This is a genomic window from Mucilaginibacter pankratovii (assembly GCF_014773265.1).
GTDB classification, from domain to species: domain Bacteria; phylum Bacteroidota; class Bacteroidia; order Sphingobacteriales; family Sphingobacteriaceae; genus Mucilaginibacter; species Mucilaginibacter pankratovii.
In genome coordinates this window covers 171,550-229,220 of record NZ_JACWMY010000011.1, presented here as the reverse complement: position 1 = coordinate 229,220, position 57,671 = coordinate 171,550, and the positions used below count along the sequence as shown (strand labels likewise).

Sequence of the window (57,671 nt, the reverse complement as noted above, 5' to 3'; positions counted from 1 at the left end):
GCTGTGCTGTGTAGGCCTTATCGCCCCCAACACCTCTGCACTGGCATTAGCGCCCTTTGAGAAGAACGCCGGCGTAGCAGCCTCCTTGTTAGGGGCATCGCAAATGGCCATTGGTGCTATGGTATCGGTTGGGATAAGCTTGTTTAAGTCGAAATCGGCCGTGCCTATGGCCTCTATCATTATCGTATCGAGCGCAATGGCGCTGTGTTTAGTATTAATTGGCAGGCAGTTTATAAAAACTAAGGTAGCGGCCAAACAGGGCGGTATGGAGGCACATTAGTGTTTGGATTTTAGCAATCAGGCGTTGATTTCACCGAATGGGGAGGTTCGTGCTTTAAATCATTACACATCCTTTGCCATCGTAGTAAATGCCAAGGCTTTTTTGCTCAACTATGCCGGTGTCTTTTTGTACCCTCAAATAAAAGCCCTCTTTTTTCTCCGGGCAAAGGTAATACCGCATTAGTTTGAGATGGTAGCCGTTGGAATCCACAAAATAACCGTTGCCTTTTGCGCTCCCGTAATCTATCCTTAAGCGTTTTTGGGCTTCGGCCATCAGCACCGCTTCCTCAAGATTATCAACCGTTCCAATAAAGTGGATAAATTCGTCGTCCCCGCTAATGTAGCGCGCTTTGCCGTTTTCTACATATACTATAAATGTAAAACAAATGCCGGGCAGGCAATCGTTAAATATACCGTTGCCCGGGTTTTTTCTGTGTAACCATTCTGGGTTAACCCCCTTACTGAAAATTACGCGCCCGGTATCTTTAACATCCGCAGTACAATAAGCCCAATAACTAATATTTTTTTGAGGGTTGATGGCTTTAATAATATTGTTCCTGTCGCTGAAGCTTTTTGGCAAGCTTTGATATTTGGAGCACGCAGCAAGCAGGCACAAGCATAATAAAGCTATTATCTGAAAAAACGGTTTCATTTGCGGATTGGGTTAGGTTCGGGATACTAATATAGTACATCAAATACGATAGTCCAAAACTGTAAACCATCTACTCCCTCACCGCCGTCACTCTCGATCCATCCTCTCCAAGGGTTTCAAAAATGATCTTCTTATCCGTCAACTCGCTAACCGAGAAAGGGAAATCGCGTGTTTTGCCGTCGCCTAGGTCTTCTTTGTATTTGATATCCATCCCGGCGATGCTAAATGCGCCGTGCGACAACACCTTGCCGCCCCAATAAATCTGCAGGGTATTGTCCTTATTAAAAACAATGGATGGTTTTTGCTCGGCAATAACAAAGCGGGTAACGCTGTCGCCGGGCGAGGCCGGCTTCTCTACGCGGATGTAATTCCATTTGCCGTAGAGGCGTTCGGGCGAGACGCCGGGCTTGCAGGAGGTGAAAGAAATGAGCAGAGCAATTATGGCGATGACGTATTTTTTCATGGATGTGAGATGATTTTTCAAATTTATTCTAATCCGTTTGGATAAAAGAAAAAAGTACTTAGATTTATAACTGTAATTTTTACATTTATTAATTATAACCAATTATGAAGAAATACGTACTCATGCTGCTGTTAGCGGCACCGGTGGCTACCTATGCGCAAAGCAGCGGCAGCATCACCATTACTAACGATTCTAAAGCCACTATCAGCAGGCACATTTATGGGCAGTTTGCCGAGCACCTGGGCCGCGGTATTTACGATGGCTTTTGGGTGGATAAAAATCTGCCTGTAAAAAAACAAGACAGGATACGGCTTGACCTGGTGGCCGCGCTGAAGAAAATAAAGATCCCTAACCTGCGCTGGCCCGGCGGCTGCTTTGCCGATGAATACCACTGGCGCGACGGAATTGGCCCAAGCGCGCAGCGCCCCCGTATGGTAAACAGCAACTGGGGCGGCGTTACCGAAGATAACAGCTTCGGCACCCACGAATTTTTGGCGCTTGCCAAACTGCTGGATACCGAGCCCTACATAGCCGGTAACGTGGGCAGCGGCACCGTAGATGAAATGAGCAAATGGATAGAATACCTTAACTCTAACAGCACCAGTACCGTAGTGCAGCAGCGCAAGGCAAACGGCCATCCCGAGCCATACAAGGTTTCGTTTTGGGGTGTTGGTAACGAGAACTGGGGCTGCGGCGGTAACATGACGGCCGAATACTACGCCAACGAATTTAAACGCTACGCATCATTCGCGAAGGATTACCCCGGTGCAAGGCTTAAAAAGATAGCCAGCGGTGCAAATTCCGATGATTATAACTGGACAGAGACTATCATGAAGAATGTCCCTAACCATATGATGTGGGGCGTATCTATGCATTATTATACCATCCCGACAGGAAACTGGGGTAAAAAAGGCTCGGCAACCAGCTTTAGCGAGGCGGAGTATTTTAGTACGATGGTTAATTGCATCAGGATGGATGAGTTAGTGAGCAAGCACTCGGCCATTATGGATAAGTACGACCCTGAGAAAAAAGTAGGATTGGTAGTGGATGAGTGGGGGATATGGACCGACCCTGAACCCGGCAGTAACCCCGGCTTTTTATATCAGCAAAACAGCCTGCGCGACGCGCTGATAGCCGGTACCACTTTAAACATCTTTAATAACCATTGCGACAGGGTAAAAATGGCCGAACTGGCGCAAACCATCAATGTGCTGCAGGCGCTTATCCTTACCCAAAAAGAGAAAATGATCCTGACGCCAACCTACCACATATTTGATATGTACCAGGTGCACCAGGATGCCAAATACCTCAACATCAAACTCAATTCGCCCGATTATGAGGTGGATGGCAAAAAAATAGCTGCTGTAAATGTTTCTGCTTCGCAGGATGCCAGCGGTAAGATCCATATCTCGCTGGTGAATTTAGATCTGCATAACACTGTCACCATCAGCACGGCACTAAAAGATATCAAGTGGAGCACGGTTAAAGGCACTATCCTTACTTCGGCCAATATCACCGATGTAAACACCTTTGAGCAGCCGAAGAAATTGCAGTTGCAAAACTTTAGCGGCGCTAAAAAAGATGGCGATAAACTGGTTGTTGCTATTCCGTCAAAATCGGTGGTTACACTGGAGTTGAATTAAGATTAGAAGCCCATGTCGCAATAGGGGGTAAATGTTGCCCAGGAGCTGATTACTCAGCCCTCTAAATTCGAGATAGTCCTCAATATTAAGTCTTTATAAAACACAGTTGAACTTTAGCTTACCCTGCTAATTGTTCAACTGTTGTTATTTTGTTCAATTATGGCTACAATTTTGAACAATCCTTTCTCAATATCCCTCCAAATAGTTGCCTTAAACGACAAACCACTATTGGTAGTTAAAATGCATTCTAATCAGGAATAATACAAAGTGTGGCTTCCTTATTGCACTACCGTGCAGCAATGCGGAAAACGCATTGACTTCCCTTTAAATTATTACATGTAAGGGTTTTATCCTTTTATAGTACTGTTAAACCTTGTTTATGATCGCTGGTGTAAAAAAGATCCCCCTGCTACGTTACGGCCTTATTGTTTTACTTATTGTGGTACTTTTTGGCAGCGCGTTTTTCCTGTATCTTCATTATAATAAAGCCGAGAAAATCCGCACCAGTTTCCAACAAATGATCAACGCCCGCGAAAATTCGGCGCTGATAGATAGCTGTATCGTTGAACTGTATAGTGCCGATAACAGCAGCCGCATGTATGCGCTTACCTTTAAAAAAGAGTATTTTACCCAGTTTAACAGGCAAATAAAAAATGTGCACAATATTATTGATACCATAAACCGTAATAATAAAACCACCGCCAGCCTTGCCGAGGATACCGAGCTGGGCGACCTCATCAGCGAAAAGTCTTTAAAAACGGATAGCTATATTAAGCTGATGACGCTTACCGATAGCCTGCTAAAATCGGCGAAAAAGCTAAATAGGTCTTTAAAGGATAAGGATAACAAATACCTGCAGCAGCCCGTGGTGCGCCACGTAAAAACCGAGGTGCGTATAGATACCATACGCCCCCTGCCAAAAGTGGCGACGGCCCCGGCGCCAAAAAAGAGTTTTTTTAAGCGCCTGTTTGGTAAAAAGGAAAAGGAGGCAGAGGCCAGGCTACCGCCTGTACTGGTGCAGCGCACCACCGATACCACCATCACCACCATGACACCCACCCCAAAAGTGGCGCGTGTTTACAATAGCTATTACAGCAAACTTTACGAGGCCAATAATAAGCTCCGCATAAACGAACGCGAGATGCTGGAGATTAATAACCGCCTCATCAGCCAGATCATCGGGAGCCTGAAAAAGTATAAAGTGGCCGAGCAGCAGTACATCGCGGCCAGCAAAACGCAGGTGAACAGTAATCTCTCTAACGTGCTCTATGAGTTTAAAAGGCTCTCGGGGCTGATGTTCCTGATGCTTACCATTGTAGTGGTGGTTATCCTTTATAACATCTGGAAGATATTTAAGAACGAGAAGGAAATGGTTGTTTATACGGAGATGGCCGAAAACTACGCCCTCTCAAAAAGCAGGTTTATGGCCAGCATGAGCCACGAGATCCGCACGCCGCTCAACTCCATCATCGGCTTTTCGGAGCAGCTTACCCAAAGCCAGCTTACCGAAACGCAGGTGGAGCAAACCAACGCCATCCGCAGTTCATCAAAAATGCTGCTGGATGTGGTGAACGAGATACTGGATTTTAGCAAGTATGAGACCGGGAAGATGAATTTTGAGGTAGCGCCCTTTAAACCGCATGAGGCCATTGCCGATATTGTAACCAGTATGCAGGTGCAGGCGGGGAAAAAAGGTATAGAACTGAGTCATCAGCTGGATTTCGGCAGTGAGCTTTGCCTGCAGGGCGATTACTTCCGCCTGAAGACTGTAGTGATGAACCTGGTGAGTAACGCCATCAAATTTACGCCGCGTGGCTCGGTGTTTATAAATGCCTTTATTACCGATGGCAGGCAGCCCGGTTTTAAAGTGCTGAATGTGCACATCCGCGATACAGGTTTGGGGATTGATAAAGAGCACCTGCCCTTTATCTTTGATGAGTTTTCGCAGGTTAATTCGGCACAAAAAGCCACTAATACGCCGGGTACCGGGCTTGGCCTGGCCATTGTTAAGAAAATAGTTGAACTACAGGGCGGCAGCGTAAAAGTTACCAGCAAGGTGGGCAAGGGCTCGATATTCAGCTTTAAGCTACCTATGGAAGTAAGCGCGGACGAAGCCTGCGAGTTTAAAGAAACTATTGTGGAAACAGACCCGCGCGAACTTGTTGCCGGTAAACACGCTTTAGTGGCCGAGGATAACAAGCTGAATGTGCTGCTGGTGAGCACAATCCTCAAAAAATGGGGTATTACCTTTGATGTGGCCTATGACGGGCGAGATGCCCTGCAGCTTTTTGAAGATCATCCTTACGATATCATCCTAACCGATATTGAGATGCCCGAAATGGGGGGCATAGAGTTTTCGCAGGTGGTGCGTGCGAATGGTAACCCTGAAAAGGCATCGTTGCCGATATTAGCCTTAACGGCAAATGTGCTTAAAGAAGACCGCGATAAATACTTTGCCGTAGGTATGACAGGCGTAGTGCTTAAACCATTTTCGGAACGGAACTTAATAGACAGTATTGCGGCGGCGTTAAGCAATCGGAATATGCTGGTGAATTAAGCCTTTTTTTTAGCAGCCTTTGTCATTTCAGATTCTGCTTTCTTCACTTCGTCCTTTTCGCTTAAAGGGCCTTCGGTTTTTAGTTCCTTTTCTTTTGATGCGGCGGGCTTAACAGCGCCGTCGCTTTTGTCGCCTGTTTTTTCTGTTGAAGATGCCATGTGATACGTTTGTTTTTAAGAACAACTTTTGGCAGGGGAAAAGGTTTACACAAAATTAATATGGGAGATTCTTCTTGTTCCCCTCTCGAGAGGGGGCGCGAAGGTTTGTGTAATGGCAGGGGTGTGTTAGCCGCCATGCAATTTATGGAGCCTATACGGATAAAATCGGCAGAAAACAAAATATCAAATAACCATACCCGGCATTCGGTTTATTATTCAACATTCGATATTAAATTCCTATTTCTTCAACTGCTTTAGCTCGGTTTTTAGCTCCTGCACCTGCTGCTGGGCCTGGCGGTTTTCCAGGTAGAAGTAGATGGCACAACCTAAAAAGATCTTACCCAAAACAAATACCGCTGCCAAAACCCATTTCCAGTTTTTGTGAACCTTCATGTGATTCGATTCCGACTCTACCTCAATAAAATGCGGGCCATTATTGGTTTTAAAGCCCTGGTAATTGTTGTTCCCGTTATCGGTTGTGAATTGCTTGGGATCGTATTCGGGCCGGAGGATGAGCTCGTCGATGGTATCAGATATTTTATCCCAGGTGCCGACAGGCGGCGTTACGGCCATATGTTGGGCAATATGTTCCATATCCAGCTCCAGCTGTTGCAACGCGAAGTTTATTTCGGGGTATTTAGCCTTCATGTACAGCAATTCTTTAACCTCAGCTTCGGTTGCAGACCCCGTTACATAGGCTTCTAAAATGCCGCTATCTATGTACTGTTGCTGTATCATTACGCTGCTTCCTGATGATGATGAATGACTCCTTCAATATACGCTTAATTTCTGCTTCCGGTTTGTTTAGTTCGGCTGCAAGCCCGGTGGCCGATTTACCATGATAATGGATGCCGCAAAACACCGTTTGTTGCTCTGCCGACATCATATCGATAAATTTATTACCATTGATAACAATACCCTTGGGTTTGCTTTCCGTATCGGCACAGTCATCTGCCGCCGTTAAAAACGAGGCCAGTTTTTTACGGGCCATCATTTGCAGCTGGCAAAAGGTATTAACGCCCGGCGCCGATATTGCCTGTATATCAGCAAACTGCAGTTTGTTAAAAATATCTACCAGGTACTGCTCGGCAACCGTTTTGTTTTTTAGCGCCTCAAACAAGTAGCCCAACAGCATATTTGCATAGCTGTTGTACAAACTTTGTTTGGTTTGCATGGCAGAGGGCAAAGAAGCTTCGGTTTTCGTTAACTTCGATTTCAAAATTGGGTCAAAATAATTACGTTGGGGGTCAGTCAAATCAAAAATACAGTATAAATGCATTTTTAGCGAATAAATGTACATAATAATACAACATTTCAGTTAAAAAAGTTTCTTTGAATAAAGCTTTCGAACGGCGCCGGAGTGTCGCTGGAACCTGTAACTGTTAAATTTAGTTAAATGCCCGCCTTAGCTAATTTATGGCGGGCAAATTTGGTAATTTTAAAGCATGTACACTCGCTTAAGGTATTTACTGTTGTTTTCGTTTTGCCTCTCCGGTCCCATGGTATTTGCCCAGGGTACTTTTAACGGGCGGGTGTTTGAGTATAAAACGCGTATAGGGCTGGGCAACATCTGGATAGAGAACCTCAGCAATAAGCAAAATACGCTTTCAGACAAAACCGGCAAGTTTGCGCTGCCCGCCAAAAACGGCGACCTGGTGTTATTTAAAGGTTTTTCTTATCAAAATGATACCGTGCTGGTAACCAGCCTGAATGGTGCCGAAATATTTTTGGCGCCGCAGAATATCGAACTGAGCCAGGTGAACATCTCTACCACCGAATTGGATAAGCAACTTAGAAAGTATGACCGGCAGTTCCGCAACCAGGCCGTGGTGTACCATCGCGATAGCAAAGGCAATTACGATGGAGGTGTCAGCATCAGGTTACACTATTGGAAAAAAGGCGAGCACGATAAACAAAAGCTGGAAAAAAAGCTGCGAGACTTTGATACGATGGACCAGATCCACGAGTTATTCATCCCGCAAACTGTGGGTAAATATGTACCCTTAATCGGCGATGAGATGGATAACTTTATCAGCCTGTACACTCCCAGCGTTAAAGTTTTTACCAGCAAGGATTTTAATTTGGTGGCCTACCTCAGCGATAGCTACAAAAAATACCAGGCCCTGCCCGAAGAGCAGCGAAAGCCCCGGCCTATTGTTAATTAAAATTAAGCTTTCAGGATAGAGATGCCGGTGCCCAGTGCTATTACATCCTCTACCGCGCCTGCTATCGGGTCTTTCACAAACGGAATTTTATCTACATACTTACGCAGGTAAAAGCTGGCAAATGTAGCAGCCAGCGCGGATGCGCCGCCTAATAAAATGCCATCAATAACGCTGAGCTTATTTGCTTTAAATATAGTGGCGCCCACAAAAGCGCCCGATGCCACACGGGCCAGCAACTGCGCCGGGACGATGCGATCCGGGCCGCCGGGAATTTTATCGCCGGTAATTTCGGCAACGGAAAGAAGCTTGGTGATCATGGCCGTAACCGGCATCTGTATAAACCTTAACGACGAACGCGATAATGCCGGATTGGGGTGGTTGCTTAAATAATGACTGGCAACCATTGGTGCCATGGTGGCCCGCATACCTGCAACAGCACCCAGCCCAACAGTTTGTAATATTACGTTACTTGTTTTCATGCTGATATAACAAGCCGGTTAGGGGATGGTTTGGATTAAATGCAAACCGCTGCTCCAACTTAATTGAACGAGGCCCTGAACTCCAGCGGCGAGAGGTTGGTTTTGGTTTTAAACAGCTTGCTGAATGATTGTGGATGCTCGAAGCCTAAACCATACGCAATTTCGCTTACGGTTAAAGCAGTGGTGGAGAGCTTTTCCTTCGCCTTTTCTATCAATGTGTTATGGATGTGCTGTTGGGTGCTTTGGCCGGTTAGCGTTTTAAGCATGCCGCTTAAGTACCCCGGCGATACGTTTAAGGCATCGGCAACGTAAGCTACGGTAGGTAATCCCTGTGTTGCCAGGGCATCGTTCTTAAAATAGTCGGCAAGGATAACTTCCAGCCGGTGGAGCACCTGGTGATTGGCTATTTTGCGGGTGATGAACTGGCGGTGGTAAAAGCGGTCGGAGTAGTTGAGTAACAACTCCAGCTGCGCGATGATGATGTCCTGGCTGAATTTATCAATGTTGGAGTGGTATTCCTGCCGGATGTTCTGTATAATGCCCACGATAATGGTTTCTTCTTTTTCCGACAGGAACAGCGCCTCGTTCACCGCATAATTAAAGTACTCGTACTGTTTAATGGTTTTGGCAAGGGGCGTGTTCCATAAAAAGTCGGGATGAAATAATAGCATCCACCCCGACTGCTTTAGTGCGGTTACTTTTTCCACTTCCAGCCGCAGCACCTGGCCCGGCGCCATAAAAAACATGGTGCCTTCGTCAAAATCGTAAGCTTGCTGGCCGTATTTCATCTTCACGTTAAAATTCCTTTTCAGCGCTATGGAATAAAAATCTTTCACCATGCTTATTTCCCCGGCGGGTAATTCATCAACATCCTGCAGGTTTATTACGCTCACCAGCGGGTGTTCCGGCTTGGGCAAATTCCTGTACTGGTGAAATTCGCTTATGGTTTTAATGCGCAGAGGTTCCTTGTTGGGCATAGTACAAGTTAGTTATAATTGTTTAATGGCCGCCGCAAATTCTTTGGCATAGTCGGCAAGTTTTACTTTGCCCATCACCGCCGGCCTGTTGCGGAAGTAATCTTCGGCCAATAGCCCGGTATGCAGGCTGCCGAACATTTCTACCATGCCGGCGGCAATACCCGGATGCATCCCGGCAGCTTTTAAGCCGTTCAGCATTTCTTCGTCGCTTATCAATACCCATTGCAGGGGTTTGCCCAAAGCTTGGGCCAAAATAGCGGCTGTTTGCGCCCCGGTGAGCTCCTCGCTGGCCACATACCTTACTTTTCGGCCTGTGAATGGTGTGCCTATTTCCTCTGCGATCGCTGCCGCGATATCAACCGGCGAAACCCATGGAATAATATCGCCAACACCATAGTTGGTAGCAATGCGACCCTCGTGTTTGATGCAATGCGTATGCGCGAATAAATTGTAGTAGAACGAAGTAGGGCGCATGTGCGTAATGGCCACCTCTGCCGGCAATTCGTTTAACATCTGCTCCACGTCGTGCGCGCCAATCAATATGCCCGAGCCCTTTTCCAGGTGAGCGCCAATGGTGCTTAAATTTACCACCTGCTTTACGCCCGACTGCCCAATGGCCGCCGCGTAATTGCGCCCGATGCGGTGATAATAGCCCACCAAGTCCAGGCTGTGGTCGAAATAATTGGCGGGTGGCACCATGGTGTACACCGCATCGGCACCGGTAAAAGTAGCGGTAAGGAAGCCGGCATCTTCCAGTGAGCCGATGGCTGCGGTGGCACCCAGCGCTTCAATATCGGCCTGCTTATCAGCCTTGCTGCTGATGACGGTAACATCGTGGCCCTTTTGGACTAATTCCTGTGTTAATGGCTTGCTGATGTGCCCCAACGAGCCTGTTAATATAATTTTCATGATTTTGTATGTTTGATAATACAAAGGTGGGGCATCGCCGGCGGGTGGATGTAGCCGAATCTGCTGAGGTTGTAGTAGGAATTGGGGGAGATTAGAGAGTTGTAAGTGGTGAATAGAATGTTGTTGAATCTAACTAATCAAATACCCGCCTCGTTAAGGGTACACACTTGGCGGAAAGAAAATGGCAAGCGTCCAAGCTTGCGAGCGTGGCAATTCAGTAAAGTAAGCGTGGACGCTTACATACCTTATTGCGACAAGTGTGGACACTTGTCGCAATAAGGCGCGTTATTGGATCTCGGCGAGAGTAGCGAGTGGGGGGAGTGAGCAGAAAAACCGAGCCTCCCCGCCTAGACAAGTGTCTACACTTGACGAAAGAAAACGGCAAGCGTCCACGCTTGCGAACTGGTAATTTCAGTTAAAGTAACCCTCTCGCCGCGCCAAGTGTCTACACTGGGCGCAACAGCGTATGTAAGCGTCCACGCTTACATACGTTATTGTTGAATACTAAGGCACCCGCCTCTTAATCAATAAATTATTTTCAAAGGGCTTTCCGGATTGGCGCTGCTGTACCAAAACTCGTGCGCCGAGCCCACAAAACCCGCCCTAACCGGATTATCGTGGATATAATCTATCTTTTGTTGAATCACTTCGGGAGAATAAAGCAACACCGGGTGATTCCCGTTTTGCCAAAATTGGTTATGGGTATTTAACGGATTGTATCTACCTGCAAGTTCAAACCGTTTTAGCATCCATTCGCGCCTGCTTTCCTGTGGGTTGCCGGCAATCATTTCTACCAATCTTTTTGATGTAAAGGTTTTAAAATGGCCGAGCACATCGCCAAGCGCTCCTTCAGAAACATTTGCCACCAAATGGATGTGGTTCGTCATGATCACGTAGGCATAAATATTTAGTTTTTTATGCTGCTGGCAAAAGGCAAGGTTTTCTATCAGGAAATCGTTGTAGAGCCGCCTGGTAAATACATCCACCCAGTCGACTACGGTGAGCGTAACAAAATAAAGTTCGTCGGTTGAGGCACTGCGTGACATGGATTAAAAATGCAAAATATTTAGCAGTTCAACAAGTGTAAGCGTGGACGCTTACCAAGGCTGTTGCGCCAAGTGTGGACACTTGGCTCGGCGGCGGGGCGGATTCACTACAATACCCCGCCTAGACAAGTGTCTACACTTGACGAAAGAAAATAGCAAGCGTCCACGCTTGCGAACCTTGTATTTGGATTACAGTAAGCGTGGACGCTTACCAACGTTATTGCGCCAAGTGTGGACACTTGTCGCGGCGGTAAGGGGGGAATTTAAAAATAACGCACAAAAAAATAGCGATGAGTTTTTAAACCCATCGCTATTTTTTCAAAGCCTCCCCTTCCGGGGGAGGTTGGAGGCTGCCTATATCTTCCCCTTCAAACTATCCTGTTTAGCTTTTTCTTTCTTTTTGAAGAACCCGCGGAGCAGGAAGTTGTGCTGTACGGCTTCCAGGTCATCGTTTAGTTTTACGGAGCTTTGCTGGAGCTGGTCGATAGTGGTTTGTACCTTCGCGGCGCCCTTCGGGTCGTTAAGCAGTACGCCTAATATGTTATCGGTGCTGTTAAGCTTGTTGCTGGCCTTGTTCAGGTTTTCGGTCAGGACGGTGGCGTTGTTGGCCGCTTCCTTCAGCTTGGTAACTGCTTCCTGTATGCGGGCATAGGCCACAGTATCGGTAAGTAATTTATCGGCAAGGCCGCCTTTGGTGTTCATTTTAGCGCCGAAGGTATTCAGTTCAACAGCCATTTTTGATGCGGTTGCGGTGGTGGTTTGCAGGTTGCGCATGGCGGCGCGTAGTTGCATGGCCATGGTGCTGTCGGCCAATAATGCGCCAACGGTGCCTTTGCCAGCCAAGATCTGGTGACCAAGGGTTTTAAAATCGGTAGTGATGGCCAGCAGGTTCTCGTTGTTCTTTTGCAGGGTGGCCATAATATCATCGGTTGAGAGCAGTTTGGCTGCCTGTAACACGTCGCCATCCTGTACAATAGGGGCCTGCGGACTCCCGCCATCAATTACAATGATCTTGTTACCTATCAATCCGTCGCTGCTGATATGCGCCAGTGCGTTGCGGTGGATGTACTGCTGGGTAGAGGCATCAATAGCCATATCTACATCAACCTGCGCGTTGCCGGTGAAACGTACGGCCTTTATAGTACCCACCTTTACGCCCGAGAACCACACGTTGTTGCCTTTTTTTAAGCCGGCCACATCCTGGAAGATGGCGCTGATCTTAATGCTTTTTACAAAGCTTTTGTTCTGCCCGCCCAGGGTGAGTATGCCTATTACAAATACTGCTACGCCGAGCAGTACGAATGCGCCTACTATAATTGATTTTCTTTTTTCTGCTGAGTCCATATATAATGGTAATATTATTCTGTAAAATTATAATCGTAAAAAGGTTTTACCCTTACGTCGTCGGTTTTAAATACTTCATCGAAAGTACCCACACGCTGAAACTGACCCTCCAGTAACATAGCAACCCTATCGCCGGTTTGTTTGGCGCAGGTCAAATCGTGTGTAATGATGATGGATGAAGTGTTGTAGTTTTTTTGTACTTCGTTGATCAGGTCGTTTATTTCGATACAGGTGATGGGATCCAAACCGGCGGTAGGCTCATCATACATCATAATTTCGGGGTTGAGGATCAGCGTACGGGCAATACCGATACGCTTGCGCTGCCCGCCCGAAAGTTCGGATGGCATCTGGTTGATGGTTTGCGAAAGGCCAACCGCATCCAGCACGCTCTCCACATTTTTATCCACCTCGGCCTTGGTAATGCCCTTGCGGTTACGCACCAGCGGGAACTCCAGGTTTTTACGCACCGTCATACTATCGTACAAGGCGCTATTCTGAAAAGAAAATCCAATGCGGATGCGCAAAGCTTCCAGTTCGCGCTGGCTGATATTGGCTACATCGTGCCCCAACACATCTATTGTGCCTGCATCGGGCCTTAACAAACCCGAGATCAATTTGATCAATACCGATTTACCGGTACCCGAACGGCCAAGCACCACCAGGTTCTCACCCTGGAAAAGATCCAGGTCGATGCCCCTTAATACGTCGTAATCGCCGAAGGATTTCTCCAGTCCGCGGATCTTAACCACTTCGTTCGTCTTGTCGATATTTGCCTTTTGCTTTTGCATATGGGTATTAGCGGAACCAGCCGGCTATCTGTACAATTAAAACTTCTTCAATAAAAACCAAAAACATGGCGGTTACTACCGCGCCGTTAGCTGCTTTACCTACGCCCTCGGTGCCTTTATCGGCAAAATAGCCCTGGTAACAGCCTACTATACCAATAGTGAAGCCAAAAACGATGGCCTTACTCAACGAGGCCCAAAAATCTACAAAAGTAAGCGGCTCGAAGGCCTGCTCCATAAAGGTGGTGTATGTAGTGCCCTCGTTGGCGCTAACGTTAAGGTAACCGCCCAATAAGGCAATAAATGCTACGTACGTGGCCAGCAGGGGTATAGTAATGGTAGTTGCGATAACACGCGTACACACCAAAAATTTAAAAGGTTTGGTGCCCGATACTTCCATGGCGTCTATCTGTTCGGTAACGCGCATGGAACCCAGTTCGGCACCGATGCTGCTGCCCACCTTGCCGGCGGCAATAAGCGCGGTAACCAGGGGCGCAAGGGCTTTCATAACAGCGATGGAAACCAGCGATGGCAGCCATGATGTTGCACCAAAGCCGGTTAGCGAGGGGCGGCTTTGCTTGGTGAAAATTACGCCAACAATGAAGCCGGTTAAGGTGATGAGCGTAAATGAGCGCACGCCGGTTTCGTAACATTGGCGCATGATCTCTTTCAGATCGTATGGGGGCAACAAAACTTCCTTGAAAAAGCGAAGCACGAAACTGTAAATATTATACAGCATCAGGAAGAAGTCGCTAATACTACCCCTGGCTCGCGACAAGCGGGAGGGTACTGGCTTTGTTGTACTTTTAGTGGTATTCATTTAAGCGGACAAAGGTATAACTAATACAAGATATAGAATAGGTAAGGGCGCAAAATGTTTTAACCGGGGAGTGATTATTACACGTGGTAGACTATCCAAAAGTTTAGCCTATAGCCAGTGGTTGTAACCGGCTGTAAATTTGAAATAAAAGTATAATATCTGCAACAAGGAAATTTGGGGTGTGCGAAAAGATCGGAGCGAGATCCGGAGGAATGCGTGGGACAAAATGCCCCGGCCTTTTTTAAGCAAAAAACGGTGTGAAATAAGGCCCTTTGGGCGCGAATTTTTGCGAAAAAAGCGCAAAAAATTGTAAAAACAAGGAGGTTTTCGACAGTAAAATCCGCTTTTTCGGTGCAAAAGCGTACTTTTTTGCACCGAAATAAGCCTTTTGTCGGCCGAAACGTAGTTGTTTTTATCCAAAAAAGAAGTGATTTTAACCTGAAATGGGGTAAAATTTAACACTTTTTGTAGGAAATTAATATTATTAGGTTAAATTCGTATCATACTTTGATTGTAAACTGCAACTTTAATTAGCCATGCCGAATAACGTAATGCGTGAGATCACCCCGCTCACTCCGGGCGATTGCTTTACCATTTTTAGTCGGGTGAAGACTAAGTTTGATTTCCCGCTGCATTATCATGAGGAGTATGAGCTGAACCTCATTATCAACGCCAAAGGCGCGAAACGAGTGGTTGGCGGCAGTATTGAAATGATAGATGAACTGGAGCTGGTGCTCATCGGCCCAAACCTGTACCACGCCTGGTTTACTCACCAGGCTAAAAGCGAGGCTATTACCGAGGTGACCATACAGTTTCATAAGGATCTGTTTGATGATAAATTCCTCCGCCGCAACCAGCTGAGCTTTGTAAAAGCCATGCTTGACAGGGCGCAGCGTGGTATCGCCTTCCCGCCCGAGACCATACTGGCCATTAAGGACAGGCTACAGTCGCTGGATAAGAAGAACGGGTTCGATTCGGTGCTGGAACTGCTCAGTATCCTGCACGATCTTTCTATCAGCCGCAATATGAAGGCTTTATCTGATGCCAGCTTCACCAACGAAAAATTCAACTACAACAGCCGCCGTATAGAAAAGGTGTTTGAGTACATGAACGTTAACTATAACAAGCAGGTAACCCTTGCCGAGGTAGCCAAGATAGCCAACATGCCCGATGCGTCCTTTAGCAGGTTCATTAAAAAACGCACCGGCAAAACCTTCATCGATAGCCTGAACGAGATTCGCCTGGGCCATGCCTCGCGTATGCTGATAGAGAGCACCACCACCGTAGCCGAGATCGCCTATAAATGCGGCTTTAATAATATTTCCAACTTCAACCGCATCTTCAAGCGCAAAAAATTCTGCATCCCAAAAGAGTTCAGGGAAACCTACACGGGGAACAGGGTATTTATTTAATTTGTAGATGTGTTGATTTGAAGTTTAGAAAATAGAGCAACAAAGGCTGCATTTTGGGGATGATGTGTCGTGTTAAATCAATACTTGGTTAAAATAGTATTAGAGTTGGGTGGTGTAACCATCTAATTTTGCTTTTAACCAATTGCCGGCGGCGTTTTGTGTGCTTTATTTTCAAATTGCCAACTTATCAAATCTTCAAATTAAAAGAATGAGATTGTCCCTGATAGATATTTCCATCATCGTATTGTACCTCCTCAGCACCATATTTATCGGGCTTTGGTATCGCAAAAAAGCCCGCGAAAACAAGGACAGCTATATGCTGGGTGGCAAATCGCTGCCCTGGTATAAGCTTGGTTTAAGCGATGCTTCGGATATGTTTGATATCAGCGGCACCATGTGGATGGTGAGCCTGTGCTTTGTGTACGGCATGAAAAGTATCTGGATACCATGGCTTTGGCCGGTTTTTAACCAGGTTTTTTTGATGATGTACCTCTCGCGCTGGCTCCGCCGCTCTAACGCCACTACCGGTGCCGAATGGCTGGCAACCCGCTTTGGCAAAACGGGTGCAGGTGTAACCAGTTCACACTTGGTAGTTATCGCTTTTGCCTTGCTAAGCTGCCTTGGTTTTATGGCTTACGGCTTTATAGGGTTGGGCAAATTTATCGAGATATTTATCCCCTGGGACCTGATCAAAGGCTACGTGCCGTTTGATGTGGCGCCGCAGTATGTGCCTCACGTATACGGTATTATCTTCACGCTGTTTGCCATGTTCTACTCCATTATCGGCGGGATGCACAGCATCGTAACCGGCGATATGGTGAAATATGGCATCATGACGGTGGCCTGTATCTGGATAGGTTTCATCGCGGCAGAGCAACTCGCCAGTCATAAACTAAATGTGCCAAATGGCTGGTACACACCGTTTTTTGGTAAGCATTTGGGGCTGGATTGGTCGAACGTGATCAAGGAAGTGAACGTGAAGATCAAGAGCGACGGTTACTCGCTGTTCGCATATTTCTTTATGATGATGACCTTTAAAGGCTTTTTTGCTGCCCTGGCCGGCCCCGCGCCAAATTATGACATGCAAAAGATCCTGAGCACCCGCTCGCCCGAAGAAGCCAGTAAAATGAATGGCTTTGTAAGTGTGATACTGTTGCCTATCCGCTATACGCTCATCATCAGCTTAACCGCTTTGGGACTAATATATTACCGCCAAATGAACCTTGCCGATGGCGCAGGTAATATCGATTTTGAACGCATTTTGCCTGCGGTTATCAATAACTTTTTACCGGTCGGCCTGGTAGGCTTACTGCTTGCCGGTTTACTGGGTGCCTTTATGAGCACTTTTAGCGGCACCATGAACGCTGCGCAGGCTTATATCGTGAACGATATCTACATTAAATATGTAAACCCCGAGGCATCTACCCAGAAGATCATCAGTATGAATTACCTGGTGGGGGTGGTGGTGGTAGCCCTGGGCGTTTTCCTCGGCTTTTTTGTGAAGGATATCAACAGTGTATTGCAATGGATAGTTTCTGCCCTATACGGGGGCTATATAGCAGCCAACGTGCTTAAATGGCATTGGTGGCGCTTTAATGCCAATGGTTTTTTCTGGGGGATGCTTGCCGGGATCCTGGTAGCCATGGCGTCTTCGGTACTGGTTACGTATGGCTATATCCCCGATGGGCAGCTGCTTTACTGGTTCCCGGTGCTGTTCCTGTTCTCGCTGGCGGGCTCTATCATCGGCTCGTATGCGGCACCTCCAACCGACGCTGCCGTACTGCAATCCTTTTATACCAACGTACGCCCATGGGGTTTTTGGGAGCCGGTTAAACAGATCGCGTTGGCAAACGACCCATCCTTTCAGCCTAATAAAAACTTTAAACTCAATATGTTCAACGTGGTGATAGGCACCATAGCCCAATGCTGCCTAACCATATTGCCCATGTATCTTGTACTGGGGCAAAGGTCGCCTTTGCTGGTTACCATAGTCATTTTGGCGGTAATGATGCTGATTCTCAAGAAAACCTGGTGGAATAAACTAAAAGAATATTAATACATTATATGACCCCTACCTTTAAAAACAGGCTGGCGCAACTACAAGCGGCATACCAGCAACTGACGGATACGCCTAACGAGATCGACGGACCGGGCAACGGCATCTTCGACCGGTATAAAAACCCGGTGCTAACAGCCGCGCACGCTCCCATAAGCTGGAAATACGATTTAAACCCCGAAACCAACCCCTACCTGATGGAGCGTTTCGGCATTAACGCTGCTTTTAACGCCGGTGCCATCAAATTCAACGGGAAATACCTGATGGTGGTGAGGGTAGAAGGTGCCGACCGCAAATCCTTCTTCGCGGTAGCAGAAAGCCCTAACGGGATAAGCCATTTTACCTTTTGGGATAACCCGGTTACCATGCCCGAAACGGATGAGCCTGATACCAACCTGTACGATATGCGCCTAACAGCGCACGAAGATGGTTGGATCTACGGCCTCTTCTGTACCGAAAGGCGCGACCCCGCTGCGCCATCGCACGACCAAAGCATGGCCATAGCCGCCTGCGGCATTGCCCGCACAAAGGACCTGCTGATTTGGGAACGCCTTGCCGACCTCAAAACCAACTCGCCGCAACAACGCAACGTGGTGCTGCACCCCGAATTTGTGGACGGTAAATACGCGCTGTACACCCGTCCGCAGGATGGCTTTATCAGTGCGGGTAAAGGTGGTGGTATCGGCTTTGGGCTTTGCGAGACCATGGAGAATGCTGTGGTAGACGAGGAGACCATTATCGACAACAAACAATACCATACTGTTTACGAGGCCAAGAACGGGCAGGGCCCAACCCCTATAAAAACCGAACAAGGCTGGCTGCACCTGGCACATGGAGTGCGCAATACAGCTGCCGGCTTGCGCTATACGCTGTATATGTTTATGACCGACCTAAATGACTTGACCAAAGTGCTGTACAAACCCGCGGGCTACTTTTTAGCCCCGGATGGTGCCGAGCGTATTGGCGACGTAAGCAACGTGGCTTTCTGCAACGGCTGGATAAAGGATGAGGACGGCAGCGTATTTATTTATTATGCATCATCAGATACCCGTATGCACGTGGCAACCACTACCGTAGATAAACTATTGGATTACGTAATGAACACCCCGGCTGATGGCCTGCGCTCGGCGGCTTCGGTAAATACGCTGAATACAATTATCAATAACAACAAAAAGCTGAAGGAACTGGTTTAGTAAATTATGAGCGAAAGACTAAGCGCCTATAAAGCAGAGTTAGAGGAAGAACTGGAGAACATCCTCAACTACTGGGTGGATAATACCATTGATGAGGAAAACCGCGGCTTTTTTGGCAAAATAGATAATGAGAATAATGTTATCCCCGGTTCGCCAAAGGGTTCGGTGCTGAATGCGCGGATCCTGTGGAGCTTTTCGGCGGCTTATAACCAAACCCATAACGCGCTTTATTTGGGTGTGGCTACTATCGCTTACCTGTATATCATTAACAATTTTATTGATGAAACGCACGGCGGTGTTTACTGGGCGGTAGACCACCAAGGCAAGCCTTTGGATACTAAAAAGCAGGTGTACGCATCTGCTTTTACCATTTACGCGCTAAGCGAATATTACAAGGCAAGCGGTGAGGACACCGTATTGACCGAAGCAAAAAAGCTCTATCTTTTATTGGTAGAGAAAAGCTACGACAAAGAACATACCGGCTATCTCGAAGCCTTCACCCGCGAATGGGAACCCCTAACCGACCTGCGACTGAGCGCCAAGGATGCCAACGAAAAAAAGAGCATGAACACCCATCTCCATGTATTGGAGGCCTACACCACCCTCTACACCGTTTGGCCGGATGGGGGTTTACGCACGCAGATAGAAACCCTGTTGCATAACTTTACCGATCACATCATCGATAGTAAAACCGGGCACCTCATTTTGTTTTTTGATGAGGAATGGAACGCCAAATCTGATACGATTTCTTACGGGCACGATATTGAAGCAACCTGGCTTTTACTGGAGGCTGCCGAAGCTATTCATCACCAGGAACTGATAGAAAGGATAAAAATCATTTGTGTTGAGATCTCCGAAGCAACGCTGCAAGGCCTGGATGCCGATGGCGGGCTTTGGTACGAATATGAGCCATCAACTAAGCACCTCATCAAAGAAAAACACTGGTGGCCGCAAGCGGAAGCGATGGTAGGTTTTTACAACACCTACCAAATAACCGGCGACGACAAGTGGCTAACGCTCTCCATCGGCAGTTGGGAGTTTGTAAAGCAGCACATTCTCGACAAAGAGAACGGCGAATGGTTTTGGGGTATCTATGCCGATGGCAGCGTTATGGCTACTGAGGACAAAACAGGCCTTTGGAAATGCCCCTATCACAACAGCAGGGCTTGTTTGGAGGTGATGAGGAGGACGGGTCTGAACCGGGATCAAGCGGATTTATGCGATTTTTAGGATTGCTTTCTATGTCCAATTTACCACTTGTCATTGCGAGCGATAGCGCGGCAATCGCAAATAGGCAGAGCGGCCATGCAATTGCCGATAAGCAGGGTTTTATACCTGTCCTATGAGATTGCCACGTCGCCCCACCGCGCTTATCTCATGCCGCTCCTCGCAATGACAAGGTGTTTAAGCTTTCCGTAAAACTTTCTCCCCATCCACCTGTTCCTCATAAGCAAAACACGAAGCTTATGAACGCATACCAGCAAAAATGGATAGATGTATTAGCAGCCGCTAACTTAAACGGCTGGAAGATTGAACCCATTGGAGAGGATATCCATATAGATATGCCCAATATTGTCGACCTGAAACTGATCAGGGATAATCTGCCCGAAACTTTGGCGGCTATTTCGCTGGATATCAATGTACCCAAGGAACGGCTGAGATTCCAATTTCATAACGGGTACGAAAACTTTGAATATGTGCTGAATCCCGGCGAAGCCGATCTGACCAGGGCTTAAATTTTTGCCTTGGTAGATACAATGGTTACACAAATGCCCATCATGGCTATCAGCGTGAAGGATGCCCGCAGCGTGGCTAACCCGGCAATAAAACCGATAATAGGCGGGCCTATTAAAAACCCCATAAAACCAAGCGTAGAAACAGCCGCAAGTGCTACACCCGGCTTCATTGTTTTTGATTTGCCTGCCGCGCTGTAAACCATGGGTACTACCGATGATACACCCGCGCCAACAAACAAGAACCCGATAAGCGCGGTGTAAAAATGCGGGAAGATAACCGCTATCAGCAACCCGGTTGCAGTAAGCATCCCGCTGATTTGCATGGTGCGTTTTAAACCAAAGCGGTGTGCAAAGCTGTCCGCCACAAAACGGCCAAGGGCCATGGTGGCCATAAAGGCGGTAAAGCCGGCGCCTATCCAGTCGATAGGGGCGAGTACCACTTTTTTAAAGTAGATCACACTCCAGTCGAACATGGCACCTTCGCATATCATCGAGCAAAACGCTATGGCGCCTAATTTGATGAGGGAATTATCGGGCATTACAAAAACCGGCCCGCTATCTACCACCTTATCGTTTTTTAAATAGGGGATGGTGATAAAAACTATCAATAAAATGATCCCTAAAATAATAGCGAAGTGGTGCCATGGGATAATGTGCATTCGCATCATAAACACGCCGATGAGCCCGCCTGTGAACCCGGCAAGGCTCCACAAGCCGTGGAATGAGGCCAGGATGGGCCGCTTATACAACTCTTCGGCAGCTACGGCCTGGGTGTTTACCGATATATTTACCGCATTGCTGCTAAAGCCAAATATCACCAGGCAAATAACCAGTTGGATCACATTTTGGGCAAGCCCGAGGGTAACTAACGATAAGCTGTAAACAACAAGCGCGGCTACTAATAAATTTCGGCTGCCTATTTTAGTAATTATCCAGCCCGAAAAAGGGAGGGAGCACATTAACCCTACAGGCAAGGCAAACAGCACACCACCCAATGCCGCTTCAGACAGGTCGAGCGTTTGCTGGATGGTGGCTATGCGCGATGTCCAGCTGGAAAAGCATAGCCCCGTCATGAAAAACATGGCGGCTACCGCGATGCGCAGCGTGGTACGCGAGTGATGATAGGGTGATATAGCGGCTTCCAAATATTGTTTATTTATGATAGTGTAAAAAATACACTAAGATGCAAATATAGCATCAATAATTTAATAATTGAAATTACACCAAATAAACAACACTTTGCTGACCTGCGGTTATTTATTGACGTTAAACGAACCAATTACTTGGTGACTTGCGTTTAAATCATCAACCATCTCCAATTTAAAAGTGCCCTTTATGTTTGTCGAAGTTAAGGAGGTGATTTTTACTTTACCTGAACTGTCACCGTTTCCATGAGATACGCTTGAGTATTTTAGAAAGCCAATGTGCCCTACTTCAAACAGGCCAACTTTACTCCCTTCTACAGTCATTACAAAAAGATTGAAGCTTTTGTCAGCTGCTTGAACGGCGGTTAAACCTTCAGGATCGCCATTAGGCGATATCGCGTCAACGTTAAAAGAAGAAAAACTATCGAATACAAGTATCGGATTGCTATCTATCTGTACCTTAACTGTGCCTGTGGCTCCTATTGGTAAGCCATTGCCATCGTTTAAGTCTGTCCCAGTGCCTGTTCCCGTCCCAGTGCCTGTTCCAGTACCTGTTCCTGTTCCTGTTCCCGTTCCAGTACCAGTACCCGTTCCCGTTCCAGTACCTGTTCCTGTTCCTGTTCCTGTTCCCGTGCCTGTACCGGTTCCCGTTCCCGTTCCAGTTCCGGTACCTGTTTCTGTTCCTGTTCCAGTAGTTGTTCCATCAGGATAAACTGGTGCATCAAGCTTACAGCCCGAAATTGCTGTGGCTAAGAAGATTAAAGTAAGCAGGGGGTAAAAAAAACGTTTCATGAAGTGGTAACGGTTTAGATTTCTAATCCCATAAATATATAATTTATTCCCTGCTAAGCAAAGTTTTGCAAGCATTTAATTTTCAACTAAATCTGGTTTAGCAATCGCCGTCCGGCCCGCAAACAGGTCCGTCAATCACGTCAAATTTTGGTTTTGCCTGCTCATCATTCCATTCGCCAAAGGCTTTCTCCAGCGTCTGGGTGAAAACGGGCACAGCCTGCGCGCCCGATACCGCGTATTTGCCGTTCATCACAAAAAATGGTACGCCGCGAATGCCTAGGTATTCGGCTTCGGCGATATCATGTTTCACATCATCGGTATAGGCTTCGCTGTTTAACACAGCAATTACTTCGCTGCTGTCGAGGCCGATCTCCGCGCCGAGTTCAGTAAGCGTACCGGTATCGTCGGTGTTTTTACCAAGCGTGAAATAGGCTTTAAACAGTGCTTCTTCGGCGGCATCGCCCAGGCCTTTGCTTTTGGCGTAGTGGCTAAAGCGGTGCGCTTTTAAGCTATTGGCTACCACCGCGCGGTCGAAATCATAGGTAAGTCCAACTTCGGCGGCCATTTGGGTAACGTGGGCGTTCATTTGCTGCGCGTATTCCAGCGTCCAGCCTTTTACATCGGCCAGGTACTGGCTGATATTCACCGATGGGTCGGTTTTCATCTGCGGGTTAAGCTGAAAGCTTTTCCATTCTATCTCCACCTTATCTTTACCATCAAACTGCTGCAAAGCATCCTCAAAACGGCGTTTGCCAATGTAGCAGAACGGGCACATTACATCACTCCAGATCTCAACTTTCATAACCTTATGTTTTAAAACAAAGGTAGCCGATGAGATTAAAGCGCGGGTAAGCCCAAAGTAAAAAAAAGAAATGCTAAAACGCTGAGCACGATTATTTTTAGCACGGTATTGACAGCTAACTTATTTTTTATACTTTAGTATTTCTTAACCTGGTTAACCAATACTGTTATAAGCCCTTTTACTGACAAAATGAACACTAAGACTAAACCTTTGCTTTTTTGGGCTGGCATTGTATTGCTTATTTTACCCGGTTTGCTGCACGCTTACCTGCTGATGCCCTTTCCCGGCAGCCAGGATATCAATGCCATTACCATTTGTTATTACCTCGAAAAGATAGTTTTACCGCTGCGTATTTTGGGCGCGGTGCTTATTGCAGCTTACCTCTTTATCTACTTATCAAAAGATTCCCGCAAAGGTAAGATCGTAAAATTAAGCGTACTGGCCCTGTGCCTGGGCAGCTTCTACTTTACCGATTACATGTTTAAGGCCGAGGTGATGTTTAAAGAAACCCAAAAGGCAAGGTTTGCCAACGGGCTAAAAAACAAAGTACCGCAAAGCTACCTGGTAATTGGTGTGGTACAAAACGGCGTTGCTAAAGCTTACCCTATTATATACCTGGGCTACCATCATAAAGTGCAGGATAGCCTGGGCGGTAAACCCGTTTTGGTTACCTATTGTACCATGTGCCGTACCGGTCGCGTGTACGACCCGGTTATTAAAGGCACTGAACAAACCTTCAGGCTGGTAGGGGCGAGGCATTATAATGCTATTATTGAAGATGAAACATCAGGCACATGGTGGTACCAGGCAACCGGTATTGCCGCAGTGGGGCCCATGAAGGGTTCGCATCTGGAAGAACTGCCTTATGAGCAAATGTCGCTTGGATCATGGCTGGTGAAATACCCCGCATCGCAGATCATGCAGCCTGATAGAACTTACATGGACGAGTATATCGACCTGAAGGATTACGACCACAAACAGGCGGTAGAAAAGGACAGCAGCCTGAAAAATAAAGATTCGCTGGTGCGCAAAAGCTGGATGATTGGCATCATTGCCAATGGGAAGCCAAAGGCATACGATTGGCGCCAGCTGCTGAAAAAGCAGGTGCTGAATGATAACCTGAACGGCATCCCGCTGATCATTGCCATTGAAGACGACCAGCAAAGTTTTCATACCTGGAGCAGTATTGTAGACGGCAAACAACTCCATTTTATAATGGACAAAGAGAATTGCTTATCCGACCAGGAAACATCCTCCATTTGGGATTGGACGGGAACCTGTATCTCCGGCCCACACAAAGGCAAGCAACTCAATAAAATACAGGCCTACCAGGAATACTGGCGCTCCTGGAAACAATTCCACCCGGGTACGGAATTGTGGAAGGGGGTATAGGTTTCACATAAAAAACGCGTCATTGCGAGGTACGAAGCAATCTCCCGGCTTGGTTCACCGCTTTGCGTTACGGCTCGTCCTGTGTAGAGATTGCTTCGTACCTCGCAATGACGCGGTGGTTAAGAACTCATTTCTTCGTCGTATCGCGTTCTGCCAGGTCCATGCCGCATTTATTGCAGGTGCCGGGTTTATCCGAGGTAATATCGGGATGCATGGTGCAATAGTATTTACCCTTTGGCTTTTCGGCTTCGGTTGCTTTGGCATCCTTTTTTGGAGCGCTGGTGCAGGCGGCCACAGCCAGCAGGCCTGTTAATGCGAATAATATAAAACGGATCTTCATTATTATAATTGGTTATTTGTTTTTGATAAAAGCGGCAAAGCCGAATAAGGAAACTACCAGCACACCCAGCGCGGCCAGCATACTCGCCACATCGCGGATATTTTTACCCGCCCAGCTCATGCCAAAATATTTGTGTAAAAATATAAAGGAAAATCCTTCCGTGCGGTCTATCCCGGTAACTTTTTCTGCTAATTGCGAGGTGGTGGTTTCGACATACCAGTTTTCGTTATTGGGGTATTCTACTTTTTGCACGGGCAGTCGTTTATTAATGAAGCCATATTCATTATCGAACTGACGGATCTGGCTAATTTTTAGCTTACCCTTAGCCTGTTTAATGCCCGAAGGTGCCTCCCGGTAAAAGCCGGTTAAAAAAGCGGCGTATCGTTTATCACCATCTGCTAATTCCTGTCCGTTAGCAACATCAAAATAAAGCACATCCTTTTTATTGGTGCTTATCTGGTACCAGGTTTTTCCGTAGAAATTTACAATGCCCGTTTTAAGGATTGTACTATCGGCCAAAGGCAATTTTAAATTTGATAAAGTCACGTCTTTAGTGTTGATCATCTGGCTGTATTTTTTCTCATCCGGGCCGATGTTACGCAGTTTTACAATGATATGGAAAGCCCCGCTGATGATAAATGTCAACATTACAAAAGAAACAATGAGCCCTATTTGCCGGTGAAAGCGATGTACAAAGCGAGTGTCTTTTCGGCCTGCCTGTTTGCGGTTTTGGCTTGCCGTTTTAAACTTCTTCCAAGAGAAACCATACACGGTAAGGCCGCTCAGTAAGGAGAAGAACATGATGCTTACGATAATCAGCAGCACGATGAGCCTGAATTGCTCGCCGCCTATAGCGGCCAAAAATTGCCAGGTGTGCAGCTGTTCAAAAAACACCAGCATGGCTTTGCGGGTATTGTTGTTGAAAGTGCCCATACGGCTTTGCGTGGTTTCGATGTACACGTCCATGCCGTCGGGCCTGTCGAAGCTTATCTTCCAAACGGGCAGCAGGTGGTTAATGGGCTGGTAATGGCCATCGAAGCTTTTTTGCAGGGTAAGGCTTTTAATGCGCGATACGGTATCCTGCGTAAAATAGCGGGCTAAATATTTGGCGTAAGTTTGGTCGCCGTCTTTTAATAATTCTCCGTTTGTAGCTGAGTAATAATTAACGATGCTATCCTTGCCTAAAACCTGGTAAAAAGTTTGGCCTTCCAAGCTGATCAATCCGAAATTACGGAACTCCGTGATCCCATTTTTGATGAGTACCTCTTGTACGGAGATGCCCGGTTTCATTTCGCTTTGCGGCAAGGGCTTAAATACTTCCTGCGCAATGGCTGGCCTAAACCAGTTAGACATGAACGGATGCGATAATCCGCTCAGTGTCCAAAAAATAACCGGTACCAGGGCGGTTAAACCCAATATGCGGTGCCATTTATAAAAGTTTTGTTTTGCTGTTGCCATGTTAATGTTTTGCTATAGAATAACTAATGCCTAATGTAATGGTGCGCGGCGGGGCTGCGTTGTAAGTATCGCCATATTGGTTGCTGGTTACCGTGGTGGCGTAAAGCTTATCGGCAACGTTTAGCGCGTTGAGCCAGATGCCGGCACCTTTTAAAGCGCCCGCTTTCATATCATACCCCAACCGTACATTGTAAATATTATAGCCCGAATACGTTTTGGTATTGGCCGGGTTGGTAAAATACTGGTTAATGTGCTGCCACTCGGCAGATAAACGTAATCCATCGGCATAGGCGGGTTTGTAGGTTAATTCGCTGTTGGCTATCCATGCCGGGGCGTTGTTCATGCGCTTTCCGTTATAGCTAATAACGGTGTTGGTTCCCGTGGCGTAATTGGTGCTTACCTCGCTGTAATCTACATAAGTGTGCCTGGCATTTGTGCCGCTAAAGCGGAAACTCAATTCCTTCACCGGAGCATAAGCTACCGAATACTCGATGCCCCGGTGGCGGGTTGCGCCGGCATTTTGGTTTTGGGTGGTGTTATCCGGCAACAACTGGTTAATGATCTCGTTGCGGCCCTCCAGATCGTACAAGGTAACTTCCAGATACATCTTTTTATTCAGCAGGGCCAACCAGCCGCCGGCTTCGTAATTGTTGAAAGTGGCTTGTTTTAATTGTACCAGCTGGCGCGAACTGTACAGGTCGCCGGTTTCGGGCGGCTGGAAGCCTACGCTATAGTTGGCATAAAAACCTTTGTTGTTACCAAAGTTGTAGGTAAGTCCCAGCTTTGGCGCCACGATGTTGAAATCGTTTTTTTCCTGCTGTTTATATTTGGTGCTGCCTGCGGGGATGTTGTTATTGAAAGCATAGTGGATGCGGTCGTAACGTAAACCCATTACAATGCGCAGTGCATCTACCGGCTTAATTTCGTACTGGGTATAAGCCGCGGTATTGAAGAGTTTGATGCGGTAATCATCAATAAACCTGCCTGTGCGGGTATAACCGGTATAATAATTATTGACTACATCCTTTTGCACCTCCAAATATTTGGCGTAATAGCTGCTGGGGCTGTTATCAACATAAACGCCTGCTATGAGCCGCGAATGCAGGAAGTTAAAATCGGTACGGTGCTGTGCCAGCAAGCCAAAACTGTGAAAACGCTGGTCGTTTTCCTGCCCGTTTGAGCTTAAGTAGTTACCCGCATTGTCCCGCAGGTCCGAGATAAAATAACTCGGCAGTTGCGCGGTGGAGTTATTGCGATAGAACAGCGTAACAAAAGCGTTGCTGTTATCGCTCCAGGTATGCTCCAGCTTGGCATTGGCTCTAAAGGCTTCCACTTTACGGTAGGTGAAACGCTGGTTGGCCCCATAGCTGCGGTTGTAAAAATGTGCACTATCTAAACTGCCGGGTGTTTGGGTGTTTAAGTAATTGTAAGTTGCCGCAGCGGTTATGCGGGTTGCCGCATCCAAATCATAGGTGGTTTTGATGTTGGCGGAATACTTGTCGAAATCCGAATAATCCTGCCAGCTGTCTTTTTGATGGGCGATGTAACCGCCGGCATATAACCCAAATTTACCCGATGTAAAGCCACCGTCGGCATCTACCCGGCGGTACTTATAGTTATCGCCCTGCACTGATAAATTTGCGGCGTAGCCCGCAGGCGCACCCTGCGTAATAAAGTTGACCGCCCCGCCTATAGCATTGCTGCCATAAAGCGAAGAGGCCGGGCCTTTGATCACTTCGATATCGCGCACGCCGCTCATGTTGATCTCGTAAAGCGAGTTGTGATTGAACATCCCCGTTGGGCGGATAGGCAGCCCATCCTCCATATACAAATAAAGTGCGTTGTAGGTAATAGGCTGGCGGATGGCCATGGTGTGCTGCTCGTTACCCAGGTTCACCATGTAAACGCCGGGAACCTTGTTCAGCAACTGGTAAAGGGCGGTGGCTTTGGTATCGTGCATTTGGGTAGCGTTGATCTTGCTGATAGCGATCGGCGCGCTTTGCCTCGCCTGCTTTTCGCGACTGGCAGACACCACCACCTGCTGCAGATCTATCGTAGCAGGTTCCAACATGATCTCGGCAGAAGTAAGGCCCTTAACTATTTCGTATAATTGCGCGTTATAGCCCACCACACTAAAACGCAGGGTTTTAATGCCAGCGGTATTGATGACGAAGCGGCCCTTGGCATCGGTATGACCCAGGTCTTTCAGGCTGTTCGGGTCATCGGCATTGCATACGGCAACGCTTGTGATGGGCTCATGGGTACGGGCGTCGGTAACAGTACCAGTAAGTTTGGTTTGCCCAAAGGCTATTGCCGATAGGGAGGAAAATAGGAGGTATAATAGAGTAAATGTTTTCATAAATGCATATAAGGTTTGCCCGGTGTATGTACTGCTTGTGTGTTCGAAACATGTCGGTCATGTCCGCATCGCAATTTAACTCACCCCCAACCCCTCTCTCCTGCGGAAAGAGGGGAGTTTTTTTCTTCACCCTCTTTCCGCAGGAGAGAGGGTCGACAAGCGATAGCGATGTCGGGGTGAGTTAAATATGCGGGCGACAAGAAACGAATTGAAAGGTTTCGACGCATGACCGTACCGGGCAGGCGTAAATAATATACAGCCGCGCAAAAGCATGCACGAAACTCAACAATGGCCCAAGCCATTATCAAAAACTGTATCGAAAAAACTTTAATAGAATTTAGGAGAGCCGCGGGGGCTGAAAGATGGGACGGATCTGGGTGGGCAGGTTAATAGGGGGCTCGGGGCTCGCTATTACCGCCAACAAAACGGAATGGAATTTAATTTGCTCCGGCTCGTTAAATCCCGCTTCCTGGAAAAGGTTCTTTTGCGACGACCGTTCGCCGGCTGCTTTGTTGTCTTCGGCCTGCTTTATTTTTTTCATAAAGTAGCACTTGCCGTTACAATGCATCCAGGGTTTACTGCGGTTTTCGCACAGCTTGGCGGCAATATAATTGCGGTTAAGCTCGAAACCCGCGTAAACAAACAGCCGCGTAAAGTTCACCGTTACCAGCGAAACAATTAGCAAATATGCGGTTATACGTTGCAGCATTTGGCCGCAAAGGTACGGCTTGCGGGTTGTATGTGGAAATGGAATAATGAATTAGAACGCATTATCGAAGCCTCACCTAAATCCTCTCCAAAGGAGAGGACTTGGAAAAATAAAAGAACCCTCTCCAAAGGAGAGGGCAGGGTGAGGCTTCTAAAAAACAAAAAACCCCGCCGTTTCGGGCAGGGCTCTATCGGTTTTAGGTTTGTAATTACTTAGCGTGCTTTAAAACGAAGTGCGCATTTGATCCTCCAAAATCAATGTTCATGGCAACAGAATCGGCGTATACCTTGCCGCTGTGCGGGTAATCTGTACCATTTACATTTACTTTGAAGGTGAAATCGTCGCCTTTTACTTTGCCATCGTCAACAGATACATCGCCCGCTGGCGATGTTGCCGTACCGGTTAGTTTTTCGCCGTCTACTTTAAAAGTATAGGTAATATCCAGTGCCTGGCCGTCAGGTGTATTCAGCGTACCTACCCATTTACCGTTCAGGTCGGCAAATGCTGCCAGGGCTATCATAAAGCAGCAAGACAATAAGGCTGTAATCGTAATCTTTCTTTTCATAGTCAGTTTGTTTTGAATAACTAAATGTAGGGGTTTTATTAAAAAAACAATAATGGAATTACAAATTTAATCTACCCTTAACGCCTTCATTACTCAAACTTATCTGCCACCACCTGTATCTTTATATTGGGCATTTCTGCTGCTTCCATGGTGGCCGTAACTTTACCGGCTTTGCCTTCAATGGTAACCGTAGCGTTGAAGCTTTTACCACCGTCGGTAAATACGGTGGTAACAACTGTTTTACCATCTTTATACGGCGTTGCCCAGTTGCAGGTGTATGTTTTTATATCACCGGTCATTTTGTGTTCTTCATTGCCGGGGGCAATAATTACCTGGGTTTTGGTTAGGGTGATAATGGTCTCCTCCTCCTTGCTGCGCTGCAGTTCGCCTTTGGCATTGTAATAATTCGTGGCCGATGAAATCAGCATAACCGGCTTATCGCACTGCGCAAAGCTGGTAGTGCTGCCTGCAAGTATCAAAGCAAAAGCTAATACAGCCTTCTTTAAATGTTTTGTCTTCATTTTTTTACGGGTTTTAAAAATGCTTACTCAAACTTATCCGCCACTACCTGGATCGTTTTCCCCGGCATTTCCTCGGCCACAAACGTCAGGGTCACTTTCCCTGCTTTGCCTTCAATAGTAATGGTAACATGCAGGTCTTTATCTCCGTCGGTCAGTACCGATTTTACGGTTGTTTTGCCCTCTTTAAAAGGTGTTGTCCAGTTGCAGGTGTACCCGGTAACGTTGCCATTCATCATGTGATCGCCCGGGGTGATGGTCAATTCCGTTTTCGACAGAGTGATAACCGTTTCTTCATCTTTCGAGCGTTCTACCTCGCCCTTATCGTTCAGGTAATTGGTTACCGATGAAATAAGCTTTACCGGTTTATCGCACTGTGCAAAGCTAATGGTGCTGCCTGCCAGTATGAAAGCAAAGGCCAATGCAGCCTTTCTTAATGTGTTTTTTGTTGTTTTCATTTTGTGATGGATTTTAATTTCAACAAAGATATATGTTTTGTATAGTATTATGCAATACAAAGTACTATATATTTTAATATTTAAGTATTCTATTGATATATTATCCCCTATGCTACTGTGTATGCTTAATTTAGGTTAATATTTTGCTATTATTAGGTAGAAATCAATAAAACTGAAGCTTGTTTTCATTTACTTTTGAATAGCTTTACATTTAGCTAATCAATAATTCCTTTTACCCATGAAAAAGCTTTGCCTTGTGCTTTTCGTTTGCTGCAGCATATCCGCGTATGCGCAAAAACAGGATTACCCAATACAGCCTGTTGCCTTTACCAAAGTAACGCTGGCGGATAAATTCTGGACGTCGCGCATCGAAACCAACCGTACGGTAACCATCCCGGCATCGTTCGAGCGCTGCAAAAGCACCGGCAGAATAAAGAATTTTGAAATGGCTGCAGAGGGCAAGGGTAAGTTTTGCACTACCTACCCATTTGATGATACCGACATCTACAAAACCATTGAGGGCGCATCATACTCACTTGCCGTGCACCCGGATAAACAACTGGATGCCTACCTCGATTCGCTTATAACCATTGTAGGCAAAGCGCAGGAGAAAGACGGCTACCTATACACCTCCCGCACTATCGATCCATTGCATCCGGGCGGCTGGGCGGGCCCCGAGCGTTGGGTAAAGGAGAGCGAGAACAGCCACGAACTTTACAACGCCGGCCACATGTACGAAGGTGCCGCCGCCCATTTTATGGCTACGGGCAAACGCAACTTTTTAAACATCGCCCTAAAAAATGCCGATCTGCTGGTACAAACCTTTGGCCCCGGTAAACGTGCTGTAGCACCCGGGCACGAAATTGTGGAGATGGGCCTGGTGCGCCTGTACCGCATTACGGGCAAAAAAGAATACCTGGACCTGGCCAAATTCTTTATAGATCAGCGCGGCAAAAAAACCTACAACCCCAAGAGTAAAAACGTTTGGGAGAACGGCACTTACTACCAGGATGATAAACCGGTAATAAACCAGGATGAAGCCGAGGGCCATGCCGTACGCGCCATGTACCTCTACGCCGGCATGGCCGATGTGGCCGCGCTAACCGGCGATAAAGAATACCTGGCGGCAATTGATAAGATATGGGACAACATGGTAGGCAAAAAAATGTATGTGCAGGGCAGCATTGGCGCCGTTGGCGATGGCGAGCGCTTTGGCGCCAACTACGAATTGCCAAACACTACCGCCTATAACGAAACCTGCGCCGCCATAGGCAGCGTTTTCTGGAACCAACGGATGTTTTTGCTACACGGCGATTCTAAATATATCGACGTGCTGGAGAAGGTTTTATATAACGGCCTCATCTCCGGCGTTGGGCTGGATGGAAAATCCTTCTTTTATACCAACGCCATGCAGATCCAGGATCATTTTAACCACCCGGATATTGAACGCGAACGCGCGGGCTGGTTTGTTTGTTCCTGCTGCCCAACCAATATTGCCCGGCTGATGCCTTCTATCCCGGGTTATATCTATGCCCAAAACGGCAAGGATGTTTTCGTGAACCTGTTCATCAGCGGCACCGGCAATTTAAAGGTGAATAACAAAGCGCTGCAAATAACGCAGCAAAATAATTACCCATGGGATGGCGGCCTGGCATTCACCATCAACCCGGCATCGGCCATGGAAATGAACCTGAAGATCCGTATACCGGGCTGGGCACAAAACCAGGCTGTACCATCAGATCTGTATAGCTACCAGCAGCCTCTGAATAAAAAAGTAGAAATTAAAGTGAACGGCAAGCCGGTAGAATACTTGTTGGAGCATGGTTATGCCGTGATCAGCAAGAAATGGAAAAAAGGCGACAAGGTAGAGATGATCCTGCCCATGGATGTACAGCGCGTAATGGCCAGCGAAAAACTGCCGGATGATGCCGGTAGGGTTGCCCTGCAGCGCGGCCCGTTGATGTACGCGGCCGAGTGGAAAGATAATGGGGGCAAGGCTACAAACATCATCATCCCCAAAAACACAGTGTTTACCACGCAGTATGAGCCCGAATTGTTGAACGGGGTTACCATTTTAAAAGCGGAAGTAAAGGCCATCAATGTAGATACCGCTAAGCAAACCGTAAGTACAGAAAATAAAACACTTACCGCTATACCGTATTATGCATGGGCAAACCGTGGCAAAGGCGAAATGATGGTTTGGTTCCCGGAACAGGTAAATTATGTCGATATTATCAGCCGATAACCAAATCCCTATCAGATGAAAAAGATATTGACCATTTTATTGCTGCTGACCTGTTTCGCAAGGGCCCATGCGCAGGTTTCACTTGCTACCGGCTGGAAATTTAAGGCCGGCGACAGCACCGCTTACAGTGCGACCACTTTCGGCGACAGCCAATGGCAGGCCATAGACGTGAGCAAGCCATGGGAACGCCAGGGGCACGATTATTATAACGGCTTTGGCTGGTATAGGCTGCATGTAATTATCCCTGCATCGCTAAAAAACAGTTCTTACCTTAAGGACAGCCTCCGTATAGATCTGCAGAATGTAGACGATAACGACGAGCTATACCTCAACGGTAAGCTGATAGCCAAAGGCGGCAGCGATATCAAGGTATCAAACTACGGCCCGCGGCATTACATGCTGGCCACAAACAACCCCGCAATTTTGTGGGATAAAGAGAACGTTATCGCCATCCGCATATTTGATACCGGCGGCGACGGCGGGCTTTATGGCGACAAGTTCAGCATTAGCATGAATGATATTATGGATTATGTTTCCATCAACACCGATGCGGATTTTGTGTACGGCGCAAAAAACGCGGTTGGCAAATCCATCAAACTCATCTCCAAAGGAAACAACTATAACTATAAAGGCAAACTGGATTTTAAAGTAACCGACCCGGAAACCGGCACCGTGCTTTACGAGAAAACAAACAAGGCTGCCTTTACCGGCGGCAAGCCGTTTACCTATACATTCAGCGCTGCCGCTATCGAGCGGAAATCGTACCAGCTGAGCTACGTTTTTACTGATAGCCTTTCGGGTACTAAAATTTCTAAAACAGAAAGCACGCCTTATATTCTTACACCCGCCCCATCGGCACAGGCAAAAATTAATGGGCCCGAAGTTTATGGTGCAAGGCCGGGTAACCCTTTCCTGTACCTTATCCCGGCCACGGGGCAAAAGCCGCTTACGTATAAAGCGGTTGGTTTGCCAAAAGGCTTATCGCTGGATGCCGCAACCGGTGTTATTACCGGTTCGGTTGGTAAAAAAGGCGATTACCCGGTAACTTTTACAGTAAAGAATGCTGTTGGCTCGGACACAAAGCAATTTACCATTAGCATTGGTAATAAAATAGGTTTAACCCCTGCTTTAGGCTGGAACAGCTGGAACGCCTTTGGTTTAAGTGTGGATGATGGCCGCGTGCGTACCGCCGCCAAAACCATGATAGAAAAACTGGCCTCCTACGGCTGGAACTATGTGAATATAGATGACGGATGGGAAATTGATAAGCGCCTGCCAAACGGCGAAATAGCTGCTAACAGCAAATTCCCGGACATGAAAGGGCTTACTACTTACGTACACAGCCTGGGATTGAAAATGGGCATCTACTCATCGCCCGGCCCAACAACCTGCGGCGGTTATTTGGGCAGCTGGCAGCACGAAGACCAGGACGCCAAAACTTACGGTGATTGGGGCATTGACTATTTAAAATACGATTGGTGCTCCTACAGCGAAGTATCGCCAAAGGAACCAAAACTTGATGATCTGAAGAAACCCTACCAGGTGATCCGCGCGTCGCTGGATAAGGTTAACCGCGATATTATGCTGAGCTTTTGCCAGTACGGCTGGGGCAAAGTATGGGAGTGGGGTGCCGAAACAGGCGGCAATAGCTGGCGTACCACAGGCGATATACAGGATACATGGAGAAGCATGTCGGAAATTGGGTTTAACCAGGTAGCTGCCGTTCCCTTTGCGCAGCCCGGGCACTTTAACGACCCCGATATGCTGGTGGTGGGCAAAGTTGGCTGGGGCCCAAGCCTGCACAATACACACCTTAGTGCCGATGAGCAATACACCCACATCAGCCTCTGGAGCCTGCAGGCGGTGCCTTTGCTGATAGGCTGCGACATGGGCGCATTGGATAAGTTCACGCTGAATTTGCTGACCAATAGCGAGGTATTAGCCATTGATCAGGATGCTTTGGGCAAAGCCGCCAAACAGGCCGTAAAAGGCGATAATTACCAAATTTGGGTAAAAGAGATGAAGGATGGCAGCCGGGCGATAGGTTTGTTCAACTTATCGGATAAGTATCAAACCATTACACTGAACAGCGAAACGGCCGGTGCTTATAAAACCATCCGTAATGTATGGAAACAGGAAAACATAACTAAAGGCGCAGGCGATTTTAAAGCAAGCGTTGCACCGCACGGGGTGACGTTGGTGAGGGTGAAGTAAAGGATAACAATAGCAATAATAATAAATAAGCGTCATTGCGAGGAACGAAGCAATCTCTACGCAGGACAAGAGGCCATGCAAGGCGCTCATGCATAGTCTGGAGATTGCTTCGTGCCTCGCAATGACGTAGTTTGAGAATTTAATAAAAAAGTTGATATATGAGCATAGTATGGAAAGGGGTATTCCCGGCGGTAACGACGAAGTTTACCGAAAACGACGAATTAGATTTTGATGCATTCGATAAAAACATCGAGGCACAATTAGAAGCAGGTGTAAATGGCATCGTTATCGGTGGTTCGCTCGGCGAAGCAAGCGTGTTAACAGACGATGAAAAAATTGCCCTGCTGGAGCATACCGTAAAGGTTGTTGCCAAACGCGCTTATGTGGTGCTGAACATCGCGGAGCAAACCACTAAGGCCGCATTGCTTTGCGCAAAAAACGCGGAAAAGTATGGCGCCGATGCCCTGATGATGCTGCCGCCGCTGCGTTACAAGGCAGATGACGGGGAAACCGTAAAATACTTTGCCGATGTGGCCCAAAGCACGCACCTTCCAATCATGATCTATAACAATCCTTTTGATTATAAGATAGAGGTTACGTTGGATATGTTTGAGGAACTTGCGCAATACAAAAACATCCAGGCGGTGAAGGAATCTACCCGCGATGTAAGCAATGTTACCCGCATGATCAACCGTTTTGGCAACAGGTTTGCCCTCATGACAGGTGTGGACACGCTGGCCCTCGAAAGCCTTTTTATGGGCGCCGATGGCTGGATCGCCGGTTTGGTTGATGCCTTCCCGAAGGAAACCGTTGCTGTTTACCGTTTGGCCAAGGCCGAGCGCATGAAAGAGGCACTAGCTATTTACCGCTGGTTTTTACCCGTGCTGGAGCTTGACATCCACCCAAAACTGGTACAATACATTAAGCTTGCCGAAAGCGTTACCGGCCTGGGTACCGAAACCGTACGCCTTCCCCGCCTGAAAATTACCGGCGATGAGCGCGACAGGATCCTGGGCATCATTAAGCACGCCGTAGAACATCGTCCTGAATTGCCTGCAGGTAGCTGGGGTGTAGAGGTGGAAGCGGAAGTGGATGTAACCGGGGTTAGTTAACATACGGACGCTTTGCACACCTCTCCCGTATGTCATTTCGACGAATCGAAGCGGGGGGACGGAGCGGGGCGTGAGGAGAAATCTTCTGCGGTATGCATTGCGACAATGCAGTAACCTCGCATGTCGGTCTTGCAAGGCCCAGAAGATTTCTCACCCTTGCCTTTGCGCGCCACCCACCGCGTAAGGGATTCGAAATGACAAGGTGGGGTAAAAACTACTACATGAACACTCAAAATATAATAGGATACGCGTTAATACCCCCAACCGGTAAAAGCTTCAGGGCGATGAGCCCTGCAAGCGACACCGAACTGGCCGGCGATTTTCACGTAGCCACTACTACCGATGCAGATGCTGCCATGCAACTGGCAGATAAAGCGTTTGCCGTGTACCGCCATACCGATGCCAAAACAAAGGCCGCCTTTTTACGCAGCATTGCCGAAGGCATCACCGCCCTGGGCGATGAACTGCTCAACCGTTGCGCGGCTGAAAGCGGCCTGCCTATTCCCCGTTTAACGGGCGAGCGGGGCAGAACAACCGGTCAGCTGAATATGTACGCCAACCTGCTGGAAGAAGGCAGTTGGGTGGATGCTGTGATCGATACGGCAATTCCTGATAGAACGCCTTTGCCGCGCGTGGATATCCGTAAGATGCTGGTGCCTGTTGGCCCGGCGGTGGTGTTTGGCGCAAGCAACTTCCCCATGGCGTTCTCGGTTGCCGGTGGCGATACTGTATCGGCATTGGCTGCGGGTTGCCCTGTGGTAGTTAAGGCGCACCCGGCGCATCCCGGTGCAAGTGCACTGGTTGCCGAGGTAATTATGCAGGCCGCCCAAAAACACGGCCTGCCCGATGGTGTTTTCTCACATTTATTTGATGATGGTTACGCCGTTGGCGAAGCATTGGTAAAGCATCCCAAAACAAAAATAGTAACCTTTACCGGCTCGCTTAAGGGCGGCATGGCGCTGGTGAAAATGGCACGCGAACGTGATGAGCCTATCCCGGTATTTGCCGAAATGGGCAGTACCAACCCGGTAATTTTGTTGCCGCAGGCACTGGAAAACCGCGCCGAAGAACTGGCTAAAACCTACAGCGAATCTGTCACCATGAGTGCCGGGCAATTTTGTACAAACCCGGGTCTGTTGTTAGCAGTAAAGTCCGAAGGGTTGGACAGGTTTAAAACAGCGCTTGGAGCTGGCATTGCTAACGTTGCTTCGGCTACTATGCTTACGGCGGGTATCTGCAGCAATTACCAAAAACTGTCTAAAGAAAGGCTGGGCAATGAAGCGGTTAATATTGTTGGCAAAGCGGATAAGCTGAATACCGAAAACCAAAACCAGGCACTGGCCGTGGTGAGCGAAATTTCTGCTGCCGATTTCCTGGCGGATGATAAGTTTAAAGAGGAGGTGTTTGGCCCCTATAGTATGCTCATCGTGGCAGATGATATGGCGCAATTGGAAGAGGTTGTTGGTTATTTACATGGCCAGCTAACCGCTACCATCATGGCCGAAAGAGAGGAACTTGCCTTATATAAGCCGATCATCGATAAGCTCTCTAACCTGGCCGGCCGCGTGATATTGAACGGCCCGCCGACAGGCGTGGAGGTAGGCAACGCCATGCAGCATGGTGGTCCCTTCCCGGCAACATCCGATAGCAGGTTTACTTCGGTAGGTACGGGCGCTATTAAGCGTTTTGTACGCCCCGTGGCCTGGCAAAACTGGGATAATGATCTATTGCCCGATGCATTGAAGGATGAGAACCCGCTTGGCATCTGGCGCTTATTTAATAATGAATGGAGTAGAAAATAGTGAGTGGAGAATAGTGAGTGGTTTAATATAGGTTTGCCGCTTTGAAACTACTCACCATTCAACCACTCACCACTCACTAAACAACATGACCAAAACATTCTTCTGTATCGACGCGCATACTTGCGGTAACCCGGTGAGGCTGGTTGCCGGTGGCGGCCCTAATTTAACGGGTGCCAACATGAGCGAGAAACGCCAGCATTTTTTAAAGGAGTACGACTGGATCCGCAAGGGTTTAATGTTTGAGCCGCGCGGGCACGATATGATGAGCGGCAGTATCTTATACCCGCCTCACGATCCGGCAAACGATGTGGCTGTACTGTTTATTGAAACCAGCGGCTGCCTGCCCATGTGCGGGCATGGCACCATCGGTACTATCACCATCGCTGTGGAAGAAGGGTTGATCACCCCCAAAACGCCCGGCATCATCCGCATGGAGGCACCTGCCGGACTGGTGCTGATCTCCTACAAACAGGTAGGCGGCAAAGTAAAATCGGTAAAGCTGGTGAACGTGGCTTCTTATCTCGATTCGGAAGGGTTGGAGGTGGAATGCCCTGACTTGGGGATACTAACCGTTGATGTGGCCTACGGTGGTAATTTCTACGCCATTGTAGATCCGCAGGAGAACTTTAGTGGGCTGGAAAATTACACCGCCGATCAGCTTATCTCCTGGAGCAGGGTATTGCGGACAAGGATCAACGAAAAATATACCTTCGTGCATCCGGAAAACCCGACCATCAACACCTGTACGCATATCCTGTGGGCAGGTAAAACCATTTCGCAGGAGGCAACCGCCCGCAACGCCGTTTTTTATGGCGACAAGGCGATAGACCGATCGCCATGCGGTACGGGTACATCGGCGCGGATGGCGCAATGGCACGCTAAGGGCAAACTCAAAAAAGGAGATCAATTTATCCACGAAAGTATTATCGGCAGCCAGTTCATCGGCACGGTAGAGGATGAAGTAACCCTTGGCGGCAAAGCTGCCATTATCCCGGGCATAGAAGGCTGGGCAAAAGTATATGGCTACAACACCATCAAAATTGATGATGAGGATGACCCGTACGCGTTTGGTTTTCAGGTGATATAGGGGAAGAGTTTACGCAACGTTAAAACTATGTCATTGCGAGGCTCATGGGAGGCCTGCGCGAATGGGAGCCGTGGCAACCTCATAGGACAAGCACCGTTGCTTTGCGAATTCGCGAAATATCCTATGAGGTTGCCGCGCTTCGCTCGCAATGACAAACTTTAATAAAATTCAATAACATAAAACAAAAATTTCCCCTTTAGGGGGTTAGGGGGCTAATGAAATCAACAATCATAGGCGGAGGAATAATAGGGCTGTTTTCGGCGTATTACCTTCACAAGGCGGGCTGGGAAGTAGAAATTTTAGAGCAGGGCGACCTGAGCGACAATGCGTCCTTCGGCAATGCGGGCATGATCGTGCCCAGTCATTTTATACCGCTGGCTGCGCCGGGCATGATAGAGCAGGGCATCCGCTGGATGTTTGACAGCAAGAGCCCGTTCTATGTAAAACCGTCTTTAAACCCGGAGCTGATTGGCTGGGGACTTAAATTTTTAAAAGCTGCCAATAAAAAGCATGTGGAGCGCTCTGCCGTTGCGCTGCGCGATCTATCCCTGCTCAGCAAAACGCTTTACAAGGAATTTGATAACGAGGCAGGCTTTAACTTCGGACTGGAAGATAAAGGCATACTGATGCTTTATAAAACCGCTAAGTTTGAGGAAGAGGAACACCACACCGCCCAAAAAGCAAGGGCATTAGGACTGGACGCACAAAACCTGACCGCCGATGAGGTCCGCGCTTTGCAGCCCGAAATTGATGTAGACGTATTGGGTGCCGTGCATTACCATTGTGATGCGCACCTTTATCCTAACAAGTTAATAGTCGGGCTGGTAAAATACCTGGAAGCTGCGGGCGTGAAGATCCACCGAAACACGCCGGTTACCGATATCGAGCGGGATAGCGGCAAAGTGATCTCTGTGAGCAGTAATGATAAAAGCTTTAAAGCAGATAAATACGTTATTGCGGGTGGTGCCTGGTCGCCGGCCATTGCAAAGCTGGCCGGCTTAAATGTGCCGCTGATGCCGGGTAAAGGCTACTCTTTTATGATAGATGAACCGCAGAAACGGATGAGCATCCCTGCACTGCTTTGCGAAGCCAGGGTATCGGTAACACCCATGAACGGCAGCATCCGTTTTGGGGGCACCATGGAAATTGGTAAGGTAAACGATCAAATAAACATGAACCGCGTGGCGGGCATCGTGGAATCTATCCCAAAATACTTCCCCGGGTTTAAACCGGCTACGCCGCAGGTAAAAGAGATCTGGTACGGTTTCCGTCCATGCTCGCCGGATGGTTTGCCATACATTGGCCAATCTGCTAAATACAGTAACCTCACCGTTGCAACCGGGCATGGTATGATGGGCCTGAGCCTCGCACCCGCAACCGGCAAACTGGTTGAGGAAATATTGAATGAAAAGCAGGTATCCGCCGGGATTGACCTATTTTCGCCTAACAGGTATAATTAATAAAACTACTCACCCAATCACTATTCACCACTCACCGCTTGAAAGTCCTCCCATTTACCATACCGGTGCCCCATGGGCAAACCATTATTGTGCAGGAGGAGGTGTTGCCCCATTTTTACCCGCACCTGCACCGCCATGCCGAAGTACAGGTTACCTGGATACAGGAGGGGGAGGGTACGCTGCTGGCGGGCAATAACATGCATGTGTTTACCGGGGGCGAGGTGTTTGTAATGGGAGCCAACCAGCCGCATTTATTTAAAAGCAGCCCGGATTATTTTGCGGAGGGCAGCCAAAAGCAGGTACGCGCCATCAGCGTATTTTTTAACCCCAACGGCAAGCTGGCCGCGCTTTTCAACCTGCCCGAAATGCAGGCTGTACAAAGCTTTTTTTCACAGTGGCAAAACGGGTTTAAAATTCCGGAAAGGGAAACTGAAGCTTTTTCGGTATCCATCGCAAAAATCCAACATAGTACCGGCGCGGCACAACTGGCCCTGCTGATAGATCTGCTGAACGCGATGAGCACTACCGATGGCCTGCAGCCCCTCTCATCCGAAAGTTACACCTACTCCATGACCGACCCGGAAGGCGCGCGTATCGCATCTGTATATAACTATATTATGCACAACTACAGCAGCGCACTTACGCTGGATGAAGTTGCCCGGCTGGCCCATTTAACCCCCAACGCTTTTTGCCGCTATTTTAAAAAGCATACACGCACTACCTTCATTGCCTTTGTAAATAAGGTGAGGGTGAATGAGGCCTGCAAAATGCTGGTGAACGGCAGCCTTAACAATATTGCTGATGTGGCTTACAGTTGCGGCTTTAGCAGCATTACCAACTTTAACTACGTATTTAAAAACATCGCGGGGAAATCGCCGAGGGATTATATCAATGATTACTCTGGCGCGGTAAAAACCAGCCGCTGATCAGTTGGGCGTTTGGTAATAATAAATGGGGGCAAACACGCCTTCGCTGGTGGTATAATAGCCCTTACCATCGGGCGTAAAACCAATGGCCTCGCCTTGTTTTTCCTGCTTATAAGGCAGTTCGCGCGGGGGGCGCTGCATGGCCCGCCAGGCCGGTTCGTTTGGCTGGCGCTGCCAGTAGTAAACCTTTTCGTAGCTCTTCAATAATATTTTCGATCCGTCTTTAGAAATATCGCCGGCTGTTATCCATTTAAAAGGTTTTATGCCCTTAAAGTATAGCTTGGTCCTAAAGGTCATGGTTACCGTATCATCGTTGCGGTATTTTAGCGGGTAGGTGTACACGCCAACGGTATCGTAACGTTTGGTAACAATGTAGATGAGTTTTTCAATGGGGTCTATCATCATGGTTTCGGCATCCTTTGCACCGTCGGGGTATTTCAGGTTAATGGGTACCGGTACGGTGTTGGCCAGGCTATCCCTGCCCCAGTTCTTTTTTTCTTCGGCGCGATAAACGGTGATGAATTTACGATCGGCGCCGTTATCGCCAATGTCACCAACGTATACATAGCTTTTGCCTGGTATAGGGCCCGGCCCAACATCAATATCTTCTACATCAATAGCGCCGAGATGCTGCTTATGCCCTTTATAGTAAATAGTAGTGTGCAGTTTGCCATCGGGTGTTATGGCGAAGAAACGGCTGGTATCGCCGCTATCGTTGTGTACGTAATAAATGCCCTTGTTGAGGGTAGAGGCGGCTATGCCCGAGGTTTCGTCCATTACTTTATCCTGCAAATTGCTCTCTGCCTGCTTTTTGCGGTCGATAAGGCGATGCTTGGCATAAGCGCCGATAAACATCAGCACTACAATGGGGATCAGGATATTTAATTTTCGGCGACGGCTCATCTCTTTATATGCATTAATAACATCCGTTCGCTTCATATATTATCAACTTTGCAGTAAAAGCTGTAATTATTTAACAAGTAGCGCAAATATCGCAAAATTATGCTGCTTATTGTAAATGTGCGGCCCTAAAGCGTACAAAAAAGCCGCCTGTTTATAAGGCGGCTTTAAATAGGGGTTATATCACTTAGGCAACCGCTTCGGTTTTTGTAGCCTGGGTCATTTCAATATCCGGTTTACTTACATCGGTAATAGCTACGCGGCCACGGTCGCGGCGCAGGATACGGTTGAACAGCGAGATCTCCCTGTCGAACAAAAATTGGAAGAATAGCTTGGTCCACGAGGTATGGTAATACAATGTATCGTAAAACTCCGGAGCTGTTTTTTTGATCTCCGGTAACTTATTCCAGGGGATAGAAGGGAAATCGTGGTGTTCGTTATGGAAACCTACGTTAAAAGCCACTGTATTTAGCGGGCCATAGTAGCTATACGTTTCCTGCTCAACGCTGTGGGTAAGGTAGTGTTCCTGTATCCAGCGGGCTCCCAGTGGGTGCAAGCCAACCGAAAACGAGAAGCTTAGCAGCAAAAATACCAGTGAATGCGCGCCCATGAAATAAACAATGGCGGTGGTAAATACTACCTGTATCAAAAAGTTGGTTACTATCCAGCCATCAAACGGATGGATCTCGCGTAAACGTGATAAGCGAAACAGTTGGAATACCGGGAAAAACAGCAGCCACAAAGCTTTTCCAAAAAAGGAATTGCTGATTAATTTAGCTTCCCAGCGGTTAGGTAGATCGGCATCCAGCTCGTGCACACCCTGGAAGGAATGGTGCTTAATGTGGTATTTTTCGAACGAAATAGCGCTTGGCAATATTTGCGGCAAGTTGGCAAACATAGATGCAAAGCGGTTGGCGTTGCGGTTTTTAAAGAGTAATTGATGAGTACACTCGTGTATCATTACAAATAAAGCATGATCTGCAAAGGCACCCAGTAAGTAAGCCGCGCCTACTACCAACCACCACGACTGATCGCGCAGCAACCAGGCCAGTATTACCTGGAAGGCTACCAGGCCGATGATAGCAAAGATCGTATTCGGGTTTTTACCTATCAGTTTCCTAAGATCAGGAAACTGCTTTAAAATCTTTTTTGTACGGATGCGGTGAGGTTCAGACTCAGTCGAATAAACAAAATCGGTTTTCTTCATATTGGGTTAAAACGATGAAGATAAGCATATCGTGCCATAAATCCATTTTATTGTGGAGATTTGATGATATTTAGGTGAAAAAAATGAGATAATTTTTCTTTTAACGCAAATAATTTCCTCAATTTTAAAACAGGATTGGCCTTTAATTTTGTGCTTGATACGCCTGATTTACACTAAAACTCAACAATATGTGGTGGATATACGCTTTACTATCAGCACTGTTTGCGGCCCTTACGGCCATCTTCGCAAAAATTGGAATAAAAGGAGTTGATACCGACCTCGCTACCGCCGTCCGTACGGTAGTGATACTGCTTATTGCCTGGGCAATTGTGCTGGTAAAAGGTGCGGGTAATGGCATAGGCGGTTTGACCCGGCTCAACTGGACGTTCCTGGTGCTCTCGGGTTTTGCAACAGGCCTGTCATGGATCTTTTATTTCAAGGCCCTGCAATTGGGCAAGGTATCGCAGGTGGCACCGGTAGATAAGCTGAGCGTAGCCATAGCCATTATTCTGTCGGTAATATTCCTGGGCGAGCCGCTAACCGTAAAATCCGCATCGGGCGCGGTGCTCATCATTGCGGGTACGCTGGTGCTGATATTTTAGGGGGAGGAGTTCCAAATAATAGTATCCGTCATCCTGAACTTGTTTCAGGACCCCATCATACAAGTAGCCAACATGCTGAACAGCTTTGCATGCGCAGACCTGCCGCGTGGGGTGCCGAAATAAATTCGGCATGACGTGAGACGATTACTTCCCTATCATTGCCGGTTCAAACATCGCTTTATCTATCATCAAATTCGGTACAATATCCTGGTAGGTTTCGGTCTGCAGCAGTTTATCGTTGATGTAGAATTTGCAGTAGGTTTCGCTCCAGGTGCCGCCTTTAAGAGGCACCTGCTGCTCAAAGGTAGCTTCTTCTTTACCATTCGCATCGTATTTAAAATATCGAACTGCCACCAGCTTATCTTTGTCTATCCAAAGTTGGTTCACCTTTTCGCCATCTTTATCGGCACCTATCACATAAACGGGCTTTCCGTTATAAGTATCCTCATGGAATTTGGCCAGGTCGAACTTCAGCTCGGCATAATGCGCCAATACCTGGTCGAACGTTTTGAAATACATCCCACCCAAAAAGAAGATCAGTTCGTTCTCTGCCTTATCTGCCCGCACCACTTTGTTGGCACGGAAAACGTAGGATGAATCGCCGCGGTAAATAACGCCGTTGCCGGTTTTTTCGCCAAAATCTATCCGCAGCAGGTTGGGGTATACAATGTGCTCATACCAGGTATCGGTACGGGTTACGGTATCGTTTCGGTAGCGCTGCGTTTTTTGTGTGAAAGTAAGGGAAGTGTGCCACTTGCCGTGGTATTTGGCATACATCTTCTCCAGCAGTTTTGTGCTGTTTAACTTGGGTGCCGATAAGGCCGACAATGATATGATTGCGGTGAGAAATAAGGTTTTCATGTTTTTAATGCTTTATGATAAAGGTAACTACATCCCCGGTTTTTTGGCCAATGCAAGCAGGTTTACGTCGACAAGCTCCAGCGAGGTAACCATGTGCTGCACGGTCTCTTTATATTTTTTAAAATGAGGCGTTAATATATGGGATTGATAAGCTGCAGTGTCGGCATATATTTCCAGGATGGTGATGTGTGCCGCATTAGTTTTATCGGCAACGGCGTAGTAAGTTAATACGCCGGGCTCCAACTTAACAGCGGTGGTCATCTGCTCTTTTAAGGCGGCGTTGTATTTGTCTAACTGCGATGGCTCTACCTGTATTTTTGCCAGCCTAACCATTTGTTCTTTTTGCTGCGCCATTGCTTTTTCGCTAAAAGTAAGCGATATGATGCTCAGAATCACCATCAACAATCTGTTGAACCGAAAAGATCTCTCCATTGTTTTATTGATTTTAAAAGAAGCATTGTGCCGAATTTATTTCGGCAACCCACGTGCACAGTGTTTAAGCATGGTGGCTACCTTTATGATGAGGTGTTGAAACAAGTTCAACATGACGATTAATTATTACAAGGCCGTCAATTCTTCATAAGCCGCTGTCAAGCTCCGCTGGATGCCATCGCCCTGCCATTGCGTTACACCGGGGATAGCTTTTGCGGCTAATATCTCTTCCTTGGTTTTACCGGCTTTAATATTGCCTTCTACAAAGGCTACCAGTTTTTCCATATAATCCTGCATCTGTTTTACATCCTCAACGGTGCCCGTAACTTTCAACGGCTCAAAAGCGTGACCAAAAACGTACTGCGTATTTTTATCGAACTGTTTGGTTGCGGCTTCAAGCACTTTTCCCCAATTCCTGCAGGATGCACCGGCAGAGCGATCGATATAGGGGTGCATTTTGTTGAACACCAGGTCGCCGGTGTGCACAATGTTGGCATGTTCAAAGTGTATAAAGGCGTCGCCGTTAGTGTGGCCAGCACCAAAGTAATGTCCGCTGATAATCTCGTCGCCCACTTTTACCTTCCAGCTGTCGGTAAAGGTGGTATCGGGGTATAGCTGCTGGTCTTCTTTTTTCTGTTTTATGGCTGATGCTTTTTGATTAACAAGCGAGTTGGCATGTGCCGCCACGTTTTTGGCGATGCCTTTAAAGGCGATGTTGCCGCTGGTATGGTCGCCGTGGTGATGGGTGTTAATGAGCCATTGAAAAGGCTTATCGCTTTTCTTTTGCATTTCGGCAATCAGATGCGGTGCGGTGTTGGGGAACTGCGCGTCAACCACCACAATACCTTCCTTGTTCGCCATCCAGGCGATGGTGCCGCCTTGTTCTATAAAGATCCCAACATTATTACGTAAGGGGATAACCTGGTAGCCTTCCGCCAGTAAAGAGGCAAAGCTGCGATTACCTAAAAATGCTAAAGCGCCTGCGGTAAGGGCCGTATTTCTTAAAAATTGTCTGCGTTGCATGGTAGATTTATAAGTTAATAGATGATGGTTCATAGTTCATAGCCAAATTAAAGATAGCAAAGCTAATTAGCAAACTGCCCGCTAATTCTACCATGAACTATCATCTATGAACCAATTAATATTGATGAAATGCCTGCGATACAAACTCCAGCACCACGGGCAGCGACGCGCGCCAGTAGGTCCAGTTATGGGCGCCATCGCGGATGCGGTACTCATGCGGGATCTCTTTCTTGCGCATCAAGTTATGCACCAGTCCGTTGCCTTCGTATAAAAAGTCGTCGTCGCCGCAATCGATAAACCAGCGCACGGCTTTTTTATTGGCGTCTGTCATGGCGTTTATCAAAGGCAATACGCTGTACTTGTTGTAAAAGTTGTTCACCGTGCTATCGGCAAAGGTAACATTGGGGTTGTTGCGGGCAATGCCGGTTTTAGCATCCTCTAAAGTAAGAAAACCCGTAGCCGCACTCAGCGGGCAAGCCGAAGAAAAAAGCTCGGGGTGATGCAGGGCATAAACAAAGGTGCCGCCGCCACCCATACTTAAACCCGATATGGCGCGGAAACGCTTCTCGCTTTTTACCCGGTATTTTTTTTCTACGTAGGGCATTAGTTCGGTAAAAAAGAAGTCCTCGTAATTCCAGTCGCCTTTAATATCGTTAAAATAACCGCGGCGGCCGGTATTGCCATCGGGCATTACAATGATCATTGCGGTAGCGCCACCATCACGGATGGCTTTATCGGTAATATTTTGTACTTCGCCAAATTGCACCCAGCCGGTTTGGTCGTCGCCGGCGCCATGCAGCAGGTACAGGATTGGGTAGCTGCGGCCGCTGGTTTCATAATCGGGCGGCAGGTAAATGGCAAACTTGCGTTCGCTTTTCAGGATCTTACTGTTGAGGGTTAAATTATCAAACACTTTGCTGCCCTGGGCAAACAGCACAGCAGGACAAAGCATCAGCAATACGGATAGCAGTTTTTTCATCAGGATAAGTTTTTATTTGGTTTGGTGCAATCGGGGTTTATTGCAGGGCAGATAAATTTAGGAAAAATAAGTTAAGATTAACCACCCTTTATCCATTGAATGATTTTATTCAAGAGCGAACTGTCAGGTTTTGTTATCCGTAGTTGATATTCCTGCTCTTCTTTAATTAATGGGTGATTAATGAGTTGCAGATGTGTTAGCGTACTGTCTGCTTCTTGCAGCTGAAAGTCAATTGTATCAGTTACATACGAGGAAATATTAATAGCATGCGAAACGTCGCCATCTATCAAATATCCTAATAAGTCTAAAACAGCCGTGCATGCGTTCAAAGCATAGCTCCCATCCCAATCGCCAAAATCTTCAGTATCAGGTGTTATTATGTCTACCGCGCCAATGAGCCTTTGTGTATTAAAGTTTTTAATGTCTTTCAGGTGTTTATTTGCGTCACAATAATCAATGGCTTCCTGTAGTAAATTAGCGTCGCCCCATTGGTTGCGGACAGAGAAAAATACATAATCGGGATAAAGTTTCCTGCAAACATACAGCCCAAACTCCACGGTGCGGTAAGCTGGCAGCGAACTTAATTGTTTGGTCAGTTTTTTATTAAAGTCTTTCTGTGTCATCGTAAGGCTTTGGCTATATGCAACTAAAATAGGAATTATCGATATATACTACTTTGGGTCGCGACATGGAATTATGGCGTTCCCTGCGGGCCAGGCTTTCCGCTCATACGCGCACAAGGCATTAGGCTCGGGGCCGGTATCCGCTGCAATCCTTAACGCGGTAAGTTCCGTTTGATATATTTTTCATCGAACTTGTATCATCCTCATTTGCAGCTGCGTAATATAATTAATAAACCAGGTGAAAATATACGCTAAAAACTGATCTTATGACACGCAAAATTCCGCTGCTGCTCTGCTTACTGATTATCGGCCTCGTTTCCTGCAATAAAAATGATGGTATCGACCCCGGCGAAGGTAAGAGCCTGGTACTTACCCCAGCCGAACAACAAAAAGCAGCAGCGGATAATGCGTTTACCCTCAAATTGTTTAAAAATATCGCGGCCTCCGAACCGGACAGTAAAAACCTGTTTATGTCGCCCCTAAGCGTAAGCTTTGCTGTGGGGATGACCGCCAATGGAGCCAAAGAAGCAACACTTGCCGCTATCAACACCACTATGAATTTCAACGGCTTTACCCAGGCCGCCATTAACAGTTACTACAATAAGCTGATGGCGGAATTGCCCGGACTCGAGCCAAATACGCAGCTAAAAATTGCCAACTCGATATGGTACCGCCAGGGGCTGGAGGTGTTGCCACAATTCATCGAAACCAATACCAAAGCTTACCAGGCAAAAGTAGAAGCCCTTGATTTTGCTAACCCCAGTGCCAAAAACACCATTAATAACTGGGTGAACGAAAAAACCAATGGTAAGATCCCCAGTATTGTAGATGCCATAAGTGCCGAATCCCAGATGTTCCTGATCAATGCTATTTACTTTAAAAGTATCTGGAAGAATAAGTTTAATACCGCTGATACCAAAAAACGCACTTTTACCTTAGCCAACAACAGCACGGTACAGGCTGATTTTATGGCCGGAAAGATAGATTACAACAATAACCTGGTAACCGAAGATGGCAAAACCACCATCATAGCCGAGTTCCCGTACGCGCACGACAGGTTTAGCATGGTAGCTATCCTTCCTGCCGAAGGGGTGTCGGTTAAGCAATTGGTAGCCGGTTTAGATTCTGCTAAATGGAGCACCTGGATGGCGGGCCTTGGTGCGCAGCAAAGTCAGATCTATCTCCCTAAATTTAAATTCGCGTACGAGAAATCTTTAAAAGACCCGTTGATCAATCTGGGTATGGGCAACGCTTTTAGCGATGCGGCTAACTTTACCGGCATCCGCACAGCGGGCGGATTGTCTATCACCGACGTAAAGCACAAAGCCTTTGTAGATGTAAATGAGCAGGGTACCGAAGCCGCTGCCGTAACTTCGGTAGAAATAGGCCTAACCTCTGCCGGCCCAATATCTACGCTTGAGTTTAACCGCCCGTTCCTCTTCGTTATCCGCGAAATGAAAACCGGGCTGGTGTTATTCGCGGGAGTAGTAAATAACCCGGTGTTGGCCGGAGAGTAAAAGGTCCGAAAGTCCGCAGTCGGCAAGTCCGAAAGAGAAACCATAATGGATCACTGGTTTTTCTTTCGGACTTCCCGACTTTCGGACTAAATTACCACCCCACCCATCAGCGGATCGCTGAAGCTGTGTTTGCCGGTTTCTACACGGCCGGCGTAGCGTTTTTCAAAATTTGTGTGTCCTTTTACTTTGATGCTGAAATCGTACCAGCCGTGGCTTTTTTGCAGGTTTATAACCAATGGGATAAACCTCGCTGCATTATAAACCGTGCGGGTAAGCGGGGTGCTTTTATAGGCGTTGTATGTTATTACTACAGTGAGCGGTTTTGCGTTGCCCGAGCTTAGCGCGATTTGGATGTTGCCGGTAAGCTTTTTGCCTGTAGCATCTTGCTGGTATTGTACATCGGTGCTTACGTCAGGGTCCTGCGCGTTGCCTTTGTATTCGCGGAAGAAACCGTTGGGCCCGTATATGCGGAGGTGGTAATTACCGCCCTCAAAATTTTTAAGCGCCCATTCATCGGTTATACTGTCACCCGCGGTAAGCGCGTAGCTCCAGTTGCGTGCTGCTTCCATTTGCTGCGGGTTTTGCAGGCTTGCATGCTTGCCCGGTGCGTACACATTAAACGGTGCACCAATGGCCTGTTTGCCAAATGCTTTGTCGGCCGCCTCAAATTTTATGCTGAATGATTTTTTATCCTCACTCAGGCTGCCATCAGCATATAATTCGTAAGGCAGGGCGTAGGAATGTTTAATGCCTGTTTCCTGCTTCGGCATCAATGCAGATGCGTGCCGGTTGGTTTTGATGAGCGAAATATCGGCGTTGTTCAGTTTCTTGAACGTAGGCAATTGTTTGAATTTTGCCTTGTGGATGCCCTCCACATACTTATCCATATCCAGGAACACCGGATTGGCTATCGGCTCGCCATTATAAGGGCGGAACGCCGAAGTAAGGTCGCCGCAGACGGTACGGCGCCAATCGCTGATGTTGGGTTCTTTGATATTTTTGCCGGTTTTATGGCTCAGGAATTTTTCTAAAAATTGCAGGCAGGAGGTATGGTCGAACACTTCAGAATTCACCCATCCGCCGCGGCTCCATGGTGATGCGATGACCATTGGCACCCGGTAACCCAGCCCGATTGCGCTCTCGCGGTCGTAATGGGTAGGGAAATCTTTACGCTCCTGTTCCTGCTCCAGTGTTACAAATTCTACGCGGGTATCGATACCTTTTGATACTTTACCAGTTCCATTCTTGTGCGAATGCGGCGCTACAAAAGGCGGAATATGATCAAAATAGCCGTCGTTCTCATCGTAATTCAGTACAAAAATGGTTTTCTTCCACACCTCGGGGTTTTGGGTAAGGATATCCAGCACCTCAGATACATACCAGGAGCCGTACCATGGCGCGCCGGGGTGATCGGAGAAATTTTCGGAGGCAACCAGCCAGGATACAGTTGGCAGTTTGCCTGTTTTTACATCCTCCCTAAACTGGTACAATACATCGCTTTTTGGCACCTGTACCTCTCGGGCTGTGCCATTATCGTTGTATTTAAGGGTTGTTAACTCGCGGTATTTTGGGTCGTTGCGGTTTGTATCAAAACCCTTTTGGTGGATGTTCTTTTCCTTTTGAGAAAGCTTATCAAATGCACCCGGCTCCAAAAGCTTCGGGTTATTTTTAATGTCGGCAAGCTCATCCTGCATCCATTTCAACTCGCGTTTTAATCTTTTCAGGTTTTTATCATCTGCAGGCAGGGCCTTTATTTTGCTTTCGGCTTCGGCTATTTTACCGGGCAGCACTTCAAGCATTTTCTTGCGGAAGATGGTATGCTTATCGTGCAGTTTTACGTTGTACTGCTCAAAAAATTCCAGGGGATTATCGGTAAAGTTGGAGAGCCAGGCATCCTGCTCGCCTTCGAAACCCGTGGGTACGCTTACCTCGTTCTGGTAACATTTCCAGCTGATATTATTATCTTCCAATCGCTCGGGGAAGGTGGTCCAGTTTAGGGTACCAAAATCCGCGTCTTCGTTCCATACCCTTGGGCGCGATTTTTCATTTTGCTGCTCGCGTATAGTGCCCGACCAGAAGTACAACCTGTTGGGCGTGGTGCCGGTGAGCGAAGAGCAAAAATTCTGATCGCATACGGTGAAAGCATCTGCCAGCGCGTAATTAAAAGGCAGGTCTTCGCGGGTGTGATAACCCAGCGTAAGCGGCATATCTTTGTATTCGGGATTGCCCGATTTTTTCTCGATCAGCCACTGGTCGAACTTGCCGTCGTTGCGGGCATTTACCTGGTTGGTCCAGCTGTGCGGCAACGAGTTCATCCAGGTAGCTTTGGTGTTTTTTATATCAAGATGGAAAGGCGCGAAAGTTTCGCCTTTTTCGTTGGATTGCAGCCAAACCGGGTTCTTGTTGGGCAGGTCGATGGCCCTTGGGTCGTTATACCCCCGCACGCCTTTTAGCATCCCAAAGCAGTGGTCGAAGGAGCGATTCTCTTGCATTAAAAACACAATATGCTCGGCATCCCGCCAGGTACTGCCAATTTTAGGGTTTATGGCCAAAGCCTTTTGGATAGACGGCGGTAAAACACTGCTTATGCCAGCTGCGCCGGTAAGCATGGCTGCCTTTTTTAGGAAATCTCTGCGGGAATCTAACATGAGGTAAATATAGTTATCGGTAATGTAAAATTGCTTATGTAGTAGGTGACTCACCTGCCTGCCGCACTATTTGTCTGAACTCGAATTTGTCGAATTATTAAAATGGGCAGAATTAAAAACGCAGATTAATTAGCCACCAAACAGTTCTGTCAATTCTTGAATTCCATAAATTCGGGTTCAGACAATTCACCCGCAAGATTATGAATACACTGTTAACTATAAATAATATAAATGTGAACGTTACGGTTAAACATAAATTTCGCTAAATTCCCAGCGTAAAACTAACCACCTATTTATGATACGTAAGCTCACCCTCACCATAGCGTTGCTTTCGGCGCTTGCTTTAAACACCGTTGCCCAAACCGGGCCCTATGTGCCAACCGCCGATAACCTTGCCGCGCGTAAAAAATTCCAGGACTTAAAGTTTGGTTTATTTATCCACTGGGGCGTTTACAGCATTTTAGGTGCCGGCGAATGGGTAATGTACGAGAAAAAGATCCCTTACGATAGCTATAAACGCCTTGCCGGTTTTTTTAATCCGCAGGAATTTAACGCAAAGGAGTGGGTGCAATTCGCCAAAAAGGCAGGGATGAAATATATCACCGTCACCTCGCGCCATCACGATGGGTTCAGTATGTTCGGTACAAAAATGTCGCCATATAATATTGTGGATGCCACGCCTTATCATAAAGATCCCTTGATGGAACTGGCCAAAGAATGCGAGAAGGAAGGCATCGAACTGCACTTTTACTACTCGCTGCTGGATTGGGGCAGGCCCGATTATGCTTTTGGCAGCCCAATAGTAAATGGTAAGCCCGAAAAAGGTGACTGGGACAGCTATATTAAATTTATGAAAGACCAGCTTACCGAACTGATCACCAAATACCCGGCGGTAAAAGGGATCTGGTTCGACGGGCACTGGGAGCGCAAAAACGCTAACTGGCATTACGATGAGATCTACGGTTTGATACATAAACTAAACCCCGCCATATTGGTAGGTAATAACCACCATTTGGAGCCGATAGACGGAGAAGATTTCCAGATGTTTGAGAAGGATTTGCCGGGTGCTAACACCACGGGCTTTAGCGCGGAATCCAAGATTGGGAAACTTCCGTTGGAGACCTGCGAAACCATTAATAATAGCTGGGGCTTTAATATTACCGACCGTAGTTTTAAATCATCCAAACAGATCATCCATTACCTGGTAAATTCTGCAGGCAGGGATGCCAACTTTTTGCTTAACATTGGCCCCATGCCAAACGGCAAGATCCAATCGGAATTTACCGATACACTGGCTATTGTAGGCGATTGGGTTAAAAAGAACGGCGAGAGCGTTTATAACACAAGAGGCAGTACCATGCCGCCGCAGCCATGGGGCGTGATGACCGCAAACGGCAAAACGCTATATGCGCATATTACTACCACTCCCGGGGAATCTTATATTTTCATCCCGCAGATGAAGGAAAAGGTTACCAAAGCGGTGTTGCTGAATGGCGGTGGCACCGTAAAGTTTAAACAACAGCCAGAAGGTGTATTTATATACACCAATGGCCTTACAATGGACCCGATTGACACCATTATTAAACTAACGGTAAATTAGGGGCACCACTAATTTTTCATAAAAAATGGCCGGCTCAAAAAGAGCCGGCCATTTTTATTTATCAAAATAAAAGGCTTACCGCCCGCCCGCATCCTGGGCAGGCATGTTGTTATCTTCCCTGTCTTTTTCTTTCTCTTTCGAAAATTCAAGCTTGCCAAATTTATAGTTGAGGGTAATGCCGAAGGATTGTAGTGGTACTTGCCTGATGCTTACCTGGTTAAAGCCGGTGCCGAATGTGGTTGCCCGTTGGGTTACATAATGCGTAAACGGGTTTGCGGCTTGCAGCCCCAGGCTTGCTTTTTTATTCATGAACTGCTTGCGGATGGCTAAATTGTAAAAGAAGAAATATGGCCGGGTTCCCTGCAGGTTCTTTTGCGATGAATTGTAGTTGGCAAAGGCTTCGGCGGTAAGGTCGTTGCCAAACTGGTAGCTGGCGTTCAGATTTATGCGGTAGGCCAGTCCGGTTACTTTTGATATCCCCGGGTTGGTATTGGTACGGCTGGCAAAAAACATATTGGTGCGCAAATTAAGCTTTTGGGTAACCGGTACCGATGCAAACAGGTTAGCGCCAATAGTAGTTTGCGTGCCTATGTTGCTGCGCTGGTTTAAAAGCACGTTGGGGTACTCTCGGCCGTTAATATTCAGGCTATCATAACGGGTGGTAAATGGTTGTATATCGTCGATATTATGGCGGTAAAAACTACCCAAAGAAATATTAGCGCCGCTATCAAACGATCGGTTGTAACCCAGCTCGATACCATGGCTCAGTTCGGGTTTTAAATTGGGATTACCTGTGCTGATGTTATGCGGATCGCTGATGTTGAAAAAGGGGTTAAGGTCGCCGTAGTCCGGGCGCTCTATACGGTAGCTGTAGCTTGCCTTTATGGATTGCGTTGGGCTTAATTTGTGCGATAGGGTTAATGACGGCACTACCGTATTGTAGCCCGGTATAACAACGCCCGGGAAATCTGCCGTGGTGTTGGTGTACTCGTCCCTTACGCCTGCCTTGGCCTCCAAAAAATTATTGAATAATGCCGTAGATACCGATAGGTAACCCGCGTATACTTTGCGCTTGTAGTTGAAACCGTAGCTCTGGCCCGCGTTGTTGATATAGCTGCCATCGTTTAGCAGGGTATCGGTATTTACAACGTTCTTCAGGTTTTCTATAACGGCTTTCGCGCCTGCTTCCAGCGTAAAGGTTTTGCTGAAGGGCTGCGTGTAATCGATAGATATATTGGTCTCCCTGTCGTTACCCGGGTTGTTGCTGCGCGAGCCGGATGTTGGGTAACCGCCGGTAAGGTAATCCTGCTCGTTAAAGTACGAGAAGGTATTTTTGCCGTAACTGGTGCTGTACAATATTTCCAGTTCCTGGCCTTCAGTTTTAAATTGTTTTTTGTAGGCAAGGCTCAGGTCGGTGGCGTTTACGTGGAAACGGCTATCAGATGTACGGTTGCTCAGCAAATCGTAGATGGGCGCGCCTGCTGTTGTGGCCTTACTTTCGTCCTGGTTGCTAAAGCCGTTGTTATGGTTGCCAAAATGATTAAAGCCCACCGATGCGGTCAGTTCATCTTTAGGGCTGATGCTCCAGTTAAAGCTCAGGCCCGATTGGTAGCCGCTTCTGCGCTGCGTGTTATCGCCGCTTTGCGTTAAGTTGGTAACCGTGCCTTCTGTTGTATTGCTTGATGTACGGTTGTTACTGCTTAAGCCCGTAGTTTTAAGCTGCGCGTTGCCACTGAAAAAGGCGTTTATGCCAAAATTGTTTTTGCGTGCATTAAGATTGAAAGAACCATTCTCTAACCGTGTACCGGCCGCCAGGTTAATGCTGCCGTTGATGCCCTGTACTTTACTGTCTTTTAAAATAATATTGATGATACCGCCCGTGCCCGCAGCATCATACTTAGCGCCGGGGCTGGTGATCACTTCTATACTCTTTATCTGGCTGGCAGGGATAGCCTGCAAGGCATCGGCAAGGCTGGCGCCAAAGATGCTGGACGGCTTGCCATTGATGAGGAAACGTACATTGGCATTTCCCTGCAGCTCTACATTACCATCAATATCAACAGAAACCTGGGGTACTTTTTTCAGCACATCCAAAGCAACGCCGCCTTGCGCGGTAAGATCGTTTGCGGCGTTATAAACCATCTTGTCTATACGGTTCTCTATAATAGGTGCTTTTGCCGTAATGGTAACCCCGGTTAACTGGTTTTGTACCGGGGCTAATAGTATGTTGGCCAGGGCTGGTGTGCTGCCACCATCAGTTACAATGACATGGTCTATTGTGGTGCGTTTATAACCCAAAAAATCAACGGTAACTTTATAATCTCCTGCTGGGATATTATCGATGCTGAATGTTCCTTTCGCATCAGTACTGATGCCGTTGAAAGGGCTGGTAGCGCCTTGTTTAAATACCGAAATGGTGGCGTAATCTACAGGTTGTTTGGTTACGGCATCGGTAACTTTGCCGCTTATTTTGCCTTTACCGGCAGTTTGGGCGTAGTTGCTTACAGAAATTAGGAGAAAGAAAAGTAGTGAGAGAACCGTTCGCATGAAAGTGTTGGTTTTATTAGAACCACAAATCTGCCAAAGAAAATTGGATTAAAACTGAGTTTTGATTTAGGTGTCGGAATTGTTACAGAATCTTGTTAAAACCATGCATGGCCGTAAACGCACTTAGCGGTCAGTTTTGCAAATAGTAGGAAGTTTTAATAACCTATAAAATCTTTCTGCTCTATCACCACGGTGCCCTTGTTTTCAGTTGTGCTGATGTACATTTTCACATGGTAAAAGTCGTTGTCGAAAACGTAAATGTTATTGTCAACATCCGATCCCTGGAACTTCATGGTAAGCCTGCCGCTTTTTGCCTGGGCTATTAAATTAAGCACATGCTGCGGATTGCGGGTAGTATAGGTTACGCTGCGTAAAATAACACCGCTTGATAATACCGTATTTACGCCGATGGTGATGGTTTGCTCGCTTACCTTAGAATTTATACTGCGGAAATGCTCTATCTTTTTACCATCCTTTTCTTCGATATACTGGTGCTTAAATACCCTGCCCAGCACCAGGTAAGTGTGGGCCTCCCCGTCAGACAGGTTGGTGAGATTGGTAAGATCGTAAAATGAGATGCTTTGGGCATTCGCATTCAGGCGCAGGCAAAACAAAAATATAACGAACAGGTATTTTTTCATTTTATAATATACTCAACAAATATACTTTAATTT

The 57,671-nt window shown here is 47.2% G+C and carries 52 protein-coding genes (1 of these 52 running past the window's edge); 20 read left to right on the top strand and 32 right to left on the bottom strand.

Annotation, left to right across the window (positions count from 1 at the left end; all coding sequences use genetic code 11):
• On the top strand, nucleotides 1-280 hold the final stretch of the coding sequence (locus IDJ77_RS20785) for a multidrug effflux MFS transporter (protein WP_191190900.1). Its footprint begins 944 nt before the window's first position; 280 of the gene's 1,224 nt are visible here — the last part of the coding sequence; its start codon lies off the left edge, out of view; it ends in the stop codon at nucleotides 278-280.
• Between the two features lie 54 nt (nucleotides 281-334).
• On the opposite strand, the gene IDJ77_RS20780 is transcribed toward IDJ77_RS20785, so the two are convergent.
• Nucleotides 335-931 carry a hypothetical protein gene (locus tag IDJ77_RS20780; protein ID WP_191190899.1) on the bottom strand — a complete coding sequence of 199 codons (597 nt, stop codon included), beginning with the start codon at nucleotides 929-931 and terminating at the stop codon, nucleotides 335-337.
• 70 nt (nucleotides 932-1,001) lie between these two features.
• Nucleotides 1,002-1,394, bottom strand: a complete 393-nt coding sequence (locus IDJ77_RS20775) for a hypothetical protein (protein WP_191190898.1) — start codon at nucleotides 1,392-1,394, stop codon at nucleotides 1,002-1,004.
• A 104-nt stretch (nucleotides 1,395-1,498) separates the two neighbouring features.
• On the opposite strand from IDJ77_RS20775, the gene IDJ77_RS20770 reads away from it, so the two are divergent.
• The gene (locus tag IDJ77_RS20770) at nucleotides 1,499-3,037 is read left to right on the top strand and encodes an alpha-N-arabinofuranosidase (protein ID WP_191190897.1); all 1,539 of its coding nucleotides are present in this window, start codon (nucleotides 1,499-1,501) and stop codon (nucleotides 3,035-3,037) included.
• Between the two features lie 379 nt (nucleotides 3,038-3,416).
• Complete coding sequence (locus tag IDJ77_RS20765) at nucleotides 3,417-5,594, top strand: ATP-binding protein (RefSeq protein ID WP_191190896.1); 2,178 nt, start codon at nucleotides 3,417-3,419, stop codon at nucleotides 5,592-5,594.
• Here IDJ77_RS20765 and IDJ77_RS20760 read toward each other — a convergent pair.
• The 3 genes from IDJ77_RS20760 to IDJ77_RS20750 form a co-directional block, all read right to left on the bottom strand.
• Complete coding sequence (locus IDJ77_RS20760; protein WP_191190895.1) at nucleotides 5,591-5,752, bottom strand: hypothetical protein; 162 nt, start codon at nucleotides 5,750-5,752, stop codon at nucleotides 5,591-5,593. The two genes, IDJ77_RS20765 and IDJ77_RS20760, sit on opposite strands and share 4 nt — an antisense overlap.
• A 237-nt stretch (nucleotides 5,753-5,989) precedes the next feature.
• A complete protein-coding gene (locus IDJ77_RS20755) occupies nucleotides 5,990-6,490 on the bottom strand; it encodes a hypothetical protein (RefSeq protein ID WP_191190894.1) in 501 nt (166 codons plus the stop codon).
• Nucleotides 6,465-6,926 (bottom strand): hypothetical protein, encoded by a 462-nt coding sequence (locus IDJ77_RS20750; RefSeq protein WP_191190893.1) that lies wholly within the window; start codon nucleotides 6,924-6,926, stop codon nucleotides 6,465-6,467. The genes IDJ77_RS20755 and IDJ77_RS20750 overlap by 26 nt, the downstream gene beginning before the upstream one ends.
• Before the next feature lie 271 nt (nucleotides 6,927-7,197).
• Here IDJ77_RS20750 and IDJ77_RS20745 point away from each other — a divergent pair, with 271 nt between their 5' ends.
• Nucleotides 7,198-7,917 (top strand): hypothetical protein, encoded by a 720-nt coding sequence (locus IDJ77_RS20745; RefSeq protein WP_191190892.1) that lies wholly within the window; start codon nucleotides 7,198-7,200, stop codon nucleotides 7,915-7,917.
• A 2-nt stretch (nucleotides 7,918-7,919) separates the two neighbouring features.
• On the opposite strand, the gene IDJ77_RS20740 is transcribed toward IDJ77_RS20745, so the two are convergent.
• From IDJ77_RS20740 to IDJ77_RS20710, 7 genes are all read right to left on the bottom strand, one after another.
• A complete protein-coding gene (locus tag IDJ77_RS20740; protein WP_191190891.1) occupies nucleotides 7,920-8,396 on the bottom strand; it encodes a DUF4126 family protein in 477 nt (158 codons plus the stop codon).
• A gap of 59 nt (nucleotides 8,397-8,455) precedes the next feature.
• A complete protein-coding gene (locus IDJ77_RS20735) occupies nucleotides 8,456-9,373 on the bottom strand; it encodes a helix-turn-helix domain-containing protein (RefSeq protein ID WP_191190890.1) in 918 nt (305 codons plus the stop codon).
• Nucleotides 9,374-9,385: 12 nt separating this feature from the next.
• Complete coding sequence (locus IDJ77_RS20730) at nucleotides 9,386-10,282, bottom strand: NmrA family NAD(P)-binding protein (protein ID WP_191190889.1); 897 nt, start codon at nucleotides 10,280-10,282, stop codon at nucleotides 9,386-9,388.
• A gap of 524 nt (nucleotides 10,283-10,806) precedes the next feature.
• Nucleotides 10,807-11,328: an REP-associated tyrosine transposase gene (locus IDJ77_RS20725; RefSeq protein WP_191190888.1), complete on the bottom strand. Its 522-nt coding sequence runs from the start codon at nucleotides 11,326-11,328 to the stop codon at nucleotides 10,807-10,809.
• Nucleotides 11,329-11,682: 354 nt separating this feature from the next.
• Nucleotides 11,683-12,672, bottom strand: a complete 990-nt coding sequence (locus IDJ77_RS20720) for an MlaD family protein (protein ID WP_191190887.1) — start codon at nucleotides 12,670-12,672, stop codon at nucleotides 11,683-11,685.
• Nucleotides 12,673-12,686: 14 nt separating this feature from the next.
• Complete coding sequence (locus IDJ77_RS20715; RefSeq protein ID WP_191190886.1) at nucleotides 12,687-13,460, bottom strand: ABC transporter ATP-binding protein; 774 nt, start codon at nucleotides 13,458-13,460, stop codon at nucleotides 12,687-12,689.
• Nucleotides 13,461-13,467: 7 nt separating this feature from the next.
• Entirely contained in the window at nucleotides 13,468-14,196 is a 729-nt protein-coding gene (locus IDJ77_RS20710) for an MlaE family ABC transporter permease (protein ID WP_224751178.1), read from the bottom strand.
• A gap of 617 nt (nucleotides 14,197-14,813) precedes the next feature.
• On the opposite strand from IDJ77_RS20710, the gene IDJ77_RS20705 reads away from it, so the two are divergent.
• The 5 genes from IDJ77_RS20705 (at nucleotide 14,814) to IDJ77_RS20685 (ending at nucleotide 20,674) form a co-directional block, all read left to right on the top strand.
• Nucleotides 14,814-15,689, top strand: coding sequence for an AraC family transcriptional regulator (locus tag IDJ77_RS20705; RefSeq protein ID WP_191190884.1), 876 nt, complete (start codon nucleotides 14,814-14,816; stop codon nucleotides 15,687-15,689).
• Nucleotides 15,690-15,897: 208 nt separating this feature from the next.
• Nucleotides 15,898-17,745 (top strand): sodium:solute symporter family protein, encoded by a 1,848-nt coding sequence (locus IDJ77_RS20700; RefSeq protein ID WP_191190883.1) that lies wholly within the window; start codon nucleotides 15,898-15,900, stop codon nucleotides 17,743-17,745.
• A gap of 8 nt (nucleotides 17,746-17,753) precedes the next feature.
• The gene (locus tag IDJ77_RS20695) at nucleotides 17,754-18,938 is read left to right on the top strand and encodes a glycoside hydrolase family 130 protein (RefSeq protein WP_191190882.1); all 1,185 of its coding nucleotides are present in this window, start codon (nucleotides 17,754-17,756) and stop codon (nucleotides 18,936-18,938) included.
• 6 nt (nucleotides 18,939-18,944) lie between these two features.
• A complete protein-coding gene (locus tag IDJ77_RS20690) occupies nucleotides 18,945-20,168 on the top strand; it encodes an AGE family epimerase/isomerase (protein ID WP_191190881.1) in 1,224 nt (407 codons plus the stop codon).
• A 236-nt stretch (nucleotides 20,169-20,404) separates the two neighbouring features.
• On the top strand, nucleotides 20,405-20,674 hold the full coding sequence (locus IDJ77_RS20685) for a hypothetical protein (RefSeq protein ID WP_191190880.1): 270 nt from the start codon (nucleotides 20,405-20,407) through the stop codon (nucleotides 20,672-20,674).
• Here IDJ77_RS20685 and IDJ77_RS20680 read toward each other — a convergent pair.
• From IDJ77_RS20680 to IDJ77_RS20670, 3 genes are all read right to left on the bottom strand, one after another.
• Nucleotides 20,671-21,819 (bottom strand): MFS transporter, encoded by a 1,149-nt coding sequence (locus tag IDJ77_RS20680; protein WP_224751174.1) that lies wholly within the window; start codon nucleotides 21,817-21,819, stop codon nucleotides 20,671-20,673. The two genes, IDJ77_RS20685 and IDJ77_RS20680, sit on opposite strands and share 4 nt — an antisense overlap.
• A 108-nt stretch (nucleotides 21,820-21,927) precedes the next feature.
• Nucleotides 21,928-22,686 carry a hypothetical protein gene (locus tag IDJ77_RS20675; protein WP_191190879.1) on the bottom strand — a complete coding sequence of 253 codons (759 nt, stop codon included), beginning with the start codon at nucleotides 22,684-22,686 and terminating at the stop codon, nucleotides 21,928-21,930.
• A gap of 22 nt (nucleotides 22,687-22,708) precedes the next feature.
• A complete protein-coding gene (locus IDJ77_RS20670) occupies nucleotides 22,709-23,413 on the bottom strand; it encodes a DsbA family oxidoreductase (protein ID WP_191190878.1) in 705 nt (234 codons plus the stop codon).
• A 189-nt stretch (nucleotides 23,414-23,602) separates the two neighbouring features.
• Here IDJ77_RS20670 and IDJ77_RS20665 point away from each other — a divergent pair, with 189 nt between their 5' ends.
• Nucleotides 23,603-24,805 (top strand): DUF3179 domain-containing (seleno)protein, encoded by a 1,203-nt coding sequence (locus IDJ77_RS20665; protein WP_191190877.1) that lies wholly within the window; start codon nucleotides 23,603-23,605, stop codon nucleotides 24,803-24,805.
• Nucleotides 24,806-24,932: 127 nt separating this feature from the next.
• On the opposite strand, the gene IDJ77_RS20660 is transcribed toward IDJ77_RS20665, so the two are convergent.
• The 7 genes from IDJ77_RS20660 to IDJ77_RS20630 form a co-directional block, all read right to left on the bottom strand.
• Nucleotides 24,933-25,145, bottom strand: coding sequence for a heavy metal-binding domain-containing protein (locus IDJ77_RS20660; protein ID WP_191190876.1), 213 nt, complete (start codon nucleotides 25,143-25,145; stop codon nucleotides 24,933-24,935).
• A 12-nt stretch (nucleotides 25,146-25,157) separates the two neighbouring features.
• On the bottom strand, nucleotides 25,158-26,603 hold the full coding sequence (locus IDJ77_RS20655) for a PepSY-associated TM helix domain-containing protein (protein ID WP_191190875.1): 1,446 nt from the start codon (nucleotides 26,601-26,603) through the stop codon (nucleotides 25,158-25,160).
• A 1-nt stretch (nucleotide 26,604) separates the two neighbouring features.
• On the bottom strand, nucleotides 26,605-28,962 hold the full coding sequence (locus IDJ77_RS20650; RefSeq protein ID WP_191190874.1) for a TonB-dependent receptor: 2,358 nt from the start codon (nucleotides 28,960-28,962) through the stop codon (nucleotides 26,605-26,607).
• Nucleotides 28,963-29,299: 337 nt separating this feature from the next.
• Nucleotides 29,300-29,671: a hypothetical protein gene (locus IDJ77_RS20645; protein ID WP_191190873.1), complete on the bottom strand. Its 372-nt coding sequence runs from the start codon at nucleotides 29,669-29,671 to the stop codon at nucleotides 29,300-29,302.
• 208 nt (nucleotides 29,672-29,879) lie between these two features.
• A complete protein-coding gene (locus IDJ77_RS20640) occupies nucleotides 29,880-30,236 on the bottom strand; it encodes a glycoside hydrolase (RefSeq protein ID WP_191190872.1) in 357 nt (118 codons plus the stop codon).
• A gap of 89 nt (nucleotides 30,237-30,325) precedes the next feature.
• On the bottom strand, nucleotides 30,326-30,757 hold the full coding sequence (locus IDJ77_RS20635; RefSeq protein WP_191190871.1) for a hypothetical protein: 432 nt from the start codon (nucleotides 30,755-30,757) through the stop codon (nucleotides 30,326-30,328).
• Nucleotides 30,758-30,780: 23 nt separating this feature from the next.
• A complete protein-coding gene (locus IDJ77_RS20630; protein WP_191190870.1) occupies nucleotides 30,781-31,212 on the bottom strand; it encodes a hypothetical protein in 432 nt (143 codons plus the stop codon).
• Nucleotides 31,213-31,450: 238 nt separating this feature from the next.
• On the opposite strand from IDJ77_RS20630, the gene IDJ77_RS20625 reads away from it, so the two are divergent.
• From IDJ77_RS20625 to IDJ77_RS20595, 7 genes are all read left to right on the top strand, one after another.
• The gene (locus IDJ77_RS20625; protein ID WP_191190869.1) at nucleotides 31,451-33,457 is read left to right on the top strand and encodes a glycoside hydrolase family 127 protein; all 2,007 of its coding nucleotides are present in this window, start codon (nucleotides 31,451-31,453) and stop codon (nucleotides 33,455-33,457) included.
• Between the two features lie 15 nt (nucleotides 33,458-33,472).
• A complete protein-coding gene (locus IDJ77_RS20620) occupies nucleotides 33,473-35,671 on the top strand; it encodes a putative Ig domain-containing protein (protein WP_191190868.1) in 2,199 nt (732 codons plus the stop codon).
• Between the two features lie 158 nt (nucleotides 35,672-35,829).
• Nucleotides 35,830-36,783, top strand: coding sequence for a dihydrodipicolinate synthase family protein (locus tag IDJ77_RS20615; protein WP_191190867.1), 954 nt, complete (start codon nucleotides 35,830-35,832; stop codon nucleotides 36,781-36,783).
• A gap of 221 nt (nucleotides 36,784-37,004) precedes the next feature.
• Nucleotides 37,005-38,585: an aldehyde dehydrogenase (NADP(+)) gene (locus IDJ77_RS20610; protein WP_224751173.1), complete on the top strand. Its 1,581-nt coding sequence runs from the start codon at nucleotides 37,005-37,007 to the stop codon at nucleotides 38,583-38,585.
• Between the two features lie 85 nt (nucleotides 38,586-38,670).
• Nucleotides 38,671-39,672 carry a 4-hydroxyproline epimerase gene (locus tag IDJ77_RS20605; protein WP_191190865.1) on the top strand — a complete coding sequence of 334 codons (1,002 nt, stop codon included), beginning with the start codon at nucleotides 38,671-38,673 and terminating at the stop codon, nucleotides 39,670-39,672.
• Between the two features lie 215 nt (nucleotides 39,673-39,887).
• Nucleotides 39,888-41,132: an NAD(P)/FAD-dependent oxidoreductase gene (locus IDJ77_RS20600; RefSeq protein WP_191190864.1), complete on the top strand. Its 1,245-nt coding sequence runs from the start codon at nucleotides 39,888-39,890 to the stop codon at nucleotides 41,130-41,132.
• Nucleotides 41,133-41,170: 38 nt separating this feature from the next.
• Nucleotides 41,171-42,058, top strand: coding sequence for an AraC family transcriptional regulator (locus tag IDJ77_RS20595; protein ID WP_191190863.1), 888 nt, complete (start codon nucleotides 41,171-41,173; stop codon nucleotides 42,056-42,058).
• Here IDJ77_RS20595 and IDJ77_RS20590 read toward each other — a convergent pair whose 3' ends face one another.
• Nucleotides 42,059-42,997, bottom strand: coding sequence for a hypothetical protein (locus IDJ77_RS20590; protein WP_191190862.1), 939 nt, complete (start codon nucleotides 42,995-42,997; stop codon nucleotides 42,059-42,061).
• 148 nt (nucleotides 42,998-43,145) lie between these two features.
• The gene (locus IDJ77_RS20585; protein WP_191190861.1) at nucleotides 43,146-44,165 is read right to left on the bottom strand and encodes a fatty acid desaturase; all 1,020 of its coding nucleotides are present in this window, start codon (nucleotides 44,163-44,165) and stop codon (nucleotides 43,146-43,148) included.
• Nucleotides 44,166-44,353: 188 nt separating this feature from the next.
• Here IDJ77_RS20585 and IDJ77_RS20580 point away from each other — a divergent pair, with 188 nt between their 5' ends.
• A complete protein-coding gene (locus tag IDJ77_RS20580) occupies nucleotides 44,354-44,767 on the top strand; it encodes an EamA family transporter (RefSeq protein WP_191190860.1) in 414 nt (137 codons plus the stop codon).
• A gap of 144 nt (nucleotides 44,768-44,911) precedes the next feature.
• Here the strand turns inward: IDJ77_RS20580 and IDJ77_RS20575 are convergent, their stop codons facing one another.
• The 5 genes from IDJ77_RS20575 to IDJ77_RS20555 form a co-directional block, all read right to left on the bottom strand.
• Nucleotides 44,912-45,628: a LolA-like protein gene (locus IDJ77_RS20575; RefSeq protein WP_191190859.1), complete on the bottom strand. Its 717-nt coding sequence runs from the start codon at nucleotides 45,626-45,628 to the stop codon at nucleotides 44,912-44,914.
• Nucleotides 45,629-45,655: 27 nt separating this feature from the next.
• Nucleotides 45,656-46,060 carry a putative quinol monooxygenase gene (locus IDJ77_RS20570; RefSeq protein ID WP_224751172.1) on the bottom strand — a complete coding sequence of 135 codons (405 nt, stop codon included), beginning with the start codon at nucleotides 46,058-46,060 and terminating at the stop codon, nucleotides 45,656-45,658.
• Between the two features lie 126 nt (nucleotides 46,061-46,186).
• Entirely contained in the window at nucleotides 46,187-47,083 is an 897-nt protein-coding gene (locus IDJ77_RS20565; protein WP_191190858.1) for an MBL fold metallo-hydrolase, read from the bottom strand.
• A gap of 115 nt (nucleotides 47,084-47,198) precedes the next feature.
• The gene (locus IDJ77_RS20560; protein ID WP_191190857.1) at nucleotides 47,199-48,062 is read right to left on the bottom strand and encodes an alpha/beta hydrolase; all 864 of its coding nucleotides are present in this window, start codon (nucleotides 48,060-48,062) and stop codon (nucleotides 47,199-47,201) included.
• A gap of 77 nt (nucleotides 48,063-48,139) precedes the next feature.
• Entirely contained in the window at nucleotides 48,140-48,685 is a 546-nt protein-coding gene (locus IDJ77_RS20555) for a DUF416 family protein (protein WP_191190856.1), read from the bottom strand.
• A 266-nt stretch (nucleotides 48,686-48,951) separates the two neighbouring features.
• On the opposite strand from IDJ77_RS20555, the gene IDJ77_RS20550 reads away from it, so the two are divergent.
• Nucleotides 48,952-50,202 carry a serpin family protein gene (locus IDJ77_RS20550; protein ID WP_191190855.1) on the top strand — a complete coding sequence of 417 codons (1,251 nt, stop codon included), beginning with the start codon at nucleotides 48,952-48,954 and terminating at the stop codon, nucleotides 50,200-50,202.
• A gap of 86 nt (nucleotides 50,203-50,288) precedes the next feature.
• On the opposite strand, the gene IDJ77_RS20545 is transcribed toward IDJ77_RS20550, so the two are convergent.
• Complete coding sequence (locus IDJ77_RS20545; protein ID WP_191190854.1) at nucleotides 50,289-52,850, bottom strand: phosphocholine-specific phospholipase C; 2,562 nt, start codon at nucleotides 52,848-52,850, stop codon at nucleotides 50,289-50,291.
• 295 nt (nucleotides 52,851-53,145) lie between these two features.
• Here IDJ77_RS20545 and IDJ77_RS20540 point away from each other — a divergent pair, with 295 nt between their 5' ends.
• A complete protein-coding gene (locus tag IDJ77_RS20540; RefSeq protein ID WP_191190853.1) occupies nucleotides 53,146-54,450 on the top strand; it encodes an alpha-L-fucosidase in 1,305 nt (434 codons plus the stop codon).
• 75 nt (nucleotides 54,451-54,525) lie between these two features.
• On the opposite strand, the gene IDJ77_RS20535 is transcribed toward IDJ77_RS20540, so the two are convergent.
• Nucleotides 54,526-56,997 carry an outer membrane beta-barrel family protein gene (locus IDJ77_RS20535; RefSeq protein WP_191190852.1) on the bottom strand — a complete coding sequence of 824 codons (2,472 nt, stop codon included), beginning with the start codon at nucleotides 56,995-56,997 and terminating at the stop codon, nucleotides 54,526-54,528.
• 155 nt (nucleotides 56,998-57,152) lie between these two features.
• The gene (locus IDJ77_RS20530) at nucleotides 57,153-57,638 is read right to left on the bottom strand and encodes a hypothetical protein (protein ID WP_191190851.1); all 486 of its coding nucleotides are present in this window, start codon (nucleotides 57,636-57,638) and stop codon (nucleotides 57,153-57,155) included.
• Nucleotides 57,639-57,671 lie beyond the last annotated feature (33 nt).

What these genes read in the sequence shown, in the direction of transcription:
- IDJ77_RS20780 (WP_191190899.1), bottom strand. Translation starts at nt 931, where the DNA reads ATGAAACCGTTTTTTCAGATAATAGCTTTATTATGCTTGTGCCTGCTT.
- IDJ77_RS20775 (WP_191190898.1), bottom strand. Translation starts at nt 1,394, where the DNA reads ATGAAAAAATACGTCATCGCCATAATTGCTCTGCTCATTTCTTTCACC.
- IDJ77_RS20770 (WP_191190897.1), top strand. Translation starts at nt 1,499, where the DNA reads ATGAAGAAATACGTACTCATGCTGCTGTTAGCGGCACCGGTGGCTACC.
- IDJ77_RS20765 (WP_191190896.1), top strand. Translation starts at nt 3,417, where the DNA reads ATGATCGCTGGTGTAAAAAAGATCCCCCTGCTACGTTACGGCCTTATT.
- IDJ77_RS20760 (WP_191190895.1), bottom strand. Translation starts at nt 5,752, where the DNA reads ATGGCATCTTCAACAGAAAAAACAGGCGACAAAAGCGACGGCGCTGTT.
- IDJ77_RS20755 (WP_191190894.1), bottom strand. Translation starts at nt 6,490, where the DNA reads ATGATACAGCAACAGTACATAGATAGCGGCATTTTAGAAGCCTATGTA.
- IDJ77_RS20750 (WP_191190893.1), bottom strand. Translation starts at nt 6,926, where the DNA reads ATGCAAACCAAACAAAGTTTGTACAACAGCTATGCAAATATGCTGTTG.
- IDJ77_RS20745 (WP_191190892.1), top strand. Translation starts at nt 7,198, where the DNA reads ATGTACACTCGCTTAAGGTATTTACTGTTGTTTTCGTTTTGCCTCTCC.
- IDJ77_RS20740 (WP_191190891.1), bottom strand. Translation starts at nt 8,396, where the DNA reads ATGAAAACAAGTAACGTAATATTACAAACTGTTGGGCTGGGTGCTGTT.
- IDJ77_RS20735 (WP_191190890.1), bottom strand. Translation starts at nt 9,373, where the DNA reads ATGCCCAACAAGGAACCTCTGCGCATTAAAACCATAAGCGAATTTCAC.
- IDJ77_RS20730 (WP_191190889.1), bottom strand. Translation starts at nt 10,282, where the DNA reads ATGAAAATTATATTAACAGGCTCGTTGGGGCACATCAGCAAGCCATTA.
- IDJ77_RS20725 (WP_191190888.1), bottom strand. Translation starts at nt 11,328, where the DNA reads ATGTCACGCAGTGCCTCAACCGACGAACTTTATTTTGTTACGCTCACC.
- IDJ77_RS20720 (WP_191190887.1), bottom strand. Translation starts at nt 12,672, where the DNA reads ATGGACTCAGCAGAAAAAAGAAAATCAATTATAGTAGGCGCATTCGTA.
- IDJ77_RS20715 (WP_191190886.1), bottom strand. Translation starts at nt 13,460, where the DNA reads ATGCAAAAGCAAAAGGCAAATATCGACAAGACGAACGAAGTGGTTAAG.
- IDJ77_RS20710 (WP_224751178.1), bottom strand. Translation starts at nt 14,196, where the DNA reads ATGCTGTATAATATTTACAGTTTCGTGCTTCGCTTTTTCAAGGAAGTT.
- IDJ77_RS20705 (WP_191190884.1), top strand. Translation starts at nt 14,814, where the DNA reads ATGCCGAATAACGTAATGCGTGAGATCACCCCGCTCACTCCGGGCGAT.
- IDJ77_RS20700 (WP_191190883.1), top strand. Translation starts at nt 15,898, where the DNA reads ATGAGATTGTCCCTGATAGATATTTCCATCATCGTATTGTACCTCCTC.
- IDJ77_RS20695 (WP_191190882.1), top strand. Translation starts at nt 17,754, where the DNA reads ATGACCCCTACCTTTAAAAACAGGCTGGCGCAACTACAAGCGGCATAC.
- IDJ77_RS20690 (WP_191190881.1), top strand. Translation starts at nt 18,945, where the DNA reads ATGAGCGAAAGACTAAGCGCCTATAAAGCAGAGTTAGAGGAAGAACTG.
- IDJ77_RS20685 (WP_191190880.1), top strand. Translation starts at nt 20,405, where the DNA reads ATGAACGCATACCAGCAAAAATGGATAGATGTATTAGCAGCCGCTAAC.
- IDJ77_RS20675 (WP_191190879.1), bottom strand. Translation starts at nt 22,686, where the DNA reads ATGCTTGCAAAACTTTGCTTAGCAGGGAATAAATTATATATTTATGGG.
- IDJ77_RS20670 (WP_191190878.1), bottom strand. Translation starts at nt 23,413, where the DNA reads ATGAAAGTTGAGATCTGGAGTGATGTAATGTGCCCGTTCTGCTACATT.
- IDJ77_RS20665 (WP_191190877.1), top strand. Translation starts at nt 23,603, where the DNA reads ATGAACACTAAGACTAAACCTTTGCTTTTTTGGGCTGGCATTGTATTG.
- IDJ77_RS20660 (WP_191190876.1), bottom strand. Translation starts at nt 25,145, where the DNA reads ATGAAGATCCGTTTTATATTATTCGCATTAACAGGCCTGCTGGCTGTG.
- IDJ77_RS20655 (WP_191190875.1), bottom strand. Translation starts at nt 26,603, where the DNA reads ATGGCAACAGCAAAACAAAACTTTTATAAATGGCACCGCATATTGGGT.
- IDJ77_RS20650 (WP_191190874.1), bottom strand. Translation starts at nt 28,962, where the DNA reads ATGAAAACATTTACTCTATTATACCTCCTATTTTCCTCCCTATCGGCA.
- IDJ77_RS20645 (WP_191190873.1), bottom strand. Translation starts at nt 29,671, where the DNA reads ATGCTGCAACGTATAACCGCATATTTGCTAATTGTTTCGCTGGTAACG.
- IDJ77_RS20640 (WP_191190872.1), bottom strand. Translation starts at nt 30,236, where the DNA reads ATGAAAAGAAAGATTACGATTACAGCCTTATTGTCTTGCTGCTTTATG.
- IDJ77_RS20635 (WP_191190871.1), bottom strand. Translation starts at nt 30,757, where the DNA reads ATGAAGACAAAACATTTAAAGAAGGCTGTATTAGCTTTTGCTTTGATA.
- IDJ77_RS20630 (WP_191190870.1), bottom strand. Translation starts at nt 31,212, where the DNA reads ATGAAAACAACAAAAAACACATTAAGAAAGGCTGCATTGGCCTTTGCT.
- IDJ77_RS20625 (WP_191190869.1), top strand. Translation starts at nt 31,451, where the DNA reads ATGAAAAAGCTTTGCCTTGTGCTTTTCGTTTGCTGCAGCATATCCGCG.
- IDJ77_RS20620 (WP_191190868.1), top strand. Translation starts at nt 33,473, where the DNA reads ATGAAAAAGATATTGACCATTTTATTGCTGCTGACCTGTTTCGCAAGG.
- IDJ77_RS20615 (WP_191190867.1), top strand. Translation starts at nt 35,830, where the DNA reads ATGAGCATAGTATGGAAAGGGGTATTCCCGGCGGTAACGACGAAGTTT.
- IDJ77_RS20610 (WP_224751173.1), top strand. Translation starts at nt 37,005, where the DNA reads ATGAACACTCAAAATATAATAGGATACGCGTTAATACCCCCAACCGGT.
- IDJ77_RS20605 (WP_191190865.1), top strand. Translation starts at nt 38,671, where the DNA reads ATGACCAAAACATTCTTCTGTATCGACGCGCATACTTGCGGTAACCCG.
- IDJ77_RS20600 (WP_191190864.1), top strand. Translation starts at nt 39,888, where the DNA reads ATGAAATCAACAATCATAGGCGGAGGAATAATAGGGCTGTTTTCGGCG.
- IDJ77_RS20590 (WP_191190862.1), bottom strand. Translation starts at nt 42,997, where the DNA reads ATGAAGCGAACGGATGTTATTAATGCATATAAAGAGATGAGCCGTCGC.
- IDJ77_RS20585 (WP_191190861.1), bottom strand. Translation starts at nt 44,165, where the DNA reads ATGAAGAAAACCGATTTTGTTTATTCGACTGAGTCTGAACCTCACCGC.
- IDJ77_RS20580 (WP_191190860.1), top strand. Translation starts at nt 44,354, where the DNA reads ATGTGGTGGATATACGCTTTACTATCAGCACTGTTTGCGGCCCTTACG.
- IDJ77_RS20575 (WP_191190859.1), bottom strand. Translation starts at nt 45,628, where the DNA reads ATGAAAACCTTATTTCTCACCGCAATCATATCATTGTCGGCCTTATCG.
- IDJ77_RS20570 (WP_224751172.1), bottom strand. Translation starts at nt 46,060, where the DNA reads ATGGAGAGATCTTTTCGGTTCAACAGATTGTTGATGGTGATTCTGAGC.
- IDJ77_RS20565 (WP_191190858.1), bottom strand. Translation starts at nt 47,083, where the DNA reads ATGCAACGCAGACAATTTTTAAGAAATACGGCCCTTACCGCAGGCGCT.
- IDJ77_RS20560 (WP_191190857.1), bottom strand. Translation starts at nt 48,062, where the DNA reads ATGAAAAAACTGCTATCCGTATTGCTGATGCTTTGTCCTGCTGTGCTG.
- IDJ77_RS20555 (WP_191190856.1), bottom strand. Translation starts at nt 48,685, where the DNA reads ATGACACAGAAAGACTTTAATAAAAAACTGACCAAACAATTAAGTTCG.
- IDJ77_RS20550 (WP_191190855.1), top strand. Translation starts at nt 48,952, where the DNA reads ATGACACGCAAAATTCCGCTGCTGCTCTGCTTACTGATTATCGGCCTC.
- IDJ77_RS20545 (WP_191190854.1), bottom strand. Translation starts at nt 52,850, where the DNA reads ATGTTAGATTCCCGCAGAGATTTCCTAAAAAAGGCAGCCATGCTTACC.
- IDJ77_RS20540 (WP_191190853.1), top strand. Translation starts at nt 53,146, where the DNA reads ATGATACGTAAGCTCACCCTCACCATAGCGTTGCTTTCGGCGCTTGCT.
- IDJ77_RS20535 (WP_191190852.1), bottom strand. Translation starts at nt 56,997, where the DNA reads ATGCGAACGGTTCTCTCACTACTTTTCTTTCTCCTAATTTCTGTAAGC.
- IDJ77_RS20530 (WP_191190851.1), bottom strand. Translation starts at nt 57,638, where the DNA reads ATGAAAAAATACCTGTTCGTTATATTTTTGTTTTGCCTGCGCCTGAAT.